The following is a 57,671-nucleotide window of genomic DNA, read 5'->3' as shown; positions in this document are numbered from 1 at the left end:
CGGCATCGATACCGGACAGCAGGTTGCCGTTCGCATCCGTGACTGTCGCCATCACTTCGTTAGTGTCGGTGCCGTTGGCAATGGCGTTATCCTGCGTGACTGTCAGGTTACCTTTGGTGATGGTCGCTGTGGACGGGTCAGCGTTAAAGGTCGTGGTAACCGTCTGGCTGGTTTTATTCACCGTCGCCGTCACGTCTGCCGGGCCTGCTTTCAGGCTGGTCAGGGTCACCTTGACGGTACCGTCTGCACCGGTGGTGCCGCTGGCGATGATTTTCGCGCTGTTGGTCGCCGTGAAATCAACCTGAACGCCGGACAGCAGGTTACCGTTGGCGTCAGTGACTTTCGCCATGACTTCGTTGGTTGCCTTACCGTCTGCAATGGCATCGTCTGCCGTAACGGTCAGATTTCCTTTGGTCAGGACGGCTGTCCCGCTATCTGCCGTAAAGTGAGTATCAACAGACTGACTGCTGGTGTTCACTTTCGCGGTGACGATAGCCTTACCGGCGTGAAGGTTAGTCAGGGTGACCTTCACCGTACCGTCCGCTGCTGTGGTCCCGCTTCCGATAACGGATGCACCATTGGTGGCAGTGAAGTTCACCGTCACACCGGACACCAGGTTACCGTTCGCGTCAGTGACTTTCGCCATGACTTCGTTAGTGGCTTTACCGTCAGCCGTTGCATCATCTTTGGTTACAGTCAGGTTACCCTGAGTGATGTTTGCAGTGCTGCTGTCAGCCTTAAAGGTGGTTTTCACCGTCTGACTGTTTTTGTTCACCGTCGCCGTGACGTTCACCACTCCGGCCTTCAGGCTGGTCAGGGTCACTTTCACGGTACCGTCGGTGCCGGTTTTGCCGCCGGCAATAATGGTGGCGTTATTGTCCGCCGTGAAGCCGACCGTGATACCGGACAGCACATTGCCGCCTGCATCGGTGACTTTGGCCATCACTTCGTTGGTAGCTTTACCATCCGCTGTTGCGTCATCCACGGTGACCGTCAGGTTACCCTTGATGATGGTGGCCGTGCCGGCATTCGCATCAAAGGTGGTGTTCACCGTCCGGGTACTGCCGGTGCTGCTGATGGTGGCCGTAACCGGGGTCTTGCCCGCAGTGGTGTTCGTCAGCGTCGCTTTGACCGTGCCGTCTGCACCGGTAGTGCCTGTCGCCACGATTTTCGCGCCGTTCGCCGCAGTGAGGTCTACTTTGATACCGGACAGCAGGTTGCCGTTGGCGTCGGTGACTTTGGCCTGCACTTCGTTAGTGGCGCTGCCGTCAGCAACAGCGTTATCCTGCGTCACGACCAGGTCGCCTTTCGCCAGCGTTGCCGTGGACGGGTCAGCCTTAAAGTTGGTGTTGACTGTCTGACTGCCGCTGGTACCCGCTTTCGCGGTCACGGCGGTGGTACCTGCGGTGATGTTGGTCAGGGTGACTTTTACCGTACCGTCAGCCCCGGTAGTGCCGGTTGCGGCAATTTTCGCACCGTTGTTGGCGCTGAAGTCCACCTGAATACCGGACAGGACGTTACCGTTGGCGTCAGTGACTTTGGCCATCACTTCGTTGGTGGCGTTACCGTCGGCAATCGCATCATCCCGGGTCACCGTCAGGTTGCCCTGAGTGATGGTCGCCGTACCGGTATCCGCCTTAAAGGTGGTGTTGACGGACTGGCTGCCGCTGGTGCCGGTTTTCGCGGTCACAACAGCCGTACCTGCGGTGGTGCTGGTCAGGGTGACTTTTACCGTACCGTCAGCACCGGTGGTGCCGGTTGCCGCGATTTTCGCGCCGTTATCCGCACTGAAGTCCACTTTAATACCGGCCAGCACGTTGCCGCCCGCATCGGTAACTTTGGCCATCACTTCGTTGGTGGCTTTACCGTCTGCAATCGCATCATCTTTGGTGACCGTCAGGTTACCTTTAATGATGCCGGCAGTGGACGTATCAGGCACAAAGGTGGTGTTCACCGTCTGACTGGTTGTGTTCACGGTCGCCGTAACTACGGCAATACCTGCAACCGTGCTGGTCAGCGTAACTTTTACCGTTCCGTCTGCCCCTGTCGTGCCGGAGGCAATAATTTTCGCACTGTTGTTCGCGCTGAAGTCCACCTGAATACCGGACAGGATATTTCCGCCCGCATCGGTGACCTTCGCCATCACTTCGTTGGTGGCCTTGCCATTGGCAATTGCGCCGTCAGCGGTCACCGTCAGGTTGCTTTTGGTCAGTGTTGCCGTGGTTGAGTCAGCCTTAAAGGTGGTGTTCACAGACTGGCTGTTGGTGTTCACTTTCGCGGTCACCGCAGCAACGCCCGCTTTCAGGCTGGTCAGCGTGACCTTCACGGTACCGTCCGCAGCCGTTTTGCCGGTGGCGGTGATTTTTGCGCTGTTATTCGCACTGAAGTCTACGCTGACGTTGGCCACCGGGTTACCGTTGGTGTCAGTGACTTTAGCCATCACTTCGTTGGTATCAGTGTCGTCGGCTTTCGCACCATCCCGGGTAACAGTCAGGTTGCCTTTGGTGATGGCGGCAGTGCTGCTGTCAGCCACAAAGGTAGTGTTCACCTGCTGATTATTGCCGTTTTTCAGGGTCGCTTTCACGGCAATGGTTCCGGCCTTCAGGCTGGTCAGGGTCACTTTGACCGTGCCGTCTGTACCCGTTTTGCCGGTCGCCGCAATCGTCGCGCCATTGTCCGCACTGAAGTTAACCATGATGCCGGGGGCCGGATTGCCTGAAGCGTCCGTGACTTTCGCCATGACTTCGTTGGTATCGGTGCCGTTGGCTGTCGCGTTATCTTTTGTGACGGTCAGGTTGCCCTTGCTGATGGTGACGGTGCCCTCATCCACAGTAAAGGTGGTGCTCACCTGCCGGGTGCTGTTGTTGACCGAGGCCGTCACCGGTGCGGTGCCGGATTTGAGATTCGTCAGGGTGACCTTCACGGTACCGTCTGCCCCGGTGGTACCGGTGGCGGTAATTTTCGCGCCGTTACCCGCACTGAAGGTGACCGCCATGTTTGTGACCGGGTAGCCGTTCGCATCGGTGACTTTGGCCATCACTTCGTTGGTGTCGCTGCCGTTGGCCACGGCATTATCTTTCGTGACCGTCAGGTTGCCCCGGGTAATGGCTGCCGTGGACGGATCCGCCACAAAGCTCAGCGGGGTGTCTTTGTTATTGCCGTTAATGCCAAACCGGTAGGTGTCGGTGCCCACTTTATGACTGGTGATGTTCACCAGCAGCTGGCCCTGACTGTCCGTCAGGTTACCGGCAGGCCGGGTGGTGTAGTGCGCCCCGGCCGGAACGGTGATGGTGACCGGCAGACCCGGCAGCACGTTGTGATTATCATCCGTGACCGTCAGCCGCACGCTGTCCTGCGCCTGGTCGTTAGCGTAAGCATTATCTTTTTCAACCTTCAGAGTATCTATCTGCGCATGGCTGATATCCACCATAAACTGCGCGCTGACGCTTTTCTGTGTGCCGGTACCGCTGACTGTCAGAACGGACTGGCCGGCTATGTTGTTGCTGAAGCGGGCAGTGATCTGTCCGGCAGCATCAGTGACCTGCGACGGGGTTTGCATCTGTGCCCCGTTGGATGCATCCGCACTCAGGGTGAAGTTTTCCACCGGGTTACCGAACTGATCCTGAACTGTCGCCAGGGCTTCATTCATGGCCTTGCCGTTGGCCAGCGCCTTGTCGTGCGTCAGGGTCAGAGTACGTATCTGCGCGGAGGTAATATCGGCGGCAAAAGTCAGCTCTTCCGCCAGGCTGTTGCCGTTTTTCATGGCAGCTTTCACGTTGCCGCTGCCGGAGACCTTACTGCGCACCTTCACAGTGGCACGACCCTGGCTGTCGGTTACCACGGTCTGGCTGCTGTCCGCGTGACCGCTGTTATCCAGCAGTGTCACGGCGGTGTTGTCCCGGAAGCCTGCTGTGGTGAAGGTAATTTCACGTCCGGCCAGCGGGACATTTTTCTCATCCAGCACCACTGCCGCGGCGGTAAAGGTATTTTTGTTGTCGGCCATCACCGGGGTTCCCGGGGTGACAGTCAGACTGGTAATAGTTTCCTGAGACGGACGAACCCCCACCCACATCACGGCAGTATTGGAGACATTGCCTTCAGTGTCAGTCCCGGTGGCGGAGACGCGGTAGATCTGTGGTTCATTGCTGCGGGTAAATACGTATGCAGGCAAAGTCAGGCTGGCGGTGGTCAGAGAAGTCATCACCAGTCGTCCGCCCTGTGAGGTCAGCTCCGGTGCGGACCAGTCTACGGACTTCAGGCCGTACTTCGCTTTATTCACGGTCAGCGGCACGCTCAGAACCCCGGCGGCTTCACCATCCATACGCGCCGGCAGAGAGATGGACAGCAGTTCCTGCTTACGGTACTGCATGACGATGTTGTAGTTACGGTCAACAAAGTCGTAGCGGTTCCCGGCCAGACTGCGCATCAGATCGACGTTCTCACTGTCAAGCTGACGGGAGAGCGGCACGCCAAACCGGTAGGTGATGTCCATGCCGATACTGCTGTCGTTGTCATCACCGAACGCGGTCTGCCCCCGGAAGGTCACCAGCGGTACCGGGGTATAGGTCAGCCCCAGGGTAGTGGCAGACGGATTGTTTTTCAGATCACCCGGCGTCGTGCTGTAGCCCGGATCAATACCGTCACCAAAATACTGTTCATAGCGGGCAAAAGCGCCGAGTTGCGGGTAAGACGGCAGATAAGCTTCGGTGCGGATGTCAAATCCGTTAGCCGGACGTTCGTCGTAGTCGCGCATCGCGTCCGGCGCAGACTGATGCCAGTTTGTCAGGCGAAAGTAGCCGTTGGCAGACACTTTCAGGTAGTCAGCCCACAGCTCTCCCCCGACACCCAGACGGGAGTTGTTCCCGGTCATGTCGTGGTCCCAGAAGGTATTGACGCCCCACATCCATTCATCCTGCATATGACGATAGCCGACCCCGGCATTCGCCGTGGTGCGGTCTTCGTTAGCACGGATGCCGGCCTGAGAGAAAAGCAGACTGTCCGGTGTTTCATGCAAAGGGATCAGCAGGTCCGCATCTCCGGTGCGGTCAGAGCCGAACTGCACCCTGGCGTGACCGAACTGGTTCAGCCAGTCGGTGACCTGCTGGTTAATGAGGTTCTCACCCATGCTCCGGGCGTAGCCGACAGAGGCATCGAGGGCGTTCGTGTTCTCCTGTGAGAGCATGCTGCCCACCTGACTGACGCCCTGCGCCACCCGGGCGGCACCACTGCCGGACCGGTTGTCATCGCCGGACGTCAGGTAGTCTTTTTTACCGTCTGCATCCGTGGTTTTCGGGCTGCCCAGATCCGGCAGGGCACTGAAGATGTCATCCCGGCGGACGGTGTTGTCATGAGCCGGGATGTCGTGTGCGGTTACCGCTGCACTGCTGCCGGAAGAGAAGAAGCCATCCTGCCCGGGCATCATCATCGCATTCATGCCCTCAATGGTCTCACGGACCGCCTGATCATCAGCAGCAGACGTGCGGAAAGCTGCACGGGCCGGGAGGGATAACATGAGCGGAGTGAACAGCTGGGTGAGGATCACCAGCCACGCAGTAACCACCTGACGGTTAAGTCGGGGGAAACGGCGAATACGTTTGTTCATTATATATTTCCTATGCACAAGCATCGCAAAGGACGACAGAAAATATCATCCCTTACGGTGCCGTTATTAATACCAGAGGAGGAGCAGGTTAAATATTCGTTAATGTCCTGAAATTATATTTCACCCAAACAAAGGCGGTGTACTGTACTTCAGCACACCAGGCTTCTTATTGAGGGTCATTGATAGTAGTTCATCAGAAATAGCCATTCATGATTTTTTTAATATTGTATTGTTAATATTATGTTGTTAATATTATGTAATGTGTAATTGCGACTGATATTGCTGTAATTCCGGGAACAAGTGTTAAACAGCCCCTGATTTATGCCTCTGAGAAAAATAAACCCGTCAATGCAGGCATGTTTGTCGCGGGTACTTTCATTTTATGTTGTGCAGTTACCCCTGAGCACACAGATAATAAGATTGTTGCAATTACGATACCCGTGCTTTTATAAAAAGTCATCACCTTACCCGTTTTGTAATAATAAATCAGATATTTCGAAGACGTCACCGCCATTCGCTGACAATAACTATAGCCATATAAATCAATCAATTAAGTTTGGATTAAAATTAAATATTTAAATTAAAAGTATGCGGATAGCAGAGAAATGAAGACATTATTCAGGCAGGCAGGGTTGAATAAATAACTGCAATTTGACAGGTGATATCTTTGATGAGGGAAAGTTGATTAACAATAGTGTGACATTACACTATTTATTAACTTTCCGGCTGTATTTTCACAGCATAAATATTTTACCGGACTCTATATACCCTTCCAGAGAAAAAATAAATATCTTTCAAAGAACATTCGTTACTTTTCGGAATATTATTGTTTGTTTATGAGTTTTATTCTGCACAAAACTTTATAACCGCGACAGAACAACAATAGCAACACGCCGGATATTCAGCGTATGTGTTTAAAATACATCACATACGAGTGACAGTAACATAACCGCCGAATTTATATCTACCCCATCCTTTCGCCCGGTTCACTGTTACTCTTTTTTTTGGTTCTTTTTTTTAGTTCTTATTTTTTCAGTTTTTATACCGCGCCCGGTTCACACACTTTTTTACTGCCTGTGAAAAATACATCACTTTGGCCGACTGAATGCATGTTTCCAGCTCTTCGCTTTCCTCTTTATTTAAATTCATTCCGGAAACCTGCGCAAACAGCGCCGGTAATTCATGCTGACCGGGATCTTTCAGTGCAAACTGCACAATAATCACCCCGGCCATCACCAGCATAATAACCACCGCACATACCGCAACGATCCATTGTATTACCCGTACATGTATTGTCCGCACTGCTTTCTCCTTTTGCTGACAGATAAAAAAATCCGGCGGTGTCAGAAATAACAGCCGCCGGATGAATATGATTGACCGATATGATCAGCAGAATTCAGATAGCATCTTCATCCTGTTCACCGGTACGTATCCGCACCACCTGTGCCACATCGAACACAAAGATTTTACCGTCACCGATTTTACCGGTCTGCGCCGTCTGCATAATGGTTTCCACACAGGTATCGAGAATGTCATCGGCGACAACAATTTCGATTTTTACCTTCGGCAGGAAATCCACCATATATTCCGCACCGCGATACAGTTCGGTATGCCCTTTCTGGCGGCCGAACCCTTTCACTTCTGTCACTGTCATCCCGGTGATCCCGACTTCAGCCAGTGCTTCGCGGACATCATCGAGTTTAAACGGCTTAATAATTGCCTCAATCTTTTTCATTGTCAGATCCTGTTACCAATTTTTGCGGCCAAACCCGGATGTAATCGGGTAACGGCGATCTTTGCCAAAGTTCCGGGCGGTAATGCGCGGCCCCACCGGTGACTGGCGGCGTTTGTATTCATTGATATCCACCAGCCGGATAACCTTGCGGACTACCGCCTCATCAAACCCGGCAGCAATCAGCTCATCTGCGGACATGTCTTTTTCAACATACCCGGCCAGCAATGCATCCAGGATGTCATACGGCGGCAGGCTGTCCTGATCCAGCTGACCCGGTGCCAGCTCCGCAGACGGCGGACGGGTGATAACCCGCTCCGGAATTGCCGGTGACAGCGTATTGCGGTATCTCGCCAGCTCAAACACCATGGTTTTCGGCACATCTTTCAGGACGTTAAAGCCCCCGGCCATATCCCCGTACAGTGTGGAGTAACCGACAGCACATTCACTTTTATTACTGGTGGTCAGCACAATGCGGCGGCGCTTATTAGACATTGCCATCAGGATCACAGCACGGCAGCGGGCCTGTAAATTCTCTTCGGTAGTATCGGCCTGTGTTCCGGCGAATTTCGGCGCCAGTTCGTGCATAAAGGCGTCAAACATCGGCTCAATCGACACCACATCAAATTCCACCCCCAGCAGCTCTGCCTGCTCACGGGCATCGTGGATGCTGATATCGGAGGTGTAGCGGAACGGCATCATCACCGCCTGCACTTTATCTCTGCCCAGTGCATCGGCGGCAATCGCAACGGTCAGGCCGGAGTCTATCCCGCCGGACAAGCCCAGCAATGCCCCCTGAAAACCATTTTTGCGGACATAATCCCGTGTCGCCAGCACCAGCCCCTGATAAACCTGCGCAAGGACAGATAACGACGGTGCCGGATCCGCCATCGGTGTGATGGTTAAATCCGTAAACTGACACTGTGCGATTTGCTCTGAAAATGCAGCAAGACGATGCGTTACGCTGCCATCCGCGGCGAAAACAGCAGAATCACCATCAAAAATCAGTTCATCCTGGCCGCCGACCTGATTGAGATAGACCAGCGGCAGCCCGGTACGGCGGCAATGTGCCTGTATCAGCACATCCCGGGTATCAATTTTATCAGTGGAATACGGTGATGCATTCAGCGTAAGGATGATTTCAGCCCCGGCGGCCTTCAGCGCATCAACAGGGCCGTCAGTCCAGATATCCTCACAAATGAGTAACCCGAGACGGTAACCACGGAAATCGATCACACAGCTTTCAGTACCCGCTGTAAACCAGCGTTTTTCATCAAACACACCGTAGTTCGGCAGTTCCTGTTTGAAATAACGGGCGCGGAGTTCCCCTTTCTCAAACAAAGAGAGAGCATTATAAATGCGGCCGTTTTCCTGCCACGGGTGCCCCGCCAGCACAGCGCAGTCACCGCTGGCCTGTTGTATCCGGGTAAGGCTCTGTACTATCCGCTGATGAAAATCGGGACGAAAAACCAGGTCTTCCGGCGAATATCCGGACAATGCCAGTTCGGAAAACATGACCAGGTCAGCTCCGGCTGCCTGTTGTTCCGCCATGGTTTTCAGAATACGTTCACCATTGCCTTCGATATCTCCGACCAGAAAATTCAGCTGGGCCAGGGCGATATTAAGTGTACGACGCATAAAATCCTGCTCTCCCGGGATGAGTCTCACCGTATGTAAAAATTAATAATAAAACAGCTAATAATGAAGATGATAGCAAAATGTGCCGGCCAGAGCCGATTCTTTGCTTATTCTTTAAAGTCGGCCGCATCCAGCTCATGACGGGACAGCAATTTATAAAATTCTGTCCGGTTACGCCCCGCCAGCCGTGCGGCATTGGTCACGTTACCTTTGGTCATCTGGAGAAGTTTGCGTAAGTAATTGAGCTCAAACTGATTACGGGCTTCCGCAAAAGTCGGCAATGCGGTATTTTCGCCTTCCAGAGCCTGTGTCACCAGCGCCTCACTGATCACCGGCACGGTGGACAGCGCCACACATTGCTCGATAACGTTAAGTAACTGACGCACGTTACCCGGCCAGCTTGCGCCCATCAGACATTTCATGGCATCCGGGGAGAAACTGCGGACAAACGGCTTATGTTTTTTCGCCGCTTCACGCAGAATATGATTGGCCAGCAGCGGGATATCTTCTGCCCGCTCATGGAGTGTCGGAATTTTCAGGTTAACCACATTGAGGCGGTAATAAAGATCTTCACGAAATTCGTGTTTTTCCATCGCCTTGGGTAAATCGCGGTGTGTCGCGGAAATCACGCGGACATCAATATCAATGTCGCGGTTGCTGCCGAGCGGGCGCACTTTGCGCTCCTGCAAAACACGCAGCAGTTTGACCTGCAACGGCATCGGCATATCCCCGATTTCATCGAGAAACAGCGTACCGCTTTCCGCCGCCTGGAACAGCCCTTCCCGGCTGCTGACGGCACCGGTAAAGGCACCTTTGGCATGGCCGAACAATTCAGATTCCAGTAACTGCTCCGGCAATGCGCCGCAGTTAATGGCAATAAACGGTTTTTTCGCTCTCGGGCTGGCTTTGTGGATGGCCTGTGCCAGTACCTCTTTCCCGGTACCACTCTGGCCGTTGATCAGAACACTGACATCGGATTGCGCCACCATGCGCGCCTGTTCCAGCAGACGCAGCATCAGCGGGCTGCGGGTAACAATACTCTCACACCAGGATTCATCACTGACCGTGGTGGTGGAAAGCGCCAGTGCATCATCGATAGCTTTATATAAGGCATCGCGATCCACCGGTTTGGTCAGGAAGCTGAAAACGCCCTCACGGGTGGCCGCCACCGCATCAGGGATAGAGCCGTGGGCAGTGAGGATAATCACCGGCATCCCGGAATGGGTTTTCTGGATCTCGGCAAACAGCGCCATACCGTCCATTTCATCCATCCGCAGGTCACTGATGACCAGATCAATCTTTTCTTTGCTGAGAACCTTCAGCGCTTCAGGGCCGCTTTCTGCCGTTGATACCCGGAAACCTTCACTGCTCAGGCGCATTCCCAGCAGTTTCAGTAAACCCGGATCGTCATCAACCAGTAATAAGTTTGCGCTGCGGCGTGCTGTCATGCCGGGGTTACTCCTTTTTATCCTGTGCCGGTTGTTTTCCGGCGGTTTTCGGTTCTGCCGGTTTAACACTATCGACTGGTTTAACACTATCGGCTGGTTTAACACCATCGGCCGGCTTAACTCCATCGGCCGGTTTAACATCATCAGCCGGTTTTGCCTGCTCCGGTTTGACTTCCTCCGGTTTCTGCTCTGCCGTACCTGCAGCTTCCTCTAAGGCTTCACGACGCTCTTCAAGGGTGTTTTCCAGTTCCGCCTCTGCTTTGGTCGGCTGTTTGCGGCCGGCCAGCTGGCGCTCAATGTTGCTCAGGTTATCGAGCTTGCGGGTGGTATTTTGTAATTCAAACTGCAGACGGGCATTTACCGCACGCAACTGATCAATTTTACCGTCAGTATCACTCTGCAAACGGCGGTAGCGCTGGCGTTCATCACTCAGGGCTATCGCCTGTTTCAGCTGGTCACGCCACAGGGTCATCAGCGGGCGCAGTGACACCGGGAACCCGGCGCTGTAGGTATTCAGGGTATCGAGCACCCTGCGTTTATCATTCGCTGACGAGCCGGTATTATTCAGTAAAATACTCTGGCGGAATGCGGTATCCCAGCTGTCGGGTGTTATTTTCCCCGCCATAATACGGGCCGTGTCACTGCTGAGCAGATCAGCGCAGTCAATCATCCGCAGCCAGTAAAGGCCGTTTTCTGTTGCCGCTGCGGAGTTGAGTTCCCAGATAGCGTGACAATCCGCAATCCGGTAATCCGTCGTCCGCTCCTGCGGCAGAACGACAGAAGCCAGTGCAGAGAGATCCGGCGGTGTTGCGGTTTTTACGCAGCCGGCCAGCAACAGCGGGACGGCGGCAATCAGGGACTTAAATGTCATTTTCAAGTTAATGCTGACCTGTTATTCCAGTAAGGTGTGGAACGGAAGCTGAACACGGAAGCACACATCCGCACCTTCAGAACCGACTAATATCAGTTCGCCGCCCATCCGGTTAATACAATCCCGGGCGATACTCAGTCCCAGCCCGCTGCCTTTGACAGCACCTTTGCGCTGAAGCGATCCCTGGTAGAACGGTTCGAAGATCATTTCCTGTTCTTCCTCCGGGATCGGCGTACCGGTATTGGCGACATCAATCTGTATATGCTGACCGGCTTTCCGGCTGGTTATCCGGATCTTACCCGATTCAGCGCCATAGTGTACCGCATTTGAATAGAGATTATCGAGTACACGTGTTAATAAGACAGGCTCTGCCCAGACACTTGTCTCATCCAGCCCGACTTCCGTAGTGATTTCTTTGCTTCTCGCCGGTAAGCTGTGTGCATTAACGACCCCATGCACTACCGTATCCAGGTTAACCCATTTGGCTTCTGTCGGGCTGTCCACCAGAGTGCGGTTATACTCCAGCAACTGTTCAATCAGAACCTGTAAATGACGGCTGCTTTCACTCAGGATAGAGACGACATCTTTCTGGTCAGTTGTCAGCGGCCCCGCCACTTCATCAGCCAGCAGTTCAGTACCTTCACGCATACTGGCCAGCGGTGTTTTCAGTTCATGAGAAATATGACGCAGAAATTCATGGCGCTGGGATTCCAGCCAGTCAAGACGTTCACTCAGCCAGACAATCCGCAGTGCCAGTGAACGCAGCTCTCTCGGGCCGTTAAAATGATCAAGACGCTGTATCAGATTACGGCCTTCTCCCAGCCGGTTAACCATCCGCTCGATAACTTTTACCGGCCCGATAATCATCCGGGTAAACAGAATGATAAGCCCGGTACTCAGGACAAACACCAGCAGGCTCTGCCAGCCGAACGATTGCCCTTTGCGGGCGATGGCATTCTGAAGTTCTTCACCGCGCCGGAAATTGGCCTCGCGGATAGCCTGCACCAGGTCGGCATTACTGCGGGCAAAGGCTTCGAGATGGGTCATCATAGCCGCTACCGGCTCACCGTTTTCACATTGCAGGACGGACAACTGTCCGAGACTGGCGGCGATGTCATCAGTATAGCGCGGATCAGGCGTGGATTGTTTCTGGCGGGTGAGATAGTTCTCATAGCTGAGATACTGTTTATGCCAGACATTTTTCAGGGTTTCATTTCCCAGCACACAGTACTGGCGGTAGCTGCGCTCCATTTCCAGCGCCAGGCTCGACATTTCCTCACTGCGCCGCGCATCCTGTACTGTTGAAATACTGATTTGCGCCGCCTGATTACTCAGCTCATCAAAACTCTGATACGCCTGCCAGGCCAGTCCCAGCAACGGCAGCAGAACCAGACAGAATGCCACCACAACCAGCTGACGCAGCGAACGCGGAAATAATCGCCATTTTTTCAAGATTATCATCTCTTAACCTGTTGTCATGTCCATGATGCTAACCGGTTCCGGGATAAGAGAAAAGGATCAGCGTGCATCAGTGAGAAAAAGAGAACAGAAAGAATGCAGGGAAGGTATAAAATGATGACGGGACGACAGTTTCCTGCCGTCCCGCCAGTGAGATTAAGGTGGTGCCTCACTCAACGTGTCGCCCTGTGTCTGATAAAGCTTGCGCAATTATCGGTATTAACGGACGGTAGGCACCTTACTCTGGCATCATTCCCGGGCTTATGTGGCATGTTTCCGCCATATTGCGGGCCGACATAAAAAATTGAATGAGCAACTGAAGAAGATATTGCAACTGCCGTGCCAATTTTCAAAGTTAAAAATTAACACCATGTTATTAAAGGAAAAATATTTAATATCATCCTTCTGATATTTTACGGATACTGCCACAACCGAATTATTTCCCGGTTTTCCCGTTGTTTTGTGAAAAAACGTCTCTGATTTGCGACAGTCTTTTTTGCTCTTTTTTACCTCTTTAAATATCAATGCATTAGATGTCTCCTTTTGGAGACATTAAAAATGATGAATGTCGTTATTTTATGACACAGATGATTTTTTATACCGGACATGCAAACAAACACGCAGTTTACTTAATAAAATCCACCGTCAGGACAATGCTTTTGTCTAACCCCGGCGGAGGGATCCCCACCGGCTGATATTGACTGACCGCACCGAGGGCAATTTTATCCAGTATCCGGTTACCCGAACTTCTGATCACCACGGGGTCAGAAAGCGCGCCGGTTCCGGAAATACTGACATTAATATCAACGGCTGCGCTGACCTTTCTGATTCTGGCTGGATAATAAATATACCGCAGGATCTCTCTGCGCATTTTTTCCCGGTATAACCACAGGTCGTCGTCACTCTGCTGTCCGGCAACGGTATCGGCTGTTGTCAGGTTATGATTTCCGGCCGACAGAGATGACTGTAAACCTGTATCCGGAACCTCTGCCGGTTTATGCACATCTTTATCATGCCGCGGTGCAGTAACCGGCTTTTTAATTTTCTGCCGCGGTTTATTCTCACGTTTTTTTCTGTTTTTTTCCGCCTGCCATTCTGATTTTTTATCCGCTGCCGGGCTTATCACCGGCAACGGACTTTCCGCGCTCTGTTCCGGGATATCCGGAGAGTGTTTCTCCGCCTTTTCCGGCGCAGGCAGCAATAACATGGCACTGCGGTTATCCGCACGGATATTGCCGTTCTCCGCATAATCAGCCCGGCTGATACAGAATAAAAAAATAAGCAGTCCGCCGTGAAGACACAGAGAAAAGAATAAACCGGCCAGTTTGCAGCGATTCATTGATTACTCCGCAGGCAGTAATACCGCATGGAATTTTCCGGCATGACGTAAAAAGTCCTGTAAAACCATTTCAGTCTCTTCCGGAGATGCCTTTTCATTTGCCCGCAGTGAAGCACCGATTAATAACGGGCCGCCGGTCAGCATATAACTGCGTTCAATATCTTCCAGTATGCCGGTCACCGAATGACGGGTTCGCTCAAGAATATCGCGGCTCTGTATGATTTTATTTCTGAATACCTGCCGATCAATCCCGTTATGCTTAAATTCTGTCAGCACGCGTTCACTCAGGGCAATCAGTTCATCCACCCGTTCCGGTGCACAGGTGAACATGATCCGTCCCTCATCCTGTATTTCAGACGGGTTGTGCCAGAACCATGCGGTGACACTGTAGACACCCGATGCTTCCTCACGTAATTTTTCCCGCAGTTTTTCCTGAATCAGCTCGCCGCCGATCTCCAGATAATAGGCATTATCCGGCCGCCAGCCATTTTTGCGGACAAGATAGATCTCCACTTCCGCCCGCGGCTCCTGCAATCCCCTGACAATTAATGGTGTTGCCGGTGTTCCGGCTTCAATCGCAACGGGTTCTCTGCCATCCTTTTTTACACCCACGGATGCCAGATATTTTCCTGCAATCTTTTCCGCATCGCGGGGCTGAATATCACCGGTAATAAAATACGTAAAATCGGTTTTATTACTGATATAGCGTTCATACAACTGCGTCAGTTTTTCCGCACTCAGTGCGTCAAGATCCTGCTGTGTGGCATCATATATGGTATGTTTTCCCGGATAACGCAGTGATGATATTTTCTGCATAAAGAGATGCTGACTGTCTTTATTATTCTCCGCCAGCTGTTTATCCGTTTCTGATTTATATTTACGCCATACTTTTTCCGTTACCCGGCTTTCATTTAATTTCAGATGAAAAAGTGTCAGAATTTTTTCAAGATTATCCGTCTCTGCCCAGCCGGAAAACCCCTGCTGATGTTCATCCAGTAATGTTGACATCACCACCGGACTTTTATTAAAAACAGCCTGTAATGCGGATAGCGGATAACGGCCAAAACCGGTTTCATCCGTCAGGCTGACGGCAATCCGCAGCGCATGATAATCGTCATCCGGTACTGACCGTAATCCGCCGGGTGTCAGCGCCTTAAAGAACACTTTCCCCGGATTATCATTATTGTACTGATAGATTAACCGGCTGCCGTTACTCAGCTGATATTCCCTGATATTATATTCTTCAACCGTTCTGATAAGTTTCACACTACCGGCCGTGACATTAATATCCGGTAGTTCCGTTATTTGTTCTGCGGCCGGGTCCCATTTTTTCTGTGGTAACCGGTGGCTTTCAATCCAGCTTTTTTCCAGTGCTGCCGCATCCATGGCCTGCGGCTGTATTTTCTCCGGATGCGTGATCATCACCAGCCGGGATTTCACGGCTGTCATAGTATGAAATGCGCTGTTCACATCCGCTAAGGTGATATTTTTCAGATAATAGCGATTGAGAAGAAATTTATCGTTCTGCCCTGCAAGCAGCTGATGGCTGGCTGCCGCCGTCATCATATCCGCCGCAAGATCGATACTGTAAATGGTTTTATCTTTCTGTTTTTCATTAAGCCGGGTTAACCGCTCAAGCTCTTCATCCAGCTCAGCCTGTGTAAAACCCTGCTGCTCAACAGCGGCAAGAAAATTAAAAATACTCAGTGTGGCTTCATCATATTTTTCATCTGATAATTGCAGGGAAAATACAGATTGTATGGTTTCCCTTCCGGTCGCTGAAGAGTAATAATTCGCGGTACTGATAAACTCATCATTCTCTTTTTCCAGATGCTGTAACCGGATATTTATCAGCCGGGTCATAATCTGATTAACCAGGTCATCCTTATAACGGGCCAGTGAATAATCCTCCTGATAAGGACTGAAAAAACTGATTTCCACCGCCGGTGTCCGGATTTCATCCTCATGAACAAAAGCCGCACGCCAGTGTTCCGGCAACGGTACAGAATAATCAATCATCTCAGGCGGATCTGTTCTGACCGGAAGCGTTGTTAATTTTGTTTTCAGCAGAGACAGGATGTGTTGTTTATTAATATCCCCGGCGGCGACCAGAGACATATTATCCGGTCTGTACCAGCGATAATAAAAATCAGCCACCCGTTTACGGCTGACATGCTGTATTGTTTCCGCATCACCGATAGGGTCACGTAATGCATAGCGCGACCCCGCCATCTCAATGGCGCTCTTTTTATCCCCCAGCCGCAGCATGGCGCCCAGTCTGGCACGCCACTCTTCCAGAACAACGCCCCTTTCTGCATCCAGGTCCGCCTGATTTATGGTTACCCGCCCTGCCCAGTCAGCAACAATATCCAGCGCAAGGTTAATTTTTGCCGGGTCATTGTCCGGCAGATTTAATGTATAGACCGTATTTTCAAAATCCGTGAATGCATTAATATCAATACCGAATTTTAATCCCGCTTTTTCCAGGTCACGGATCAGCTTATTACCGGGGAAATGCGTTGTTCCGTTAAATGCCATATGTTCGACAATATGTGCAACGCCTCTCTGGTCATCATCCTCATTCATTGACCCGGCATTAACAACCAGCCGGATATACACTTTTTTCTCCGGTGTGCTGTTTTCCGCCAGAAAATAACGGAATCCGTTATTCAGCGTGCCGGTTTCTATTGCCGGGTCATACCGGAGAGTTTTCATTTTCAGCAGGTCATTAACCTGTGTCTGCTGACCGGAACAGGCGGCCAGAATAAATAACATACCGGTTATCAGTAGTATTCTTTTCATAAAATCAACCCGGGCTTATCATTTCTCACGTCTTCCCTGTGAGATATTTCGATAATATGACTGTGAGCCAGTTTTTCCCTGAGTAACCGGCTCAGTGTTTTATAATTTTCCTCATCGAGTGCAGATAAGGCCTCATCAAGAAACAGCCAGGCCGGTTTTTGTATCAGGCACCGCGCCAGCATTATTTTCTGGAGTTCTCCGCCGGATAATGTGTGCTGCCAGTTTTTCCCGGTATCCAGTTCAGGAATAAAATGGCTGAGTCCCACATCCGTTAATGCACCGGCCAGCAATGCATCGTCATATTCCCCGTGAATATGGGGATATATTAAAATTTCCCGCAATGTGGCTTCCGGTAAATACGGTTTCTGAGGAATAAACATGCAGTAATTATCCGGGGGCATGGATAATGAACCTTTATAATGCGGCCATAATCCGGCGAGTGTGCGCAGGAATGTACTTTTCCCGCATCCCGACGGACCTGTAATTGCGCTGCTGTCCGGAAAGGCGCCGGACATATTTTCCTGAACCGGACGGTTATCCGGTAAAAATACCGATAACTCAGACCATTCGGGAGAATCAGACTGACGGATTGTGCCGGTGGCGGTAATAGAATCGAGCTGTGAGCTGAATGTCACCAGACGCCCGGTGACTGCCCGCCAGTTTGCCACTGACTCATAAGAATCGACAAACCAGCTGAATGCTTCCTGTACCCGGTAAAATCCGGTTGCGGTCTGCATCATATCCCCGAGTTGCAGACTGCCGCTCATCAGCCGCGGCGATGCCACCAGATACGGGAAAATACGGGCGACCTCATTATATCCGCTGTTAAAGGCCTGATATTTCATTTTCATTCCGGTCAGATATTGCCAGTTCTGCCATATTTTCCCGAATAACCGTTTTGATGAGGATAATTCCGCCTTTTCACCGCGCAGAAAACTGATCGATTCCGCATATTCCTTTACCCGCATCAGATGAAAACGGAAATCAGCTTCGCATTTTTCCTGCTGAAATGTCAGCGGGATTAGTTTTCTGGTAATTTTATGGGTGAGCCATGTACCGATAACGGAATACAGTATTGCCACCCACACCATATATCCCGGTATTACCCATGTCATTCCGCCCAGTTCAAATGTCAGTGTTCCGGAAAGATTCCATAAAATAACGGTAAAAGACACCAGACTGGTGACAGTCCGCAGTAATCCCAGTCCCAGCTGCAATGTCTGGTCGCAAAATTCTTTTATATCCTGAGCAATACGCTGATCCGGGTTATCACTCTCTTTATATAAAAGCTGATGCCGGTAAATACGCTTATGGCTCAGCCACTGCGTAAGAAACCGCTCTGTCAGCCAGCCCCGCCAGCGGATACGTAATGTCCGGCGCAAATATTCTTCAATAAGATCGACAGAAGAATAAACCGCCATGATCAGAACAAACTGACTCAGCATCGGCCAGAAATTATCCCAGTCCTTATTCTGCATCAGATTAAAAAAATCACGGTTCCAGTCGCTGTATTTCACCGCAATTTCAACAACAATATAATTAAGTGCAATAACAGAAATAATCAGCGGCCAGGCTATTTTCCATTCCCGGCTTTTCCAGTACGGACAGGCCAGGCTCCAGACCTGTTTGATAAATTTATTTTTATTTAATTCGGATTTGCTATTCATACAATGATTTGCCATGGGCCTGCCGGCAGAAAACAGAATTTTCCGCCGGCAGTTGCTTATGTCTCAATTAAAATTCATAACCGACTTCAAGCCAGAATTCACGTCCCGGAGTGTAAATTCCGTATTCATTTGAACTGTAGCCTTTATTTTCCATTTTCCTGACCTGGTTCAGCACATTGAGTACTTCGGCACGGAAATAGAGCTGATGTGAACCATAAATAGCCGGCTGCCAGCTCAGGCTGGTATCCCATTGAGTATGTGTTCCGAAGTTCTGCGTTTTATAAACAGTGATATCATCCGTACTGTTGGTTTCTGCATAAGAATGGACCGGTGCTTTAATATAAAATTTATTCGACCAGGTTATATTATTATCCGGGATCTTCATATCAACACCCAGACGGACCATCCACTCCTCTTCATTATTATTGACTTCTTTTTCCATCTGAGCACGGGACATCAGACGACCATCAAGAATAACCGCCTCATCCGGATCTAATGTTTTCTCAAGATCGGCTCTGCCGGTATTCAGCCAGTCAGCACCTAATGTGGTATTCCACTCTGTCGCACCAAGAGTCCACGGTGTTTTATTGGTTATTTGCAGCGTATAAATCTGAGCATTGAAATCATCGCCGTTGGTGAATGAATCAACTTTCTTATCATCCTGAGTACTGCGCTTAACCACAATCCGCTGCTTATACTTTCTGTATGTATAATCCGCGGAAATACGCCAGTTATTCCAGTCCTGATTAATCCCGAAGTTCAATTCATCTGAATGCGGTGTACTTAAGTGTGTCAGTGAACGGTAATCCCGGGTACGATCCTGATTCAGTTCCAGTATTTTCCCGGATAACTTCATCGTGGCAAATGAACGTCCGTAATAACGGTTAAGTCCGAACTTAAACCGGGTATCCGGTAATGCCTGCCAGTAAGCCGTAAAACGGGGAGCGATATTTGTGTTACTTAAATAATTATCCCGTTCCAGACGTAAACCGGGACGGAATGTGAAATCACCGGTTTTAATCGTGTCCTGAGCATAAAGCGCATAATTCTGGTGAGAGGTATTTACGGTTCCTTTTGACGCGGTCAGTTCACTTAAAAGAACATCCCGGCCGGTACTGTCAATAAATGATACCGTTGAGTGAACATCTTCATCCCGCTTAAACGCATATGCCGTATGACGGTAATCGGCTCCGGTATTGAAAACGTGCTCTGTATGTCCGAAGAATACGGGGTCAGTATTATAATCCAGAATTAAATTGATATTTTCCTGCGTCAGCTGACTGTTACCATATCCGCCTTCCTCAAAATCAAGACCGGTATCCAGGTCAGTCACCACACTGGCTTCGGTACTGTTGGAACGGCGTTTATCGGAAAACTTGTCATACGCTGCCGTTGATGTCAGTTTACCGCCCGGCACAGACTGAATATACCGGATCGTCGTACCGTAAGCCTGATGGGTATCATTGACGTTATTATCAATATTATTGGCGTAAAATTTACCCTCTTTATAATCTGACATACGGAACCCGGCTTCCAGCGTCCGGCCGGTATCCGGTGTCCAGTTAAAATTGACCAGCATATTATCGGAACGGCGGGTGTGATTACGGTTATCCGTCTCTCCTTTCGAATTCAGCATCCGGGTCTGACGGATATCAGAATCACGGCGGCTGAATCCGAATACCATACCGGTATTCTCCGTTAATCCGTATTCCGCCGTCAGATTAAAGAATTCTTTTTTATAAACGGGCTGAAATTCTGCATTCATTCCGTTGGGGACTTTTTTATCCAGCGCTTCTTTTACCGCCTCATCCGCTTTTAATGATGCCCAGGAAGACCGGGTGGTACGGTAACTGACTGATGCGTGATTTTCTCCGCTGTACTGCCGGGTTTCCGCCACAACTGCCCCGCCGGTAAATCCGCCCAGGTTTGCCGGAACGTTATTACTGTAAACCGTTATTCCCGAAAGCAGTTTCGCATCAAAGAAATAAGCCTGCTCTGAACTCTTATTCGGATTGACGCCCATGGTGCCATCAAATAAGGAGGATGCCGGGTCGATATCGTTATTAATATTCACCCCGTCTATCATATACGCCGTCTGTTCTGAAGGCGCACCGTTAATGGAAACAGAGAGCGGTTTAATCTCACCATTGGTAAATCCTGTTTCTGATTTACTCTCCACACGGGCACCGGGGACGGCTTTCAAATAATCACTTAGGTTACTATTAGACGATGGTGAATCCTTTATTTCCTGCTCTGTTATCGTTTGAGACGATAAAGGATCATCTGTCTCTGCGTGCGCATCCGATTTAACCGCAACCTTAATATGGTTATCGGGGTTATATTGAGCTGCATGTGTATAAAAACTACAAAATGAACTGCCTGTAATAGCTGCAATAAGTAATTTATCTGTATTTTTCATTGGGTTAACTTTATTTGAAAGCAAATGATAGTTATTCGCATTATCATTATTGTTTGCGAATGCTAACATGGTGAAACTACGTATTCAACGAAAAAAATGATAATGAAACTATGTTTCATCACATTACTGATAAAATCATTATTGAATATAATTGGATGGCAATATCGATACAGTGAAATTTAAAACTGGCTAAAATGCTATTTTTAAATAAATTATCTTATTATTTATGTTTGTATTCAGGCGGGAACTAATAAATAACGATTATCAATGCTGTTTCGCAACTGACAGAAGCAGAGAGGATTTATTATTGCAGTAATATTATTGTGGTTAGTAAAAAAAAGCGGGTAAAACTGAAAAGTCATACCCGCCTGTTTATCAGCCTAATTGTTTACGGGCATTACGGAAGATCCGCAGCCACGGACCGTCCTCGCCCCAGTTTTCCGGATGCCATGAGTTACTGACAGTCCGGAAGACCCGCTCAGGATGCGGCATCATAATGGTGGCACGTCCGTCATCGGTGGTCACCGCCGTGATACCGGCCGGTGAGCCGTTCGGGTTAGCCGGATAGCGTTCAGTGACCTGACCGTAGTTATCCACATATTGCAGTGCCACCAGGCCGCGCTGCATCAGTGCATGCTGATGCGCCTCATCACGGAATTCTGCCAGCCCTTCGCCGTGAGAAACCGCAATCGGCATCCGTGAACCGGCCATACCGCTCAGCAGCAGTGACGGGCTTTCTGCCACTTCAACCAGACTGAAACGTGCTTCAAAACGCTCAGAGCGGTTACGGGTAAAACGCGGCCATAAACCGGCTCCCGGAATCAGGTCACGCAGATTTGACATCATCTGACAGCCGTTACATACCCCGAGAGATAAGGTGTCCGGACGCGCAAAGAACTGCGCGAATTCATCCCGCACCTGCGGATTAAACAGAATCGATTTCGCCCAGCCCTCACCGGCCCCCAGCACATCCCCGTACGAGAAGCCGCCGCAGGCGACCAGCGCCTGAAAACGGTTCAGCGGAAGATGGCCGTTCAGCAGGTCACTCATATGCACATCGATAGCATCAAAACCGGCACGATGGAACGCAGCCGCCATTTCCACATGGGAGTTAACACCCTGCTCACGCAGTACCGCAACCCGCGGACGCACACCTTTTGCAATATAAGGGGCGGCGATATCCTCATTCTGATCAAACGTCAGTACCACGTTGAGACCCGGGTCTGCCGGATCCTGTTTCGCTTCATGCTCTTCATCGGCACAGGCCGGGTTATCACGCTGACGCTGCATCTGCCAGGTGGTTTCCGCCCACATGATCCGCAGTTCACGGCAGGACTGGTGATAGACTTCGGTATTGTGGCTGCGGACAATGAAATCATCCCCCGGCACGGCTTCACCGAGAACATGCAGCATGTCAGCCAGCCCGGCATCGGTAAAGGCCTGAACAACCGCATTCAGATCGGCTTCACGCACCTGAAGCACCGCCCCCGGTTCTTCGGTAAACAGCGCGCCGAGAATATCTTCATCAAACGCACTGATATCCGCATTCACACCACAGTGTCCGGCAAACGCCATTTCCGCCAGGGTGACAAACAGACCGCCGTCCGAGCGGTCATGATACGCCAGCAGTTTTTCATCCCGCACCAGCGTCTGCATGGTGTCAAAGAATGCACGCAGCGCCTGAGGATTGCGGAGATCTGCCCCTTTCTGCCCCAGTTGACGGTACACCTGAGCCAGCGCAGTCGCACCGAGGGTATTACGGCCCTCGCCCAGATCCACCAGCAGCAGACGGTTCGGCACATCCGCACGCAGTTGCGGAGTCACCGTCCGGCGCACATCATCCACGCGGGCAAATGCCGTGATCACCAGCGACAGCGGCGAGGTCATTTCGCGCTCTTCACCCTGCTCATTCCAGCGGGTTTTCATCGACATTGAATCTTTACCGACCGGGATAGTCAGGCCGAGCGCAGGACATAACTCCTCACCCACGGCTTTCACGGCCGCATATAACCCGGCATCTTCCCCCGGATGTCCGGCTGCCGCCATCCAGTTAGCGGACAATTTAATGCGTTTGATATCACCGATCTGCACACCGGCGATATTCAGCAGCGCTTCCGCCACGGCCATCCGCGCAGAAGCGGCAAAATCCAGTAAAGCAACAGGCGCACGCTCACCGATTGACATCGCCTCGCCATAGTAGCTGTCGAGGCTGGCGGTCGTCACTGCACAGTCCGCCACCGGGATCTGCCACGGGCCGACCATCTGATCCCGGGAAACCATACCGGTCACCGTACGGTCACCGATGGTGATCAGGAAGGTTTTTTCCGCAACCGCCGGTAAGTGCATCACACGTTTTACCGCTTCATGCAGATTGATATCACGACGATCAATCGGTGTGCCTTCTGCGGTCAGTGTCGTAACATCTCGGCGCATTTTCGGGGTTTTTCCCAGCAGGATATCCAGCGGCATATCAATCGGCTGATTATCAAAATGGCTGTCATTCAGGATCAGATCACGTTTTTCTGTCGCCTCGCCAATTACCGCATACGGTGCGCGTTCACGCTGACACAGTGCCTCAAACAGCGGCAGCTGCTCCGGCGACACCGCCAGCACATAACGTTCCTGGGATTCATTACACCAGATTTCCAGCGGGCTCATGCCCGGCTCATCGCTGAGGATATCGCGCAGCTCAAAACGCCCGCCGCGGCCACCGTCACTGACCAGTTCCGGCATGGCGTTGGACAGACCGCCCGCGCCCACATCGTGGATAAACAAAATCGGGTTGTTATCACCCAGTTGCCAGCAGGCGTCGATCACTTCCTGACAACGGCGTTCCATTTCCGGGTTATCGCGCTGCACGGACGCAAAATCCAGATCCGCATCTGACTGACCGGATGTCATAGAGGATGCAGCACCGCCGCCCAGGCCGATATTCATCGACGGGCCGCCTAATACAATCAGTTTCGCGCCCGGCGGGATCTCCCCTTTCTGCACGTGGTCAGCACGGATGTTGCCGATACCGCCCGCCAGCATAATCGGTTTATGGTAGCCGCGCAGTTCTTCGCCGTTGTGGCTGCTGACTTTCTCTTCATACGTACGGAAATACCCGAGCAGTGCCGGACGGCCGAATTCGTTATTAAATGCCGCGCCGCCGAGCGGGCCTTCGGTCATGATGTCATACGCGCTGACAATACGGTCCGGTCTGCCGAAATCCTGCTCCCACGGCTGGGTAAAGCCCGGAATGCGCAGGTTGGAAACCGAAAATCCGGTCAATCCCGCTTTCGGTTTGGCACCGCGCCCGGTCGCGCCTTCATCACGGATTTCACCGCCGGAGCCGGTTGCCGCCCCCGGCCACGGGGAAATGGCGGTCGGGTGGTTATGGGTTTCCACTTTCATCAGGATATGTGTTTCTTCCTGATGATACTGATAGCTGCGATCATCCCCTTCCGGGAAGAAGCGCCCGGCGGACGAGCCTTCCATCACTGCCGCGTTATCTTTATAGGCGGACAGCACATGATCCGGGGTCTTTTCAAAGGTGTTTTTAATCATTTTGAACAGGGATTTCGGCTGTTCTTCGCCGTCAATCACCCAGTCTGCATTAAAAATCTTGTGGCGGCAGTGTTCAGAGTTTGCCTGAGCAAACATATAGAGTTCCGCATCAGACGGGTTGCGGCCGAGCGCGGTAAACGCATCAGCCAGATAATCAATTTCATCTTCCGCCAGCGCCAGCCCCAGCGAAATATTGGCTTTTTCCAGTGCCGCACGCCCCTGTCCGGACAGATCAATCACGGTCAGCGGTGCCGGTTCATGACGGGCAAACAGCGCCTGAGCCTGCGACAGCTCACTGAAAACAGTTTCTGTCATACGGTCATGCAGCAGTGTACTCAATTGCTGATGTTCATTCTCAGTCAGCCCTGTGGTAGTAATATAGTAGGCAATTCCCCGCTCCAGCCGGGTAACGGCTGACAGACCGCAGTTGTGCGCAATATCGGTGGCTTTTGACGACCAGGGCGATAATGTCCCCGGACGCGGTGTGACAAGAAACAGAACCCCTTCCGGTGCATGTTCCGCCAGTGACGGGCCGTAACGGAGCAACTGCTGTAATTTGGTGTGCTCATCGTCGGTCAGAGGTGCGGAAAGATCAGCAAAATGCACATATTCCGCATAGATGTTGGTCACCGGCAGGTGGTGTTCAGTGAACGCGCTGATAAATTTTGATACGCGAAACGCAGATAACACAGGTGAGCCACGCAAAATTTCCATAATTGTCAGTTCTCTCTTTTTAACACGCAGAGCCATCGGCCCGGAGGGGAAACGGGCACATTATAGAGCAATACTGACGCCGACGAAACCGTTTGCGTGACGTTTTTTCCGGGAGGGAATTTTTCCGGATTTCAGCCCGGAAAAGCGGAATAAAGTTGCACCGTGACAAAATGTTGAGCAAAATGTCCGATTACTGGAAATATAACCATGGTAATTTATGCCTCTGAATGAACTCTTTTGTGTAACCGGTGAGATGCGCCTTTGGTACATAAAAAGCTAAATTATGTCGTTATCGTCGTCGTCGCGCTGTTCGCTGCGGCGCTGATCGCCATCAATATCAGCTGGCCGTCCCAGCAGCCGCAGCTCAACCGTATTCTTGCGCGGGGAGAACTGCGTGTCAGCGCGATCACTTCGCCGCTTATCAGCTTTAATAAGCAGGGACAGGCCAGCGGTTTTGATTACGAGCTGGCGCAGCGTTTCGCCGACTACCTCGGTGTGAAACTGGTGGTGCAGGAGCGCGACAGCGTTAACGACCTGTTCAGCGATCTTGCCAGTAACGATGCCGATCTGCTCGCTGCCGGGCTTATCTACAATGAAGACCGCCTGGAAACCGCCCTGACCGGCCCGGCTTACTACACTGTCGCGCAGCAGCTTATCTACCGCATGGGTAACAAACGTCCGCGGGATTTGGGTGATCTCGGCTCACCGGTCTGGGTCACCGCCGGCAGTTCGCATGCCCGCCTGCTCCGCCAGCTCAAAGCGGAAAAATACCCGGCTCTGGAGATCCGCGAGGTTGCAGATAAAAACAGCAATCATCTTCTTCAGCGCCTGGCAAAAGGCGAGATTGACTATGTCATCAGCGATTCTGTCAGCGTGGCACAAGAGCAGCATATTCACCCGAATGTTACTGTCGCCTTTGAAATTACGGAAAACCAGCCGCTGACGTGGTATCTGAAGCGCAGTGAAGACAGCAGCCTGCACGCCGCCCTGCTCGATTTCTTTAACCAGACACGGGAAACCGACACCCTGGCACGTCTGGAAGAAAAATATTTCAGCCACATGAATCAGTTTAACTATGTGGATACCAAAACCTTTATCAATGCTATCAATACCCAGCTGGCCACTTACCGCCCGTTATTTGAAAAATACGCGGGAAAAATGGACTGGCAGGTACTGGCGGCGATTGCCTGGCAGGAATCACACTGGAACCCGACCGCCACCTCACCGACTGGTGTGCGCGGTATCATGATGCTGACACGGCCGACGGCGGATTTCTTCGGTATTGAAGATCGGCTCGACCCCGAGCAGAGCATCAAAGGCGGCGGAACTTACATTAATTATCTGATGGATAAACTGCCGGATTCCATCCCGGAAGATGAAAAAATCTGGTTTGCGCTGGCGGCTTATAATATGGGTTACGGCCATATGCTGGATGTCCGTAAACTGACCGAAATGCAGGGGGCGGACCCGGACAGCTGGCTGGATGTGAAATCCCGTCTGCCGCTGCTGAGCAAAAAAGCCTATTACCAGTCACTGCCGTACGGCTATGCGCGCGGCTATGAAGCTTACCGCTATGTGGAGGGGGTACGCCGCTATCAGCTCAGTTTACAGGGCTATCTCGATTTACATCAGGAAGAGCTGCGCTTACAGCAGCCGGAAGAAGAAACGGCAGAGGTTCTGACCTCTGCCGCACCAGACTGATCACTCACCCTCTGTCTGCTGACTGTCCGCATTCTGTTTTTTCAGGGCTTTTTTCTCCGCCCGGCGGCGGCGGAAAAATTCACTGAGCATCACCGAACACTCCTCTGCCAGTACGCCCCCTGTGACTTCCATATAGTGATTCAGCCGCGGTAAGGTCAGTAAATCAATAAATGACCCTGCTGCGCCGGTTTTGGGCTCTGCCGCGCCGTAAACCAGACGTTTTATCCGGCTGTGGATCAGCGCTCCGGCACACATCATGCACGGCTCGAGGGTGACATACAGAGTGGCATCCGTCAGGCGGTAATTTTCCAGCACCTCTCCCGCCCCGCGCAGCGTGATAATTTCGGCATGAGCTGTCGGATCATGACTGAGGATCGGCTGATTGAAACCGCCGGCAATACGCTGGTTATCTTTTACCAGTACCGCCCCGACCGGGATTTCCCCGGCCAGCGCAGCCTCTTCCGCCAGCGCCAGCGCCTGTCTCATCCAGAATTCATCATTATTATAAGGTGTTGTACTATCAGTCACGTTAATACCTGCTTGTGTAAAATCAGGCACAGTATAACGTCACTTTTACCGGGCAGGCAGTTTCTTTACGCAGTAAACAGTGCCAGTTTCGCGGCAAATCCCATAAAAAACAGTCCGATGGTGCTGTTACCCACTTTCGCCGCCTGCTTTTTATGGCGGAAAAACTGCGATAATTTAGTACCGCTGTAAATTAAGAAGGAGAGATACAGAAAGCTGACCGTTTCCAGTATCAGTGCCAGCACGCCGTAACTCACCGCAGGATGAGCATAATTAAAATCAATAAACTGGATAAAGAAAGAGACATAAAACAGGATCGCTTTCGGGTTTGTCAGGCTCAGAATCAGCGCTTTATTAAACGCATTTTCCGCTTTCAGCGGTTTATCCTCATGATGCCCCTGTTTTTGCATAAACGTGGCATAGAGAATTTTCAGTCCCAGATACAATAAATACGCCGCACCGAGATAACGTACCGCGGTAAATAATGCCGGAGAGGCTTTAATAACCGATGCCACCCCCAGAAATGACAGGATAATCAGTACCGCATCGCCGGTGAATACCCCCAGTGCGGCCTGGTAACCTTTTTTATACCCGAATGTCGCACTGGATTTCAGGACATACAGCGAGTTCGGCCCCGGCACAAGAATAATAAAGATAACGCCGATAATATAAGTACCGATATTCAGTATGCCCAGATTTTCAAACATAACGCCTCCGTGGTGTGTGCAAGTTTACTGCTGTCTTTTATTATTTTGTGTTCAGGTTAATTAAACACAAAATAAGCACCACGAACAGACCTTCTCTGTTATGAGGTTATTTTCCCTTTTTCCTGCGGCATTTTGCGGTGGCGGGGGTAAAATATCAGGATAAACACCCATACTGCCGATAATGCTGCGCCCGCCATGGCCAGATTAAATCCGCCCGCAAATGCCTCATAAACCGTATGCTGCACGGCTGACGTCAGTTCCCCGGACTGTGCGCCGGTGATCATCTGCTCTGCATCCGGTAACTTGCGATGCTGTGCAATAGTGACCGCCCGCTGAATCATCAGTGTTCCGAGCAGCGCTACTCCCAGTGTCATACCGGTCTGGCGCATCATATTCAGTGTCGCTGAGGCCACACCGGAACGGGCCGGGTCAGCCGCGTGCATAATCAGTGCGCCGGTGGCGGGAATCGATAACCCCATACCGGTGCCGAGCATAAATAACATCAGTCCCGTCAGCAGATACGGTGTATCAGGTGTCAGCAGTGTCATCAATCCGCACGCTGCCGCTGTCAGCAGCAGACCGGTGCCGAGGATCAGACGGATACTCAGCCTGCGGGCGATCCGTCCGAATGAAAATGCAAACAGCGCCATGGCGATAAACTCCGGCGACATCCGCCAGCCCGCCTCCAGTGCATTCCAGCCCTGCGCTTTCTGCAAAAACAGTGCGATAAAAAACACATTGGTGTAAGCCGCAAAACCAATCACAAACGAGGCCAGATTGTAGTGCAGATACTCGCGGCGTCTGAAATCCGCCAGCGGCAGAAGTGGTTTTGCCACCCGGTTTTCGGTGTACAGAAACAACAGAAGAAAAATAATTCCGCCTATGACAGTTAACAGTGTCAGCGGATGCAGCCAGCCATGAGTACCCGCTTCCGTCAGTCCGTACGTCACGCAACCCAGCGCCGCAATGCTCAGCAGTTGCCCGGCAGGATCAAACGCTGCTTTTTCCGGGTCCGCACTTTCACTGATGCCGTACTGCCCGAGCAGAAACGTGATAATACCGATCGGAATATTGATAAGAAATATCCCCTGCCAGCCGGTAGTATGCACCAGCACGCCACCGAGGATCGGCCCGGTAATCAGCGACAGCGCACTGACGGACGACCAGATACCAATCACACGGATACGCTGCTGGTTATCCGCAAAGGTATGCGTAATCAGCGACAATGCGCCGGGGATCAGTAACGCCGCCGCAATCCCCTGTACAACCCGTCCCGCCAGCAGCAGCGGCAATGTCCCTGCCATTGCACAGAGCAGTGAGCCCAGAGTAAAAATCAGCACGCCTGCCAGCCACATTTTTTTACGTCCGTAACGGTCGCTCAGCGGCCCGGCTGACAGAATAAGTGCAGATAAACACAGGGCATAAGCATCTATCAGCCATTGCAGTGACACCATCGGTGCCTGTAAATCATGCTGAATGGCCGGGAGTGCCACATTCACAATACTGATATCCAGCGTTGCCATAAAGGTACCCAGGCAAATCGCGGTGGTAACGGCAAAATAACGAAGTCGGTTCATGATGTTCTCCTTTCTCACAGGCAGAATACACATCGACCGACCGCCGGTCAATCGAAATGAGAACACATTCCATTTGCGTGTTTTTTTCGCCTTAACAACCGGGAAATGGCATAATCAGGTTTTTCCGTTATAAAAGGCGCATTTATGACTCAGTCAGCAGAACACAAGCCCCGTTTTAAACCTGCCGATGTCCGGATCAATGAACTGATGGATGCCGCCGAATCGCTGTTTCTCGAAAAGGGATTTGATGCCACCACCGTCAGTGACATTGTGGCGCGGGCCGGTGTCGCGAAAGGAACCTATTACCACTATTTTGCCGCCAAACCGGATATTTACGAGGCCCTGCGCCACCGTTATATGGACTGGTTTCTGTCGCAGACGCAGCAGGCGATGGATGCCTGTGCTGCGGGTGATGCGGATGCCAAACTGGCGGCCTGGTGTGATCGCTCTGTCACCGCTTATACTGAGAAACAGGAACTGCATGATGTCCTGTTTCATCAGGGGTTTCACCAGCAGGGAAATGATCACGAAAATGCGGTTCTTAATCAGTTGCTGGCTCTGATCGCTGAAGGTGAGCAACACAGTCACTGGCGTGCAGCACATCCGGATATCACCGCGATGATTATTTATCACGGCATGCATGCCGCCGTGGATACCCTGCCGCAATCCGATCTCTACACCGTACAGACACTGGGCGGCGTACTGTATGAACAGTTTCTCCGCTTTGTCAAAGCCTGACCGGCTCTGATAAAAAAAGAGCCCGGTCGCAGCCGGGCTTTTTACACTCTGTTGTTTATACTGATAAAAATCAGCGCAATGTTTCATCCGCACGCAGCGTTAATACTTCATAACCCGTTGCGGTGACCAGAATAGTATGTTCGGACTGCGCGGATAATTTTTTATCCCGTGTGACCACAGTCCAGCCATCTTTTTTGGTTTTGATTTTAGCTCCGCCCTGGTTAATCATCGGCTCGATGGTGAAGGTCATCCCCTCTTTCAGTTCCGTTCCTTTACCGCGCACACCATAGTGCAGCACCTGCGGGGATTCATGCATCTCACGGCCGATACCGTGACCGCAATACTCGCGTACCACACTGTAGCCGCGTGACTCCGCATAATGCTGAATGGCAGAACCGATATCACCCAGCGTCGCACCCGGTTTCACCTGCTGAATACCTTCCCACATCGCTTCATAGGTCGCTTTCACCAGTTTGCGTGCCAGCGGTGAAGCTTCCGGCATCACATACATCTTGCTGGAATCCGCAATAAAGCCGTTCTTTTCCAGCGTGATATCCACATTAATGATATCTTTGTCTTTTACGATCTCATCCGCTTTCGGGACACCGTGGCACACCACTTCGTTCAGCGAGGTATTCAGCACATACTCAAACCCGTACTGTCCTTTACTGGCAGGACGTGACTGAAGGGTATTCACAATATAATCTTCAACTTTGTCATTAATCGCCAGCGTGGAAACACCCGGCTTAATGAAATCATCCAGCATGGCAAAAACGCTTGCCAGCAGACGGCCTGATTCCCGCATCAGCTCAATTTCTTCAGGTGTTTTTATAACGATACTACTCATGCTGTTCTCCTTTCCGGCTGACAGATTCTTTTTCCAGCATTTCGCTGACAAGCATTGTGAAGGTTTTATCCGGATTCATTTCAGCCTGCATTCCGATTTTGATCCAGAATTCTGCCTGTGCGTTGATAGAGCGGGACATGACTGTACTCGCCCGGCGCAGATATTCATGCAGTTCATCGGAGATTTTAACAATACCCACGTGAAATCCTTAACTGATAAACCATATATAAAACAGATATGGTTCGTATAATAGACCTCACGCAAACGGGAATCAATCGCATCCTGCCGAATCAGCATATTCTGTCAATCAGAAGAGCAGTAACCCCATCCCCCGTTTTACCTGATCCAATGTCTGCTGTGTCACTTCCCGCGCTTTTTCTGTTCCGCTGCGGATGACTGAGAGCAGATAAGGCTTATCCGCCATCAGACGTGCCCGCTCTTCGCGGACAGGTGCCAGCAGCGCCTGCAGACACTCATTCAGTACCGCCTTGCACTCTCTGTCACCTAATCCGCCTGCCTGATAGCGGATTTTCATCTCAGCCACGCGGGCCGTATCCGGATGAAAGGCATCAAGGTAAGCAAACACCACATTGCCCTCAATCCGGCCGGGATCGGACACCCGCAGATGCTGCGGATCCGTAAACATAGCATTGACCGCACGGGTCAGGTCGTCCGGACTGACGGAGAGGTTAATGGCATTGCCCAGTGATTTTGACATTTTGCCGTTACCGTCAATTCCCGGCAGACGGCCGGTTTTACCGGTTTTCGCACGGCAGTGAACCAGTAATTCCTCCCCTGTGATGTTATTCACTTTACTGACAATCTCATTGGTTTGTTCAATCATCGGTAACTGGTCTTCCCCGACCGGCACCAAATCAGCTTTAAACGCGGTGATATCTGCCGCCTGACTGACCGGATAGATCAGAAACCCGGCGGGCAGTGTGCGGGAAAACTGCTTCTGAATAATTTCCTGTTTAACGGTCGGATTGCGCTCCAGCCGGGAAACGGTCACCAGATTGAGATACAGCAGCGTCAGCTCTGCCAGTGCAGGCAGCGCGGATTGCAGACAAATCACAGAAAGACCGGGATCAATTCCTGCCGCCAGATAATCCGCCGCTACATCATAAAAATAACGGTTTACCTTTTCCGGCTGCGCACCGTTATCCGTCAGTCCCTGCATATCGGCCATCAGAATATATTGTGTTGCTGTGTGCTGGAGAGTGACCCGCTGTTGCAGCGAGCCGGTATAGTGCCCGAGGTGTAATGGCCCGGTAATACGGTCGCCGGTCAGAATAACGGATCGGGTGTGATGAGCAGACATACGAATTCCTCTTTATAAAGTGATAAGAGGCCGCCGGGGTGAATGCAATATATCTGAAATAAAATCGCCGCACTCCGGCGGCGATTTTTGAAATTAAAACTGAATAACAAAAACGGCGCCGCACGTTGTGCGCCACCAGCAAGTATTGTGTGATAAACAGACTGCTGTTTTATTATTCATCATGCCCATAATGTACAACCTTTATCGCTTATTGCCACTCTTTTTCTCTCCGCGACGGATATTTTCATTTCTGCTGTTTTTATTTACATACTTTATTCTTTGTCAGCACAAGCGGGGTAAAAATGACAAATCATGACAATAAATCAGTTTTCTTTCATTGAGTTACCGTCTTTATCCGGTAGAATCAGTCAATGAAAACACATTATGATTTATCACCTCTTCCGGAGAATGTTTATCGGACCAGATTAAAGTTACGTTAAGGAGAATATATGTTTTTACTGACACTCGGATTTATTATCTTATCCTGTCTGTTTGCCACGGTTATGAGCCCGAAATGGGATGATTAAATGAACACAGACTTATTGTCTCTCTGAACGCCTTTCAGGAATATATCAATACTGAAAGGCGTTTTTATTGATACTGCTGCTCACTACGCCGTTCTCCTTCTCCCTCACATTATGACACACTTTTTGACGGATCATTTTTTGACTAATTCGCACAGCTTAACTATTCTTAAAATGTTACCACGCTGAAAGTAACACCTGACGCCTCTGAACCGGTTTCGTTTGTTCAGAGGCTTTTTTATTTCTCCGGGAAAAAGCACCGCAAGACCCTGACAACATATTGTATATAAAAAGAAAATATCATGCACACATCTCTTAATGACCTGATAAAAACAACTACGTGCAAATACTGCAAATAGCAGCAAAGATGTTTTTGTGCTGTACTTCTCCGGATCAATGGCTATATTGATAAGCAGTTTTAATTAATTGATATTCACATTACTGGCCTGATCCTGACCTTTCAGGCACTATTTCTGATATGATTTACCCGCACCCCATTTGTGCGGGTATTTTTTTATTCTCAGGATGACGGGCAACAACAGGATTTTTTTCCGGTTAACGCAGCTTCCTGTACCGGCGGGCAGGCAACGGTTCCGTATGAACAGAATACACAACAGTCACCCGGAAGCGGTTTTAATAATGTATGGCAGTGCTCACATTCATAAAACCACTGACAGGCGTTTACCGGCATCGTTTCTGTTTTTTCCGCACCACAAGCCGGACACCGCAGTGTCGATTGCAACTCAATTGCTGCTGAATTCCCCATTTCTTTATGCCTCTGATTTTATCGTGACGTCGTATAAAACAACACGCTGTTCATCTGGTTTCTCTGTAACGGCCTTGTGTTGTCTTTTTGTTTAGACTGCTGCCCTTATTATACATACATGAACTTTCCATTCTGTTCATGATTATCATACCTATATCCTTTCCGCCTGGTCACACTATGTGTCCGGCCTTTTTTTTATTTTTCTTTTCTGTCCGCATAAAAAAAGGCCACCGCAGTGACCTTATGTATTATTCTGTATCAGAACGGGATTTTAATCATTCCGCCAATAAACTTCCCGATTATAAACGGAAAAATTCCGAAGCCCAGACCAATCCCGCCGCCGATAATCAATGTACCACCGGGTTTTACCGGAGTTACCGGTGTTACCGGCGGGGATACATTACCGGTGCCCGGACGAAATAAACCGGCTAACCCGCTGCCGCTGACAGCTTCACATTCACGAACAGATAATTCTTTCATACGGATATCCTTATCAATGAAATGAAATCGCATGATGACATACCGGATTTACAGATAAATATTACGATATGTCATTATCTATAGTCTGCTCTCTTTCAGCCTTAATCAAGCAATTCTTCTTTATGTCATGAAAAACAAACATTTGTCAGTATATATCATTATTTGCGTTAAATAATCTGTGGTCTTTTCTCTTATCCCGGCTGGCATGTTTCTTAACTAAGAATAATTATCATTAATTAACCATTAAATCTGAAACATATTTGTGGTTATTCTGAACAGCGCATTACGTTAATATGCTGCCGCTTTATTTCAGGAACAGTAAATTACTCGTTATATGTAATAAAGCCCAAAGGCCTGTCATACGCGTACAGACAATACCCGCATCCGCCTCCGCATAGTAACATTCCGATACATTTAGTCTGACTTTCATTGCTGTTATATGATATTTTATTAACACGGAGTATTTTTAGCATTTATATCTGTCTTTACCACCCTATATGCACAAAAACAGTGTAATAAACTAATACAATAAATGAGTGATTTTTTGATACAGATCAAAGAAAAATGCTGAACACCATGAATAGTAACGCTTATTTACTATTTTACCAATATATGACCTGTTTATTCACATTTCTTCCATTCTTATTTTACACATATTACGACTATTGCATTAACAATTACCGTGAGTAAAATAAACATCGTCGCCACACAGATTATTTATATTGGTCAGGTACGGCATACTAATTAAATTACTTTTATTATTATTCCCGGATAACATTGTTTATCTGCTTATAAGGCACTTATTTATGCCCGTTAATAACAAACGAAATTCTGCTGCCATTAATCAGGCAGCCGGTGCTGTTATTCGTTCATTACGGAAAGAAAGAAATTTATCAGGCTATGACTTAGGTTGTTTAACCGGGTTAAGCCAGCAGCAGATCTCCCGCTATGAGCGCGGCAGCAACCATCTGACACTGAATCTGCTCATTGAGATATTACTTGCTCTGGATACGACACTGGACGAATTTTTGTATCAGATGAATATTCATTGCGGCTTTACTGACAGTAAGAACATGCTGTCAGTATTCAGAAAGGAACATAGTTTTAATTCATCGTTTAATGATGATGACACTATATTCCACAGCTGATATTTATCGCTGAATATCAGTAACATTATATTTGTTGTATAAAAGCTTCAATATAATTAAACAAAAAACGATGACAATAATATCATTTTATTCATTAAGAATAACTGATGAATATTTTGTCACGGATACTCTTTTATTTTTTATTACTATTCGATAGGAATTCAATATGACGTTCAAAACAAAATTACTTTCCGCTGCCCTGATCGCCGGCCTGTCTGCCACCAGCATGAATGCACTGGCGGCACCGTCAGCAGAAGTGACCTTACAGGGAATTCTGACGGATACCACCTGTGATGTGACCATCAACGGCGGCAAATCTGTCCTGAATGTTGGCGTGTTCAACACCAAAGTCGGTGGTGCGGATGCCGGATTCACCGCAGCCAATGCCATCACCACACAGCAGGCGGACATGCCGGTTACCCTGACCGGGTGTGCCAAAGGTGAAGCCGGTGACCTGATCATCCAGGGTATCACCTCTGTCGGTAACAATGAGCAGAGCGTGTTTGTTGCCCAGGATACCCAGACTGTCGGCTTTATGATTCAGGACAGCAGCGGTAAGACCGTCACTAACGGCAAAGGCGCTGCTGTTGCCCTGGATGCGGAAGAGACCAGCGCACAGTACACCTTCAAAGTCGGTATGGCGACCACCAACGCCACCCCGGCTGCCGGTTCTTACAGCGCACCGATCCTGGTTGCTTATATCGTTGACTGATAGCAGTCAGCCACGGCAGCGCGCTTCACCGCGCTGCCTTATCCCATTAATTATCTGACGGAAAACGCATGGAAAAATTTACCCTACTCAGACACGCAGTCAGCAGCCTGGTATTGCTCTCCGCGACCTCCGTTGCCGGGATAGCCATCGACAGCACCCGTATTATTTTTCAGGCGGCTGATGATACCACCGGCAAAAGTGTCGGTATCACCAGTTCATCCGGCTCACTGACGCCGTATCTGATCAAAACACAGATCCTGAAAACACCGGCCGGTGAGCAGGCGGATACCCCGTTTCTCGTCACGCCGTCACTGTTCCGTCTTGAGCCCGGCAGTACCAATCAAGTCCGGATTATGAAAAAAAATACCGCACTGCCGCAGGACAAAGAATCGGTATTTTATCTGCGTGCCATTGCGACACCGGCGGGTGAAAAAAACAATGCACAGCAGGAAAACCATATCGGCGGCACCGTACAGGTTTCATCCGGCAATATTATCAAATTATTTTACCGTCCTTCCGGGCTGAAAATGAAACCACAGCAGGCCATGCAGTCACTGCAGTTTTCTGCCGCCGGGAACGGATTACAGGTCACAAATCCGTCCCCGTATCACGTCACCCTGAAGTCCCTGACGGCCGGCGGACGCAAAGTCCCGCTGAGTATTAAAGCAGGCAATACCATGATCGCCCCGATGAGCAGCAATATCTATCCCGGCGCACCACATCAGGGCCGCGTGGAATGGAAGGCAATTAATGATTACGGGGGCACGGAGGTCTTTCATGGGCAGATCCGTTAACTGGTTACCGGGGCTGTGCCTGGCACTGTACTGCCTGTCTCCGGCGCTCCGGGCCGGAACAACCGAACTTTCCGCCGTTATTACCGATGATATCGGCTGCGGGATGAGCATTCCGTCCGTATTGCAGTTCACCCCTCAGCGCACCACGGATTTTCAGGGCGTACTGAAAACCCATGAAATCAAGAGATTACAGGCTGTATTCAGCTGTGCGGATAAGACAGGAAAACTGACACCGAAAATTACATTACAGGGCAACACCCCCTACAGCGCAGATACCCTTTTTCTTGACGGTGCGCCCAACAGTGCCGGTTTTATGCTGCGTTTGTATGACGGTTCACAACCGTCTCTGAATGATTTTTACGACACCGGAAAGGCAATCGCCCGGGGTAAACAAATCGCTCTGACACCGCTGAATGCGGGAAACCATTTCCGGACAGAGGAGACATTCCTGGTCGGACTGGTCGGCCCGGTGGACGGCCCGGCGACCCCGGGAGAATTTTCGGCAGCCCTGATTTTTAATCTTATTTTTCAGTAAATTTTGAAGGTTCACACTATGTTATTTATCAGAAAACCTGTTTTTGCCTTTTTACTGCCGGTGATGATGAGTATGACAGCCGCAAACGGAGCGGTGGCGGCCACTTCCGCATCCACCGAATTCAAAGCGACCATTGTCGGCGGGGCCTGTGATATCACCGTTCCGGCCACCATATCAGTGAATAAAGGGGCGGTGATCCCGTCAGAAGATATTATTGCCGGTAACAGCCCGGCGGAACCCTTCAACCTGAGACTGACCGGCTGCAAAGGCTATGGTCTGACACCGGAAATCACCCTTGAAGGGGATGTGGATAACACTTCCGGCATGCCGCTGTTCCTGACCAATACCAGCAGCACCAAAGGCTACGGTATTTTGCTGACCTTTGCCGGTAACAGCAATTTCAAAGCCAGTACCAACCTTGCCGCCGACCTGAAGCTGGCGGCTGCCAATAAAACCTGGTCAACCACGATGGCATCCGTGCTGAACGGCGACATTCCGTTAAACGCCGCTGTCAGCTGCGGCAGTTGTGCAGCAGATGCAGATATTCAGGGCGGTGAACTGAAAGCTAATGTCACCTTTAAATTTGCTTATAACTGACCGCCGCTGCGCATCAGTTTTTCCTGAAACCACGGGTTAACAATGAAAATAAATACTCTGTACAAAGCATTAGCCCTGGCAACAGTACTGTTTCCGGCGGTTTTTCAGACAGCGGAGGCCGGCGGCCTCACACAGACGATTAATTTTAATGCCACATTTTACGGCGGCAGCTGTGAAATTACCGCGCCGGCTCAGTTGCCTTATAACAACGGTAACCCGCTTCCGGATGACCTGATTACCGGGGATCAGCGTTACCGCCAGTTCAGCATCACACTGGCCGGTTGTCAGGGCTACTTTATGGCACCCAAAATCGCTGTTACCGGCAATACCATTACCACCAGCGACGGTGTGAAATTATTTGCCGATGCAACCAGTACCTCAAAAGGTTACGGCGTGCGCCTGGCGACAGACGGCAATACCCGCTTTAACGCCAACAGTAATGCCGCAGTCACCGGTACTATCAGTGCCAAAAACTGGCCGGCAGACGGCAGTAACAACGTCACGTCGTTAAACGGCCCGCTGGAATTCAGAGGCTATCTCTCCTGCGGGGCCTGCACACCCGGCGCCGGATTACAGGGTGGCGAGCTCAAAGCCACAGTGACATTCACTTTTTTATATAACTGATCCCGGAGCGGCTATGCAACATTCACTTTTATCCCGCACATTTTTACCGGTGGCTGCATGTATTCTGCTGTCACTGCTCTCTGCAGCACAGGCAGCAGAAGGTGGTCTGCGTCTGGCGCAAACCCGCGTTGTTTTTAATGCGGACAACAAAAATGCCGCTGCTGTTATCAAAAACAACAGTCAGCAGGTTTATCTGATCAAAGCCGGTGTGATGAATACTCCGGAAGGCAATAACCCGGCATTACCCGCCGCACCGTTTATGGTGACACCACCGATGTATCGTCTGGAAAAAGAGAGCCAGAGCACCGCCCTGGTTGTCCGTAACGGCACCGCACAATTACCGGCAGACAGAGAATCCGTCTTCTGGCTGAGCTTTCTCGCCATCCCCGCTGTCAGCAAAAATGGTGAGACGCCGGATAATATGACCAGCGCACAGGTGTCTGTCGGTATCCGCAATGTGATTAAGTTGTTTTACCGTCCTGCCGGGCTCTCCCCTTCTTTTGAACAGGCACAGGAAAAGCTGACATTCCGCCGTGAGGGCCGCAGTGTCTCGGTGAATAATCCCACCCCTTATTACCTGACACTGGCGGCACTGTCATTCAATGGCAAAAATGTCAGTTTTCAGGATCACAATCCGATGATAGCGCCGTTTTCTTCCGCGGTTTTCCCGGCAGAAGGAGCAGTATCACAGGCTCAGTGGGCGGTGATCACCGATTACGGTGATATAGGACAAATACACACTGCCGCTGTCAGTGCAGGAGAGTAATGATGATCCGCCGCTGCCTTCTGAATACTGCCGCATTGCTGTTTGCCGTGACTGCCGCACAGGCAGGAAACCTGTCGCAGGGACAGGACGGGATCACGCTCAGCAATACGCGGGTTATCTATCCGGGCGATGCCCGTAACGGTATCACTTACACACTGACTAATAACACACCACGCCCGTATCTGCTGCAATCCCGGGTACTGCCGTACGGTGACAGCACACCGGAAGATGAGACCCAGGAAGCGGAAAAAATGCCCTTTATTGTGCTGCCGCCGTTAACCCGTTTTGAACCGGATACTGCACTGACCTTGCGTATCCGCCTGACTCAGAATGCATTACCGCAGGATCGGGAATCCGTATTTACACTGGCACTGAATGCCATTCCGGCACAAACAGAAACCGGTGAGCAAACCCGGCTGATCATGAGCACCCAAAACAATCTGAAGCTGTTTTACCGCCCTGCCGGTCTGCCGCCGGCGGATGAAGCCGTACTTGCGGAGCAGCCGGCATTCCGGCGCAGCGGTAATACGCTGACAGTGAAAAACCCGTCACCGTTTTATATCACGTTCAGTTCTCTGTCAGCCGGAAACACGGATATTGACCTGCGTAATGCCCGGATGGTCGCGCCTTTTTCAGAACAGTCATGGCCGTTACCTGCCGGTGCCGCCGGTGATCTCCGCTGGCAGCTGATAACAGATGACGGAAGGCCCGGCGAAATTGTCACCCGCCCTGCCGGCTGACCACACACAACAATAAAAACAGATGATAACCCCGTTTCTGGTGAAACGGGAGGAGTCCTGCATCCGCAGGCCAGAGGAAGTCGATGAAAATACCTCATAATATGAATAACATAACATCACAGCGCCCGTTTTTCCGTTACCGCCCGCTGGCATGGCTGCTGCTTGCAGCCACAACACCCGTGATGGCGGACGACTATTTTGACCCCGGTTTTCTGAATATTGCCGGAGATAATTCAGATGTTGATTTATCTGCATTTTCTCAGGCCGGCAGTGTGGCGGAAGGTGAATATACGGTTTCCGTTTTTGTTAACCAGCAGGATACCGGGCAGTACACACTTAATTTCGTTAAAAATGCACAGGGGCAGATTGCACCGGAGATAACCCCTGCTCAGCTGGAAACCTGGGGAGTGAATGTTCCGCAGGTTCCGGAATTAAAACATCTGCCGAAAGATCTGCCGCTGACCGATTTAGGCACGCTGATCCCGGATGCATCCGCACGCCTTGAGCTCGGGCGCCTGCGTCTGGATCTCAGTATTCCTCAGGTTGTCATGCAGCCCGCTCTCAGCCGCAATGCCGACCCCGCATTATGGGATAACGGTATCCCTGCACTGATGATGAACTACAACCTCAGTGCCGGACGGACAACCAACAGCTATAACGAAGGTCTGAAAACCCGCAACGATAACCTGTTTGCCTCTGTCCGCGCCGGTGCCAACGCCGGACCGTGGCGTCTGCGCAGCACCATCACGCATACCCGTTTTGAATACAGCGGCGGGCGTAATGAATCCGCCGGCAGCCAGAGCCGGACCACCTTTACCAATACCTATCTGATGCGGGATATCCGGCCGCTGCGTTCCTCGTTACAACTCGGGGAAACCAGCACCGGCAGTGATGTGTTTGACGGCTTTTCCTTCCGTGGTCTGAAACTCAGTTCCAATGAACAGATGCTGCCAGGTCAGATGCGCGGCTATGCCCCGGCAGTCAGCGGTGTGGCGAACAGTAACGCCCGTGTCACTGTCCGCCAGAACGGTAACATTATTTATGAAACCTATGTCGCACCGGGGGCGTTTTATATCAATGATATCCAGCAGGCAGGGTTATCCGGTGACTATGATGTCACGGTAACCGAAGCAGACGGCACAAAGCGCCAGTTCGTGGTGCCTTACTCTTCCCTGCCGGTCATGTTACGCCCCGGCGGATGGAAATATGAGGTGGCGGCCGGACGCTATGACGGCAACATCACCACCAGCTCACGCCGTTCTGATTTTATCACCGGTACCCTGATTTACGGGCTGCACAATAATGTCACGCTCTTCGGCGGTGCATTGCTGGCAAAAGATTATCAGGCACTGAATGCGGGCAGCGGGATTTCAATCGGTGATTTCGGGGCGGTATCCGCAGATGTCACCCATTCAACCGCGAAATTTACCAGTGAAAATCATCAGAATGATGAACGAAAAACCGGCCAGTCATACCGTATCCGTTACTCGAAAAGTATGATGTCAACCGGCACATCGGTGGATTTAACGGCGCTGCGCTATTCAACTGAACACTTCTATAACTTCAGTGAATTCAACAGCCAGGGATACCGTCTTGAGGAAGGTGTCAGTCCGTGGACCTTACAGCGCCGCCGTACCAGTTTCCAGACTCAGCTCAGTCAGCAGATGGGACAGTATGGTTCCCTGCACTTTCGCGCCAACCGGGATGATTACTGGGGAAGTGACCGCACACTGACCGGGTTATCGCTGGGCTACAGTAACAGCATTAAAGGCGTCAGTTACGGCGTGAACTACAACATCGACCGGGTAAAAGATAATAACAATCACTGGCCGGAAAACCGTCAGTTATCCCTGAGTGTCAGCGTGCCGTTCAGTCTGTTCAGTTACGGGCAGAATATGCAGTCCATGTACGCCACCTATTCGGTCACTCATGACAATACCGGCAGAACTCAGAACAACACCGGCCTGAGCGGCAGCCTGGCGGACGGCCGGTTCTCATACGGTGCATCACAGAATTGGGGAAATAAAAATCAGGTTGCCAACACCAGCCTCAATACCGGCTGGCAGGGTGACAAAGGCAGTATCAGTGCCGGTTACAGCTACAGTGATTCAACACAGGCCCTGAATATGAATGCCTCCGGTGGTGTGCTTGTACATCCGGAAGGGATAACGTTCAGCCGTTCAATGGGGGATTCCGTGGCACTGGTCAGTGCACCGGGTGCAGAGGGTGTCAGTGTGAACGGCGGCAGTGCCGTCACCGACAGCCGGGGTTATGCAGTCGCACCTTATTTGTCTGATTACAACAAAAACAGTATCGGACTGGATCCGGCAACGCTGCCGGAAAATGTGGATCTGGTGCAATCCAACGTCAACGTTTACCCGACTCAGGGGGCCGTGGTGAAAGCTGATTTTGCCACCCGTGTGGGCTACCAGGTATTAATGACGCTGAAACAGGGTACCAAAAGTGTCCCGTTCGGTGCCATTGCCACCCTGATCGACAGCCATTCCGGCGAGGCGATCAGCGGCATTACCGGTGATGCCGGTCAGGTGTATCTCACCGGCCTGCCGGAAACAGGGAAATTACAGGTGAAGTGGGGAGAGACAGCGGCACAGCAATGTCAGATCAGTTTCGACCTGCGTCATCTGACCACCAGCGACGATATGCCTGTCCGTCAGGTGACGTATCAGTGTGCGGGCGGAGGTGCGGAGGGTGAACACATTATGGAAACACCTGTCTCCGCTGACAGTGAACCGGCAAAAATACCCTCAGCAGAGATACCTGTGAAATCACGTTGGTTACAAACGCAGTAACCTGACGGCTGTCAAAACTACCCACTATTTAATTTACGGACAACAACCATATGAAAATGAATAAAAATTTTCGTTTTATTAATCTGCTTAATCATAAGAACATACCAATCATTGCCGGAGTTTCATTCTTATTAGCATCAGTAACCTGCTTTGGTGCCTATACCATCAGGCCGGGGAGCCAGATTCAGATACCGGTTAATGTCGTCCAGAATAACAGAAATTATCCCGGAGGCCTGGGGGGGCAAATGAATGGCCCTATGTGGGGAGCTATAGTACCGGCAACCGGCACAATTCCCGGATGTGAAAAACCAGCCGGATATTCATTTGGCTGGTCAAGCGATAATAAAATATACGGACTTGTTTTGGCTGATGATGTCATCCTTGGTTTTTCCGGAACCGGTTACAACAGCCCATACACATACAGAGGCAACGGGAACACAATATACGGAGAGTGGGCTGTTAATGCATCTACCGGAAAAACAACTTACGGTGGTGCGGCAAAAGCATGCAGTCTGAATAGCTGGGGAGGATACGAAGTCGGTCAACTGAATGTCGATGGTACAGGAACAGCCAGAGTCAGTGGCAATCTTATTGCTTATGCAGGCCCTAAAGCTCAGCCGGGAAGTTATCCCGTATCATTAATTCTGGTAACCGGTGATTTTCAGAATAAAAATACTCAGGTTTTTAACAATACTATTCTTGTGGAAAAGCCTTTACGTAAGTGTACAGTCAGTACAGACAACACCATCACCTTCCCGGCGGTGGATATTACAGATGCTGTCAACGCAAAAGCACTGGCAAATAAAGCAGGTAACTTTACTATTACCTGTGACGATACAACCAATGCCCCTGTTACGGTGGAAATGCAGGGACTCAAAGGACGGTATACCGATACCATGGCACTGACCATGACTGACGGCACAAATGCACCGGCCGAAGTCCGCGGATTTATCGGTTCTGATATCCCGCTTGGCGGTGAATGTAATGGCCGTCTTAACGGATATACCGGCATCGTTTATTTCATTCCGAATGCCGGACTGGAAAAAATGCCGTTCAAACCGGGGTCATATAAATACAACTGGGTACTGTGCAGTACCGGTGCATATAAAACCGGCAAAGCCACCGGTTCCGCTAAAATGGTTGTCAGTTGGGATTAATCGTGATGCCTGTATATTCTCCGCTTGTCCCGGCCGGGCTATGCCATTGTATAGCTGCAGCCATATTATCGCTGGCTGTATTACCGGCAGTTTCCGGTGCCGCTGACAATAACGCCGGAACAATACATGATCTCGGTGTTCAGTATATTAACGGCGATGGTCTCCCCGCCGATGCAGAAAAAGGGCGTTATCATATTCACCGCGCCGCCCTTCTGCATTTTCCGCTGGCGCAATATCATCTGGGGATTTTATTTTATACCGGGGAAGGCGGTGACAAAAATACCGCCTGTGCCCGCTGGTGGCTGGGAAAATCCGCACTTGCCGGTGGTGATATTAATATTATGGCACAGCAGGTACTGGCCGATATTTATCAGGAAATAACGGACAATCCTGCTGAGCATATATTACTGACTCAGCCGACGGATATTGCCCGTTGTGAAAAATTACCGGAGCGCGCCGCTGCAAAAATGGCGGTTCAGGCTGTACAGCAGATTGTTTCCACCGCAGAAGCCCTTCCGGTTACTCCGCCTTTTCTGGCCCGGATGAAACAGTTTACCCGGCTGTCAGACCATCTGACAGACTTACTGGTCACACGGTTCCCGCCGCTCTGGTCTGAACTCTCCGCACCGCCGGTAACGGATGAAATTACCATTACGATTATTCAGCCGGTTAAAACAGAACAGAAAACCACGACACCGGTTATCCCCCCGGAACCGCCGGTCGTCACCATTCATCCGTCTGAAACAGTTATTCCGGATAGTCTTATCAATCCCTCTGTACCGGATAGCCACGCAGCTCCGCGCAGAGAGAACAAAAATGTACGCCCGGCATCACGCAATACCGGCCAGGTTCTGCGTACCGCTCCGGCACATCACTACACATTACAACTCAGCAGTGCCGCAACACCTGACGGCCTGTATCAGTCAGCCCGCCGTCATAAATTATCAAATTATCTGGTGTATGAAACTGTCCGCCATGGCCGCCAATGGTATGTGCTGGTTTACGGTGATTATCCTGATTTGTCATCGGCAAAATCAGCATTACACTCACTGCCACCAGCCTTTTATAACAATAAGCCCTGGGTACGCAGCCTGAAACAGGTTCAGCGTGAATTACCCTGACCGGTCATAATACCGGTTTTCTTACCGGTATTATGACATCGCGTACTATTTATACAGATGAAGGGGCGCGTTTCAATATATCTATTTATTTCCTCGCAGAAGAGCAAAAGTAAATCCCGGATATAATTAAGACTCCGCTTAAAAAATGATAACTGTGTAATTTTTCACTGAGGAAAAGCACGCCAAAGAAACCACCACTCAGCGGGATCAGATGAGAGAAAATCTCCCCTCTTGTTGCGCCTATAGTCAGTATGCCTTTATTCCACAACAGATATGAGAGCCATGACGGAAAAATAACCAGATAAGCAAGCCCGGATATAAACAGTGGTGACGCATAATTCCCCACATTACTGATCTGAAAATCATGTGAAAACAGATAAATAATCAGTATCGGCAACATCATCAGGCTGCCGGTCACCGAACTGATAGCTACAAAGGCATTACCGTTCACCTCACGGGGTTTCAGTCTTAAAAAAGCACAATATAACGCCCAGCTGATGGCTGATCCCAGCGCCCACAAATCCCCTTTATTCAGATGACTGATGACTTTTGCGAAATTCAGGTCACCTTTAAATATCAGATAAATCACACCAAGCGTACTCAGTAATACGCCAATATAATTTTTACCCTGAATTTTTTCTTTAAATATCAGCGCATTTATCAGTAAAACAATGGATGGTGTTGCAGACATATAAATGGCGGCATTAAGTGCCGTAGTATATTGCAGGCCGATATACAGTGTGACCGGGAATAAAACCTGTCCGCATAGCGACAGAAACAAAATAATCCCTTTCGCCTTTTTCATAAATGCCCACTGCTGTTTCACCTGACTGAAATACAGCGTCATCAGTAAAACAGCGGTCACCAGCCAGCGAAGTTGCGATAAAATAACCGGGTCGGCCTCTGATACCAAAAGATGCCCGACAACATAGTTCCCGCCCCAGAAACACGCCGCCAGCGTCAAGAATAAATAAGGCATATCCCGCTCCCCGTTTGGTCAGTATTTATCCGACCGTAGCATGGCATCCGCCCCGCAGGCTTGCTATTTATCAAAATATTTATAGATTTTAAAATAATGTTTAATGAAGATGGCTTTGCTCGTTCGCGATTACCTTAAAAGGGCACTGGCTGAAAGCGGCAGGTTTTGAGACCGGTTTCACATTTACGGTGAAGATTTTAAACGGCTGTTTGGTATTAATCCCGGACAGCGAGGATATCCGGGCAATTAAGCAGCAAAATCAGCAGCAGCAAGCCCAGATCGCCGCATTTAAACTTAAAGTTAAGGCGCTGATCGGGGAGTGATGTGGTAGTGATTTACCTGCTTTGGTGTGGGGTTGTGATCAAAGCAGTCAACTATATAAATTAGATCACATTAATCGCGACACAAAAATACATTAGCTACTTTTTTGGGACCTTCATATATTTCAAACTGATCATTTTTTTCCATCCGATCTTTTGGTGCTGTTTCCATAAGAAAATTAACAGTACCAAAAGATACTATCCTGTCACCTTCTTTTTTCTGCTTTTCAAGATCGAAAACCACACTCCAAGCATTATTTTGCCATTTAATATCTTCAGAAAAGCGAGCCACAGAGTAATACTTACCTTCCGGAGGGATTGTTTTACGTCCTCCTTCATCAAAAGGAATCCATTTAATTTTCACAGGAAACATAGGATACTCCAATGCTAGTTTAACATCTTGGTTTAGTTTTAATTTCCTGGCTCCACGTCACTTTGGAATGGTTGTTCAAATCTACAACATCAGCGTATCTAGCAGGGCCTATTCCATCCAAATGAGAATCCATATGCATTTTATTCGCTATGTTATCTGGTATATTTATCTGTACTATTTTAAATGTATCGCCACCATGTCCCATTTTATTACCCCAAGTCACAGCGTCTTTATAAGATTCAGCAAACCATTTACCTTCCATAGTACCTTTCCCAGCTTTCCATCCTTCCTTTTCTAAACTTGCAAATTCATCAAGGCTCATGCCTCGATACAAAACCATCAACCCCCAAGGATCAACCCACACCACCGGATTCGGTGCATACTGGTACAGATTTAACCCGCCAGCCAGCCCTATCGGATCCTGCTGGGTGAATCGTCCCGTATCCGGGGCATAGTACCGGAAAGTATTATAGTGCAGTCCGGAATACTCGTATCATCCTGATACTCGCCCTACGGGTCAGCGCAAGCGCTGCTCAAATTTGTTCCCGACAAATTTGTCTCTGTCAAAATATTGACCCTGAAAACGCAGGTTCTGCTGACCCCGGAATCCCGCTACCGGGTGTTGTTCCCGTTTTAATTTGCCCCACAGGCTGTAGTCGCCGTGCCAGATAATCCGTCCCTGACTGTCCGTCAGTTCTTCCGGCAAGCCATTCAGTGCAACGTGGTAATAGCTGATATCCGTTGTCTGTTTTTCCGGATGGTCAAAGCTTTCTATCCGTGCCAACGGGTTGTAGCTGCCGCTGCTATAGACGTAATGTAAGATCAGATGCGCGGATTTACTGCTTTTCTCCGCCGCCAGCCGCAGGCCGTTCCAGCAGAACTGCACCGTTTCTTCCGGTGCCCGGTTTTCCGAGTTCTGCTTCAGCCGCTGTGCCTGCGCGGACTGCCAGACCCGCTTCCCGGTTCTGCGCCCGAGGATGTCGTAATCATATTCCGCCCGCTGGTTCCCCTGCGGGTCATGCTCAAAGGTCACTGCGGTAATGCGGTGCTCCGCATCATAGTGATAATGCTGACACACCGCGCTGTCCCGCACCCTGCGCTGCGCCATGCGGCCGAAGCCGTCATACGTGTAGTCGTATTCCTCACTGATTTAGACAAGTATTTGTCATAATAAAATAATTACTATAAGTTCTTTTTACGAAAAATAGATGTCTTTAATGAAATATTAAAATTATTTAATGGTACATTATTGTTTATAAATAACTTAAATCTATTCAATAATGGATGGTTAATATTCTCATTAGATAAGCCATTTAAGCTTCTAATACGAAGTAACACTATAATTTCAAAAGGAATCAGCTTGTATATTACATTTTCAAAATCTGCATTTACTTCATCATCAGAATAACTTCGAAATATATGATAATCACATATTTCACGCATCAATGATCTTACATCTTCATTTCTCAATAAACCATTGACAATGGATTCATACATTGAATTAAACTTAAACTTATTCAACCCCCATTCAATATCATCACGTAAAGTTTCACTACCCACCTTCATATAATTCTTTGAAAGATAGAAAACAAGAGGTATTAATGTCTCATAAGCATCCTCATTAATTAGATCACCTTTACCTTTGATACTTTTAATTAACCCATTAAGAACCAAGGATTGCTCAAGCGAAGAAAAATAAGATAATGAAATAAAAAAAATACAGGACTGTTCATTTATACTTTTCTCTTTCTCAGTCGAAAACAACTCATTACTGCAACATTCCAAGACAGATAAATAAAGAGAATTAATCAGGCCATCGTAATTATTATTTTCTTTTATCAAGAAATCCCTCAGAGGGAAAACTGATAGTCTGCTTGCTTCACTCAATAGCTTGCCAATGTCAAATTTTATTTCGCAATCTTTTTCAAAAAAATCATCATACCATTTATAAATGAAAATTTCCGTGCCATTTTCTATATAATCATCTATAGCATCTTTGATATATTTATAATAATCATCATCATCTAAAATGAAATTAATCGCAGACTCTAGCTCACTATAATACTCTTTAATCACGTTCATCTCACCACCCTTCAAAAGTTATATTTTGGTCATGAAACTTAGGATTCCGGCCTACATTTACCTTAGCCCACTCGGTACTTCCAATATTATTATAAATATCTCTAGCCTGCTTACTTGTAATTGCTTTTGCATTTCCATTTACATCAATAATATTATACCCTCCTTTTTTAACATCATTTAAAAGAACTGTTTTTGCAAAATCATTACCTTTAGCTTGGCGAGTTGATAGAGAAAAATCACCTATTGTTGAACTCTTCACTTCAAATATATCAAATTTACCATCTGGTCTTAACGCAACTATATCCAAGCCATGGCCTGAATTATTTTGTATTGAAAACACTTTTTTATAGCCTGTTTTCGATAAATACTGCATAACTCTTTTTTCGCCAAATGCCCCAACTCTAGCACTAAAGCAACTCAACCCCCACGGATCAACCCACACCACCGGATTCGGCGCATACTGGTACAGATTTAACCCGCCAGCCAGGCCAATGGGGTCCTGCTGAGTAAATCGTCCCGTGTCCGGGGCGTAGTACCGGAAAGTATTATAGTGCAGTCCGGTTTCCCTGTCGAAATATTGCCCCTGAAAACGCAGATTTTGCTGACCCCGGAATCCCGGTGCCGGGTGTTGTTCCCGTTTTAATTTGCCCCACAGGCTGTAGTCGCCGTGCCAGATAATCCGTCCCTGACTGTCCGTCAGTTCTTCCGGCAAGCCGTTCAGTGCAACGTGGTAATAACTGATATCCGTTGTCTGTTTTTCCGGATGGTCAAAGCTTTCTATCCGTGCCAGCGGGTTATAACTGCCGCTGTTATAAACGTAATGTAAGGTCAGATGCGCGGATTTACTGCTTTTCTCCGCCGCCAGCCGCAGGCCGTTCCAGCAGAACTGCACCGTTTCTTCCGGTGCCCGGTTTTCCGGGGGCTGCTTCAGCCGCTGTGCCTGTGCGGACTGCCAGACCCGCTTCCCGGTTCTGCGCCCGAGAATGTCGTAATCATATTCCGCCCGCTGGTGCCCCTGCGGGTCATGTTCAAAGGTCACCGCGGTAATACGGTGCTCCGCATCATAGTGATAATGCTGGCATACCGCGCTGTCACGCACCCGGCGCTGCGCCATGCGGCCGAAGCCGTCATACGTGTAATCGTATTCCTCACTGGCGGTGACCTGGTTATTAAATGCCACCTGCCGCTGATGCCCCAGCAGGTTCGCCGCTTCGTCATACAAAAACAGCTCTTCACTGAACCCGTTCAGACGCCGTGTCAGCTGCCCAAGCGGGTCATACCGGTAGGTTTCATACTGCCAGTGACCTTGTGTTAACGGCGAATCGGCCTGTCCGTAACTGACACTGCGCTCCGTCAGGTTATTGTGTTTGTCCCAGGTATAACGTTTATCAATGGTTGCCGCCGTGACCCGCGTACTGTTCGCCAGCCTGGCTATCTGTGCGGTGATACGCCCGCTGCTGTCATACTCCGTTCGCTGATCAAGTCCGCCGGAAAGCCGGTTAGTTTCACGGTGCAACCGGTCTCGGCTGTATTCCGCCAGTGCCATCTGTTTACCACGCTCCCGCCAGTTCATCTGCTGAAGGTGTCCGGAGCCGTAATACAGATAACTCAGGGACTGCCCGTCCGGCAGTTCCGTGCTGCTGAGGTTGCCGTTGTCATCGTAGCTGTGACGGTATACCCCGGCACTGTTCTGCTCGAACAGCATCTGACCGTTCAGGTCATACTCAAATTCCAGGATATCCTGCCACGGCACATCCTCCCCGCTGAGCTGCGCCGCTGACCAGACCGCCGCCGGGATTCGCCGCAGTGTCAGTGCCGTTTTACCGTACTGATACCCGGTTCGGTAATCGCGGTTTTCCCGTGTGATCAGACGGCCTGCCGGATCATACTGATACTGTGTGATAACCGGTTCTTCTCCCGCCTGTGCGGGAATTTCCTCGCGGCGGATAAGATTACCGCCCGCATCATACTGATACTGTTTTTGCTGGCCGATCAGATCCTGCTCACGGGTCAGGCGGTGCAGTGCATCATATTCAAACCGGTAAGATTCTTCCTTTTCATTGACCAGCGCTTTCAGCCGCCCGAAGCGGTCGTAACGAAAGCCGAGACGGTGTCCCGCCGGGTCGGTACGCTCTGTGATTTGCCCGAAGATATTACGGGCGAAGGTGATTTTCTTGTCACCGCTGTCAGTAAACCCGGTGACACGCCCGGCATCGTCATAGGAATAGCGGTTATCCCTGCCGTCCGGTAATTCCTCCCGCAGCAGCTGTCCACCCTCCGACCAGTGATAGCGGGTGGTCTGGCTCAGTGCATCGGTGATAGTGACCAGTTGCCCGCGATCATCATAGGACAGTGTGGTGTGATAACCGGAGCAGTCGGTATAGCGGGTCAGTTGCCCCCGGGTATTGTAGCGGTAACGGGTGATACTGCCGCCCGGGTCAGTCTGCTGAAGACAGTCCCCCTGTTCATCCCAGACCAGCCGGGTAGCATGCCCCAGCGGGTCCATATACAGATGGATATCCCCTTTGGCATTATAAAACCAGTGATGTGCCGCACCATTCGGCATTACCTGAATCAGCGGAAACGCAAAGTCTTTATCCCACTCAATAGTGGTACAGTCGCCGTTCGGATCTGTTTCAGCGGTCAGGTTACCGCGTTCATCGTAGGTGTACTGCGAGGTGTGACCCAGAGGATCTGTGGCTTTTTTCAGTTTACGGCTCTGATCCCAGTCAAAAAACCAGGTGGCGCCGCTTTCATCTGTAAATTCGGTGATCTGATGTTGTTCATTCCAGCGACGGAACGTTTCACCCAGTCCGGCTGACTCCGTGCGCAGGGTTCTCTCCGCCGGAGAATAGTGCAGTAATGTGTGTTCAGGCCGTCCGCCGTCCGGAGTCTGCAACCAGTGTTCCGCCACGCGGTATACCGGTCGCTGTTCATCATCTGTTTCATTATCAAACTGTGCCCACCGGTAGTGACTCTGTAACCCGGCAGCATTGACATGCATATTCATCAACCCGGTGTCATCATCCCGGGCAAAACGGCGGGTAATTTTCCCGTCAGCACCCATGACGGCAACAAGAAACTGATGTTCATCATACTGATAGCTGACCAGCGTTCGCTCATCATCCGGATCAGATTGTGATACCGAGAGCAGGCGTTGCCCGTCATCCGTATAATGCAGCTGAACGTTAATCAGTCCGCTGTTATCCTGAATGGTGCAGAGCTGACCTTCCGGGCTGTAGCGGTAAAACAGGGTATTACCGTGGCGATCATGTGACTGAGCAAGACGTAACCAGCCATTGCGCTGCGGGTCTGTTTCAAACAGCTGATAATCACCGGTATCGGACTCCAGCAAAAAGATATTTTGCAGACTGCGGTAGACGCGAAACCCCTCATCCACATAGAATGCGTCCTGTCCCAGCGCCAGTTCCCCCAGAGACAGGCGGCGGCCGGACATATCATGATAATACAGCGGTGCATCTTCAATAGAGCCGCCTGTGTAATCGATTTCAATACTGACATCAAACGGCAGTGCCCAGCCTGTTCCCAGACGGCTTTCACGGGTATTGCTGCTCTGATAGATACGGTGCCAGGCCAGCGGATAACGGCCTTCCAATACAAAATCCAAATCATCATCGCCACTGAGGACTTTACTGCCGGTGGCTGCGTGAACAGGACGGGTGACGGCATTAAAAGAGCGGGTTAATCCGCTGATTACCAGTCCCATACCGATATTCCCGGCCAGTTCCATCACCAGGCTACAACCGGCTTTACTCAGGCACTGACGAACAGCTGCCATCCCGCCTTTCCGGATGATACTGGCCCAGCCGCCCAGTACCGCGCCGACAGCTTCACCAACAAAAGTACAAAACGGATTACGACCGCTGATAATATCCCGCACCACTTCTTTGTTACCGCCGATACGGACAACACGGGATTCCTGTGTGTGATCAATTTTTGCCTCGCAGGTGCTGCGGTCACCATTCCGGCAGGCAGGCTGGCTGTTTATCTGAACTTTTTTTGATCCTTCAGCCAGATAATACGGTGCTGAGGCAATATGCCATTTCTCACAGGTAATCTGATCATTATCGACAGGTGCGGCATAAAGGTTTTTATTTGCAACGGTGGGTGAAAAAAATCCTTCAAAAAAGCCACGCTCTGGTGAGGGATATTTCGGGAACGGATCATTTTCAACCGGCTCAGCCGGATTGAACACTGAAGAAACTAAATTATTTACTGCTGAACCCATACCCATAGGTGTCAGCATATAGGCTTTTTGCAAAACACCTTCAGCAAGTGAACGGGCTTTTCCTTTCGGCGGATTTTGCGTGTCCGCTATAATAGACTCGATCAATTTTTCATGCGGGATAATACCAGCTGCACGTGCTGCGGGCTGATCTTTTGTTTTGACATTCAGGGAACCGCTGATAATTGTACCGTCCGCACCCCGTCCGAAACCGCAAAAATTCAGCGCATCATCAACCCATCCTGAAACAGTATCGGCCACTTCATCAATAACATCACCGAGAACAAAGCCACCGGCAATAGCAAGTAATGGTGCAGCAAGCCCGCCGGTTCCTGCGGTCAGTGCGCCCGCAGCAACAAACAGACCAACGTACGCAGCACCTTTGACAACACCATTAACAAAATCTGCAATCATGGACTGATGAAACAACTCATCTCCGAGTTTGGCTGCATGAAATTCATTTCCCATGATGCAGGTTCCTTTTTAAATAACCGAAATCAGACTGTACGGGCAAAACGCAATTTCAGCGTTTGCCAGTCCTGTAAGTCAGCATCAGTAAACGGGTGCAGCAGGCAATACGTCATCACCAGAATTGAGTCATCCAGTTCATAACCTGCAATGTACTGATATAAATGTGTCCCTTTTTGTTCCGGTTCACAGTAGAAAGCCCACCCGTTCACACCGGACTCTGTTGTAAACGCAACCGGGTCAGTCATCGCAAATAGTTTTACCCCTTTGCGAATCACCGCAATTTGTGACACCAGATAGTGTTCCGCTGTCTGTCCGTCAGCCAAATCATCACGGGTCAGCGATAAACTGGCTTTTTTTTCCGGAAACTTAATAATATGCAGGCTGTTATCCCGGTAGTCTGATGAAGGCAGCGTTATGGCACCTTCCTGACATACATACTTCATTGTTATTCCTTATTTTCCCGCAAAGAAATTGCCTTTTTGACTGCTTATTGTGCCTGTATCCGGTTCGATTTTATCTTCAGCCGGTCCGCCGCCTTCCATATTCAGGTCAAGCACATGGCCGGTATTAATCTGTCCGTCATTTTTCGCTGAGATATTGAAATTTTCACAAGTAATATTCACAGCGCCGGAAGCGGTCATTTCTATCGCTGATTTACCGCTGACCAACTTAATCCCCGTTGCTGATGCCAGGAGACAAACACCTTCCACATTCGTCAGTTGTCCGCCAAAAATATAATTCAGCTGATCCATCTGAACCGCAGTCGTCTGCTTACCGGCGACTGTGACTTTCTGATTCTGCCCGACAGTTTCCGTGTGATTTGCCACTACTGACGTACTGCGGTCATTCTGCACCACCGTATTCATGTCTTTCTGAGCATGCATAAAGACTTCCTGCTTCCCGTTTTCATCCTCAAAGCGCAGTTCGTTGAAACCATCGCCTTTGTGGGTCTGTGTGCGGAACGCAGTCTGAGTTTTGCTGCCGGGGAAAGAGGATGGCGGGCCGTTACGGCCGTTGTAGGTACAGCCGGTGACAATCGGGCGGTCGATATCGCCGTTAAGATAAGAGACGATCACTTCCTGGCCGATGCGCGGCACGGCAGAGAAACCATAGCCGCCGCCGTTCCAGCCCATCGCCACCCGTACCCAGCAGGAGGCGCTGTGGTCAGGTTTACCGTAGCGATCCCAGTGGAAATAGACTTTCACTGCGCCCTGCTCGTTGGTGTAAATCTCTTCCCCTTCCGGCCCGACAATCGTTGCCAGTTCGTCGCCGTCGGCCTGCGGGCGGAAGCGGTACGGCGGCCGCCATTCGCGGGTGCCGGGGATAAACTGCACAGTGTTGCTGAATTTGGTTCCCTCTCCGCCGCCGTTATCCGCCAGCGGCTGGATACCGTGGTGATTGACCATAGTCACTTGCCAGGCTTTATTCATACTGTCAGACGGATGGTTTTTCAGGGTAAAAATTTTGCCCGGCATCAGCGCAAAGCAGTTGGTACCTGCGGTACCGGTCTGGCGCTGGTTCTGAGATTGTTCGTAGCGCAGTTGGGTGAACGGTTTACCGGTCTCATCGTCACGGTAACGGCCATAACTTTCATAGACAGGGTGCTGTTTGTGAACGTCGCCGGTAACCTCGTGTTTAAACGGATAAGACGGGCGATCGGGATTGTAATCTTTCTGGATAATGACATCGCTGCACAACTGTTCGGCGTAACGCCAGGAAAACGCGGTGCTGTCACTGATATCGGTATCTGCCTGCGGATTATAGGTCAGATTAATTCCGGCGGTCATACCGAGGTGGTTATCACTGTAAAACAGTTTCGGGCCTTCCTCGAACCAGAAGTTAATCCCCTCCTCGGCGGCCAGACGACACCAGAAATCATAGGCTGATTCACGTTTCTGGGTGATGTAATCCCGCTTTTGGTGTAATTCGTCCTGATAGAATTTCAGGTCGTTTTTGACGTGCGCTTCGTCCAGGAGTGTCGCCAGCACTTCCGGAACGGATTGTTTCTGGAAGATGCGGCTGTCCTGGTTAAGGGTCATGATCCACATTTCAGGGCGGATCAAGAAGTAATACCAGGTTTTGTTGCCGTCAGTATTGCCTTGTTCAGCAGACGCCAGCAGCCCCTGCACAGTGCGGACTTTGACGCCGTCGCGGGTCACCGTCAGAGAAGAGGCTTTTCCCAGATGTTCATCAAATGTGATTGACGGCAGCGTGCTGACGGCACTGATCGACAACGAAAACAGCGAAGAAAGCCCTTCACTGAGTGAGAATTCGGTTACCTGAAAAGTCTGTTCCGGCAATCCGCCGATTTTACAGGTAAAAACAAGACCGGAAGGTGAACGTCCGGTAAGCGCGCCCGCCAGACTGCCGGCAGCACCGGGAAGTTTCGGGATACTGCTGAGACCACCGGCAATACCACCACCGGGAATAAGAGCTGCCGCAGAAGGAACCTGCGCGGCGGTTTTTTGTACCTGTTGTACGGCGGAGACGGCTTTTTGCGCCGGTTCTGACATTTTTTTGCTGACTTTTGATGCAACAGCATCCTCAGCATATTTTGCGGCACTGTCTTTCAGCGCTGCCGGGTCAATGACCTTTTTTTTGGGATCTTCAGCAAACATACCGGCTCCGGAACTGATCAGGCGGATGACCCGCCGGGGGACGGAGGATCACTGCGGTAAAGCAGGAACACCACAAATCCCCGGAGGAATTTGTGGTGTCAGTGACCACATTACGCTTCGATTGGCGCACGCCAGTCGTCAGCACCGGAGGTGCCTGCGACGGTGTGTTCCCAGTCGATTTTGCGGTAAGAGAGTGACACTTCGATCAGTTGGGTGTAATCCGTTTTTTCCGGGTCCTGGCAATGCGGCATTTTGCAGTCGATATTCACGATGGTCGCATCTTCCAGCGAGGTGGTGAAGAAATGCTCCTGCTTACCTTCAACCGAGGTGCGATACCATTTCAGCTGCACTTTCGGCAGCATTTCACCGGCCGCCAGGGCGTTGTACAGCAGCGGAACTGCTTTGTTCAGTGCCACAGTAAATTTAAACGGACGGTGTGCACGCTGGCCGGATGGCTGGCCTGATTGCGGGTCAGTCGGGACAGTCACAACATGGTCAAACTGCTGTACCAGCATTTCATCTTCATGACCCTGCACGTAGATGTTGCCGACAGACTCAGCAGTAAATGCACCGGCAGTGATATTGCCCTGCGTTTTGCCTTCGATAGAGATATAGCATGGAGTTGGCATGATAAAATTCCTTATTTATTAACAGGTAACAAGTCGTTACCGGACGAGTGACTTCGTCATCAGCCAATGCGCATGGTGATAATGCAGAAAGCATAAATTTAACTAATATCTATGTAAAGCCTTCTGGTGTTCAAATTACCCTCTGTATCTCCCGGGATAATCATCTTAAGTTAAAATCCATGCAAAAACAGGATATAAAACTTAAATAACTAAAATAGAAATATGTAATTGAAATTAAAAACCAGAAATCTGCGATCGGAAATTTAACAAAAAAACCATGAAAGCAGATAAAACATTAATAAAACAATGAATTACAAACATTTCAGGTTATGATCAGAAAAATAAAGTTTATAACAAGATATTATTTCTCATAAGGTAATGATATTTATAGATAAAAATACATTCATATAAACTACGCTATACATGGAGTGATAATGCCTCAATTTTATTGCACTGTTATTTTTTAATATACAAAATAAAGTATTGACCATGGGATAATAATATTCATTAATACTTATAATAAG

44 protein-coding genes and 2 pseudogenes (1 of these 46 running past the window's edge) are annotated in these 57,671 nt (G+C 50.0%); 16 read left to right on the top strand and 30 right to left on the bottom strand.

Annotated features, from left to right (window positions below; all coding sequences use genetic code 11):
* The 12 genes from JC793_RS07035 to purL all read right to left on the bottom strand — a co-directional run.
* Positions 1-5,602, bottom strand: the 5' portion of a protein-coding gene (locus JC793_RS07035) for an Ig-like domain-containing protein (protein ID WP_218427941.1). 2,582 nt of this gene lie to the left of the window's left edge; only the first 5,602 of its 8,184 coding nucleotides appear in the window; its start codon is at positions 5,600-5,602; the stop codon falls past the left edge of the window.
* Positions 5,603-6,634: 1,032 nt separating this feature from the next.
* A complete protein-coding gene (locus JC793_RS07030; protein ID WP_166707440.1) occupies positions 6,635-6,904 on the bottom strand; it encodes a hypothetical protein in 270 nt (89 codons plus the stop codon).
* Between the two features lie 94 nt (positions 6,905-6,998).
* A complete protein-coding gene (gene glnB, locus JC793_RS07025; RefSeq protein ID WP_046892517.1) occupies positions 6,999-7,337 on the bottom strand; it encodes a nitrogen regulatory protein P-II in 339 nt (112 codons plus the stop codon).
* 12 nt (positions 7,338-7,349) lie between these two features.
* Positions 7,350-8,972, bottom strand: a complete 1,623-nt coding sequence (locus JC793_RS07020; protein ID WP_218427939.1) for an NAD+ synthase — start codon at positions 8,970-8,972, stop codon at positions 7,350-7,352.
* A 107-nt stretch (positions 8,973-9,079) separates the two neighbouring features.
* Positions 9,080-10,420: a two-component system response regulator GlrR gene (gene glrR, locus JC793_RS07015; protein ID WP_046892519.1), complete on the bottom strand. Its 1,341-nt coding sequence runs from the start codon at positions 10,418-10,420 to the stop codon at positions 9,080-9,082.
* A gap of 7 nt (positions 10,421-10,427) precedes the next feature.
* Entirely contained in the window at positions 10,428-11,291 is an 864-nt protein-coding gene (qseG, locus tag JC793_RS07010) for a two-component system QseEF-associated lipoprotein QseG (protein WP_218427937.1), read from the bottom strand.
* Between the two features lie 21 nt (positions 11,292-11,312).
* Positions 11,313-12,752, bottom strand: a complete 1,440-nt coding sequence (locus tag JC793_RS07005) for a sensor histidine kinase (RefSeq protein WP_046892520.1) — start codon at positions 12,750-12,752, stop codon at positions 11,313-11,315.
* A gap of 622 nt (positions 12,753-13,374) precedes the next feature.
* Positions 13,375-14,088 (bottom strand): TonB family protein, encoded by a 714-nt coding sequence (locus JC793_RS07000; RefSeq protein ID WP_218427935.1) that lies wholly within the window; start codon positions 14,086-14,088, stop codon positions 13,375-13,377.
* 3 nt (positions 14,089-14,091) lie between these two features.
* The gene (locus JC793_RS06995) at positions 14,092-16,890 is read right to left on the bottom strand and encodes a M16 family metallopeptidase (protein WP_218427933.1); all 2,799 of its coding nucleotides are present in this window, start codon (positions 16,888-16,890) and stop codon (positions 14,092-14,094) included.
* Positions 16,887-18,557 (bottom strand): ABC transporter ATP-binding protein/permease, encoded by a 1,671-nt coding sequence (locus tag JC793_RS06990; protein ID WP_247717340.1) that lies wholly within the window; start codon positions 18,555-18,557, stop codon positions 16,887-16,889. Before JC793_RS06990 ends, JC793_RS06995 begins: the two co-directional genes overlap by 4 nt.
* Before the next feature lie 67 nt (positions 18,558-18,624).
* Positions 18,625-20,976 (bottom strand): TonB-dependent receptor plug domain-containing protein, encoded by a 2,352-nt coding sequence (locus JC793_RS06985; RefSeq protein ID WP_218427929.1) that lies wholly within the window; start codon positions 20,974-20,976, stop codon positions 18,625-18,627.
* Positions 20,977-21,351: 375 nt separating this feature from the next.
* Positions 21,352-25,242 carry a phosphoribosylformylglycinamidine synthase gene (gene purL, locus JC793_RS06980; RefSeq protein ID WP_218428366.1) on the bottom strand — a complete coding sequence of 1,297 codons (3,891 nt, stop codon included), beginning with the start codon at positions 25,240-25,242 and terminating at the stop codon, positions 21,352-21,354.
* A gap of 258 nt (positions 25,243-25,500) precedes the next feature.
* On the opposite strand from purL, the gene mltF reads away from it, so the two are divergent.
* The gene (gene mltF / locus JC793_RS06975) at positions 25,501-26,940 is read left to right on the top strand and encodes a membrane-bound lytic murein transglycosylase MltF (protein WP_054423668.1); all 1,440 of its coding nucleotides are present in this window, start codon (positions 25,501-25,503) and stop codon (positions 26,938-26,940) included.
* Here the strand turns inward: mltF and tadA are convergent, their stop codons facing one another.
* The 3 genes from tadA to JC793_RS06960 all read right to left on the bottom strand — a co-directional run bounded on the left by tadA (position 26,941) and on the right by JC793_RS06960 (position 29,749).
* On the bottom strand, positions 26,941-27,426 hold the full coding sequence (gene tadA / locus JC793_RS06970) for a tRNA adenosine(34) deaminase TadA (protein WP_208323317.1): 486 nt from the start codon (positions 27,424-27,426) through the stop codon (positions 26,941-26,943).
* Positions 27,427-27,533: 107 nt separating this feature from the next.
* Complete coding sequence (gene leuE / locus JC793_RS06965; protein WP_107678368.1) at positions 27,534-28,172, bottom strand: leucine efflux protein LeuE; 639 nt, start codon at positions 28,170-28,172, stop codon at positions 27,534-27,536.
* A gap of 98 nt (positions 28,173-28,270) precedes the next feature.
* Positions 28,271-29,749: an MFS transporter gene (locus tag JC793_RS06960; protein ID WP_218427927.1), complete on the bottom strand. Its 1,479-nt coding sequence runs from the start codon at positions 29,747-29,749 to the stop codon at positions 28,271-28,273.
* 144 nt (positions 29,750-29,893) lie between these two features.
* On the opposite strand from JC793_RS06960, the gene JC793_RS06955 reads away from it, so the two are divergent.
* Entirely contained in the window at positions 29,894-30,487 is a 594-nt protein-coding gene (locus JC793_RS06955; protein WP_052927302.1) for a TetR/AcrR family transcriptional regulator, read from the top strand.
* Between the two features lie 70 nt (positions 30,488-30,557).
* Here JC793_RS06955 and map read toward each other — a convergent pair whose 3' ends face one another.
* The 3 genes from map to trpS all read right to left on the bottom strand — a co-directional run bounded on the left by map (position 30,558) and on the right by trpS (position 32,655).
* Entirely contained in the window at positions 30,558-31,334 is a 777-nt protein-coding gene (gene map, locus JC793_RS06950; RefSeq protein WP_046892528.1) for a type I methionyl aminopeptidase, read from the bottom strand.
* A complete protein-coding gene (locus JC793_RS06945) occupies positions 31,327-31,533 on the bottom strand; it encodes a ParD-like family protein (protein WP_004241949.1) in 207 nt (68 codons plus the stop codon). Before JC793_RS06945 ends, map begins: the two co-directional genes overlap by 8 nt.
* A gap of 108 nt (positions 31,534-31,641) precedes the next feature.
* Positions 31,642-32,655 carry a tryptophan--tRNA ligase gene (trpS, locus tag JC793_RS06940; RefSeq protein ID WP_218427925.1) on the bottom strand — a complete coding sequence of 338 codons (1,014 nt, stop codon included), beginning with the start codon at positions 32,653-32,655 and terminating at the stop codon, positions 31,642-31,644.
* Between the two features lie 449 nt (positions 32,656-33,104).
* Between trpS and JC793_RS19885 the strand changes: the two genes are divergently transcribed.
* Positions 33,105-33,182 carry a hypothetical protein gene (locus tag JC793_RS19885; protein WP_463844058.1) on the top strand — a complete coding sequence of 26 codons (78 nt, stop codon included), beginning with the start codon at positions 33,105-33,107 and terminating at the stop codon, positions 33,180-33,182.
* Positions 33,183-33,699: 517 nt separating this feature from the next.
* Here the strand turns inward: JC793_RS19885 and JC793_RS19730 are convergent.
* Positions 33,700-33,870 carry a GDCCVxC domain-containing (seleno)protein gene (locus JC793_RS19730; RefSeq protein ID WP_431739828.1) on the bottom strand — a complete coding sequence of 57 codons (171 nt, stop codon included), beginning with the start codon at positions 33,868-33,870 and terminating at the stop codon, positions 33,700-33,702.
* A gap of 333 nt (positions 33,871-34,203) precedes the next feature.
* Positions 34,204-34,425, bottom strand: coding sequence for a hypothetical protein (locus JC793_RS06935; protein WP_107678456.1), 222 nt, complete (start codon positions 34,423-34,425; stop codon positions 34,204-34,206).
* Positions 34,426-35,231: 806 nt separating this feature from the next.
* Here JC793_RS06935 and JC793_RS06930 point away from each other — a divergent pair.
* From JC793_RS06930 to JC793_RS06880, 11 genes are all read left to right on the top strand, one after another.
* Positions 35,232-35,573: a helix-turn-helix domain-containing protein gene (locus JC793_RS06930; protein ID WP_182105001.1), complete on the top strand. Its 342-nt coding sequence runs from the start codon at positions 35,232-35,234 to the stop codon at positions 35,571-35,573.
* Between the two features lie 166 nt (positions 35,574-35,739).
* The gene (locus JC793_RS06925) at positions 35,740-36,285 is read left to right on the top strand and encodes a fimbrial protein (RefSeq protein WP_218427922.1); all 546 of its coding nucleotides are present in this window, start codon (positions 35,740-35,742) and stop codon (positions 36,283-36,285) included.
* A gap of 68 nt (positions 36,286-36,353) precedes the next feature.
* The gene (locus JC793_RS06920; protein ID WP_218427920.1) at positions 36,354-37,079 is read left to right on the top strand and encodes a fimbrial biogenesis chaperone; all 726 of its coding nucleotides are present in this window, start codon (positions 36,354-36,356) and stop codon (positions 37,077-37,079) included.
* Positions 37,063-37,614, top strand: coding sequence for a fimbrial protein (locus JC793_RS06915; RefSeq protein ID WP_243846749.1), 552 nt, complete (start codon positions 37,063-37,065; stop codon positions 37,612-37,614). The genes JC793_RS06920 and JC793_RS06915 overlap by 17 nt, the downstream gene beginning before the upstream one ends.
* Positions 37,615-37,632: 18 nt before the next feature.
* Positions 37,633-38,211 (top strand): fimbrial protein, encoded by a 579-nt coding sequence (locus tag JC793_RS06910; protein ID WP_218427918.1) that lies wholly within the window; start codon positions 37,633-37,635, stop codon positions 38,209-38,211.
* A 42-nt stretch (positions 38,212-38,253) separates the two neighbouring features.
* Positions 38,254-38,835: a fimbrial protein gene (locus JC793_RS06905; protein ID WP_247717339.1), complete on the top strand. Its 582-nt coding sequence runs from the start codon at positions 38,254-38,256 to the stop codon at positions 38,833-38,835.
* 13 nt (positions 38,836-38,848) lie between these two features.
* A complete protein-coding gene (locus JC793_RS06900; RefSeq protein WP_218427916.1) occupies positions 38,849-39,601 on the top strand; it encodes a fimbrial biogenesis chaperone in 753 nt (250 codons plus the stop codon).
* Entirely contained in the window at positions 39,601-40,341 is a 741-nt protein-coding gene (locus tag JC793_RS06895) for a fimbrial biogenesis chaperone (protein ID WP_247717338.1), read from the top strand. Before JC793_RS06900 ends, JC793_RS06895 begins: the two co-directional genes overlap by 1 nt.
* A gap of 101 nt (positions 40,342-40,442) precedes the next feature.
* Complete coding sequence (locus JC793_RS06890) at positions 40,443-43,151, top strand: fimbria/pilus outer membrane usher protein (protein ID WP_218427914.1); 2,709 nt, start codon at positions 40,443-40,445, stop codon at positions 43,149-43,151.
* Between the two features lie 362 nt (positions 43,152-43,513).
* Positions 43,514-44,308: a hypothetical protein gene (locus JC793_RS06885; RefSeq protein WP_218427913.1), complete on the top strand. Its 795-nt coding sequence runs from the start codon at positions 43,514-43,516 to the stop codon at positions 44,306-44,308.
* Positions 44,309-44,313: 5 nt separating this feature from the next.
* Positions 44,314-45,429 (top strand): SPOR domain-containing protein, encoded by a 1,116-nt coding sequence (locus tag JC793_RS06880; protein ID WP_218427911.1) that lies wholly within the window; start codon positions 44,314-44,316, stop codon positions 45,427-45,429.
* An 85-nt stretch (positions 45,430-45,514) separates the two neighbouring features.
* Here the strand turns inward: JC793_RS06880 and JC793_RS06875 are convergent, their stop codons facing one another.
* Positions 45,515-46,408 (bottom strand): DMT family transporter, encoded by an 894-nt coding sequence (locus JC793_RS06875; protein ID WP_166707422.1) that lies wholly within the window; start codon positions 46,406-46,408, stop codon positions 45,515-45,517.
* Positions 46,409-46,536: 128 nt separating this feature from the next.
* Between JC793_RS06875 and JC793_RS19805 the strand changes: the two are divergent.
* Positions 46,537-46,584, top strand: a pseudogene (locus JC793_RS19805) (hypothetical protein); the annotation flags it as partial.
* 12 nt (positions 46,585-46,596) lie between these two features.
* Positions 46,597-46,731, top strand: coding sequence for a hypothetical protein (locus tag JC793_RS19725; protein WP_431739825.1), 135 nt, complete (start codon positions 46,597-46,599; stop codon positions 46,729-46,731).
* Positions 46,732-46,801: 70 nt separating this feature from the next.
* Here the strand turns inward: JC793_RS19725 and JC793_RS06865 are convergent, their stop codons facing one another.
* The 9 genes and pseudogenes from JC793_RS06865 to JC793_RS06830 all read right to left on the bottom strand — a co-directional run bounded on the left by JC793_RS06865 (position 46,802) and on the right by JC793_RS06830 (position 57,147).
* Positions 46,802-47,101 (bottom strand): hypothetical protein, encoded by a 300-nt coding sequence (locus tag JC793_RS06865; RefSeq protein WP_218427909.1) that lies wholly within the window; start codon positions 47,099-47,101, stop codon positions 46,802-46,804.
* A 19-nt stretch (positions 47,102-47,120) separates the two neighbouring features.
* Positions 47,121-47,423 (bottom strand): hypothetical protein, encoded by a 303-nt coding sequence (locus JC793_RS06860; RefSeq protein ID WP_247717337.1) that lies wholly within the window; start codon positions 47,421-47,423, stop codon positions 47,121-47,123.
* 78 nt (positions 47,424-47,501) lie between these two features.
* Positions 47,502-47,579: pseudogene (locus JC793_RS19800) on the bottom strand (RHS repeat-associated core domain-containing protein); the annotation flags it as partial.
* A 39-nt stretch (positions 47,580-47,618) separates the two neighbouring features.
* Positions 47,619-48,209 (bottom strand): RHS domain-containing protein, encoded by a 591-nt coding sequence (locus JC793_RS06855; protein WP_218427907.1) that lies wholly within the window; start codon positions 48,207-48,209, stop codon positions 47,619-47,621.
* 74 nt (positions 48,210-48,283) lie between these two features.
* Entirely contained in the window at positions 48,284-49,183 is a 900-nt protein-coding gene (locus tag JC793_RS06850; protein ID WP_218427905.1) for a hypothetical protein, read from the bottom strand.
* Between the two features lies 1 nt (position 49,184).
* The gene (locus JC793_RS06845; RefSeq protein ID WP_218427904.1) at positions 49,185-53,897 is read right to left on the bottom strand and encodes an RHS repeat-associated core domain-containing protein; all 4,713 of its coding nucleotides are present in this window, start codon (positions 53,895-53,897) and stop codon (positions 49,185-49,187) included.
* A gap of 29 nt (positions 53,898-53,926) precedes the next feature.
* On the bottom strand, positions 53,927-54,343 hold the full coding sequence (locus JC793_RS06840; protein ID WP_046892542.1) for a DcrB-related protein: 417 nt from the start codon (positions 54,341-54,343) through the stop codon (positions 53,927-53,929).
* Between the two features lie 9 nt (positions 54,344-54,352).
* A complete protein-coding gene (locus JC793_RS06835) occupies positions 54,353-56,518 on the bottom strand; it encodes a type VI secretion system Vgr family protein (RefSeq protein WP_218427902.1) in 2,166 nt (721 codons plus the stop codon).
* 110 nt (positions 56,519-56,628) lie between these two features.
* Positions 56,629-57,147 (bottom strand): Hcp family type VI secretion system effector, encoded by a 519-nt coding sequence (locus JC793_RS06830; RefSeq protein ID WP_046892544.1) that lies wholly within the window; start codon positions 57,145-57,147, stop codon positions 56,629-56,631.
* Positions 57,148-57,671: the final 524 nt, after the last annotated feature.

The organism is Morganella morganii (genome assembly GCF_019242955.1).
In the GTDB taxonomy this organism is placed as follows: Bacteria; Pseudomonadota; Gammaproteobacteria; order Enterobacterales; family Enterobacteriaceae; genus Morganella; species Morganella sibonii.
This window is presented reverse-complemented; position numbering and strand designations above follow the sequence as displayed.

Coding starts and splice junctions, on each gene's coding strand:
- JC793_RS06875 (WP_166707422.1), bottom strand. CDS start 46,408: ATGCCTTATTTATTCTTGACGCTGGCGGCGTGTTTCTGGGGCGGGAAC.
- JC793_RS06900 (WP_218427916.1), top strand. CDS start 38,849: ATGCAACATTCACTTTTATCCCGCACATTTTTACCGGTGGCTGCATGT.
- JC793_RS07020 (WP_218427939.1), bottom strand. CDS start 8,972: ATGCGTCGTACACTTAATATCGCCCTGGCCCAGCTGAATTTTCTGGTC.
- JC793_RS06895 (WP_247717338.1), top strand. CDS start 39,601: ATGATGATCCGCCGCTGCCTTCTGAATACTGCCGCATTGCTGTTTGCC.
- JC793_RS06995 (WP_218427933.1), bottom strand. CDS start 16,890: ATGAAAAGAATACTACTGATAACCGGTATGTTATTTATTCTGGCCGCC.
- JC793_RS06835 (WP_218427902.1), bottom strand. CDS start 56,518: ATGTTTGCTGAAGATCCCAAAAAAAAGGTCATTGACCCGGCAGCGCTG.
- JC793_RS06930 (WP_182105001.1), top strand. CDS start 35,232: ATGCCCGTTAATAACAAACGAAATTCTGCTGCCATTAATCAGGCAGCC.
- map (WP_046892528.1), bottom strand. CDS start 31,334: ATGAGTAGTATCGTTATAAAAACACCTGAAGAAATTGAGCTGATGCGG.
- JC793_RS06925 (WP_218427922.1), top strand. CDS start 35,740: ATGACGTTCAAAACAAAATTACTTTCCGCTGCCCTGATCGCCGGCCTG.
- JC793_RS06905 (WP_247717339.1), top strand. CDS start 38,254: ATGAAAATAAATACTCTGTACAAAGCATTAGCCCTGGCAACAGTACTG.
- JC793_RS07000 (WP_218427935.1), bottom strand. CDS start 14,088: ATGAATCGCTGCAAACTGGCCGGTTTATTCTTTTCTCTGTGTCTTCAC.
- JC793_RS06850 (WP_218427905.1), bottom strand. CDS start 49,183: ATGAACGTGATTAAAGAGTATTATAGTGAGCTAGAGTCTGCGATTAAT.
- JC793_RS06830 (WP_046892544.1), bottom strand. CDS start 57,147: ATGCCAACTCCATGCTATATCTCTATCGAAGGCAAAACGCAGGGCAAT.
- JC793_RS06890 (WP_218427914.1), top strand. CDS start 40,443: ATGAATAACATAACATCACAGCGCCCGTTTTTCCGTTACCGCCCGCTG.
- JC793_RS06865 (WP_218427909.1), bottom strand. CDS start 47,101: ATGTTTCCTGTGAAAATTAAATGGATTCCTTTTGATGAAGGAGGACGT.
- JC793_RS06960 (WP_218427927.1), bottom strand. CDS start 29,749: ATGAACCGACTTCGTTATTTTGCCGTTACCACCGCGATTTGCCTGGGT.
- JC793_RS06920 (WP_218427920.1), top strand. CDS start 36,354: ATGGAAAAATTTACCCTACTCAGACACGCAGTCAGCAGCCTGGTATTG.
- JC793_RS19885 (WP_463844058.1), top strand. CDS start 33,105: ATGTTTTTACTGACACTCGGATTTATTATCTTATCCTGTCTGTTTGCC.
- qseG (WP_218427937.1), bottom strand. CDS start 11,291: ATGACATTTAAGTCCCTGATTGCCGCCGTCCCGCTGTTGCTGGCCGGC.
- JC793_RS06985 (WP_218427929.1), bottom strand. CDS start 20,976: ATGAAAAATACAGATAAATTACTTATTGCAGCTATTACAGGCAGTTCA.
- JC793_RS06935 (WP_107678456.1), bottom strand. CDS start 34,425: ATGAAAGAATTATCTGTTCGTGAATGTGAAGCTGTCAGCGGCAGCGGG.
- JC793_RS19730 (WP_431739828.1), bottom strand. CDS start 33,870: ATGCCGGTAAACGCCTGTCAGTGGTTTTATGAATGTGAGCACTGCCAT.
- JC793_RS06880 (WP_218427911.1), top strand. CDS start 44,314: ATGCCTGTATATTCTCCGCTTGTCCCGGCCGGGCTATGCCATTGTATA.
- JC793_RS06855 (WP_218427907.1), bottom strand. CDS start 48,209: ATGGCGCAGCGCAGGGTGCGGGACAGCGCGGTGTGTCAGCATTATCAC.
- trpS (WP_218427925.1), bottom strand. CDS start 32,655: ATGTCTGCTCATCACACCCGATCCGTTATTCTGACCGGCGACCGTATT.
- JC793_RS06910 (WP_218427918.1), top strand. CDS start 37,633: ATGTTATTTATCAGAAAACCTGTTTTTGCCTTTTTACTGCCGGTGATG.
- JC793_RS06915 (WP_243846749.1), top strand. CDS start 37,063: ATGGGCAGATCCGTTAACTGGTTACCGGGGCTGTGCCTGGCACTGTAC.
- tadA (WP_208323317.1), bottom strand. CDS start 27,426: ATGAGACAGGCGCTGGCGCTGGCGGAAGAGGCTGCGCTGGCCGGGGAA.
- JC793_RS06860 (WP_247717337.1), bottom strand. CDS start 47,423: ATGAGCCTTGATGAATTTGCAAGTTTAGAAAAGGAAGGATGGAAAGCT.
- glrR (WP_046892519.1), bottom strand. CDS start 10,420: ATGACAGCACGCCGCAGCGCAAACTTATTACTGGTTGATGACGATCCG.
- JC793_RS06955 (WP_052927302.1), top strand. CDS start 29,894: ATGACTCAGTCAGCAGAACACAAGCCCCGTTTTAAACCTGCCGATGTC.
- JC793_RS07005 (WP_046892520.1), bottom strand. CDS start 12,752: ATGATAATCTTGAAAAAATGGCGATTATTTCCGCGTTCGCTGCGTCAG.
- glnB (WP_046892517.1), bottom strand. CDS start 7,337: ATGAAAAAGATTGAGGCAATTATTAAGCCGTTTAAACTCGATGATGTC.
- JC793_RS06990 (WP_247717340.1), bottom strand. CDS start 18,557: ATGAATAGCAAATCCGAATTAAATAAAAATAAATTTATCAAACAGGTC.
- JC793_RS06840 (WP_046892542.1), bottom strand. CDS start 54,343: ATGAAGTATGTATGTCAGGAAGGTGCCATAACGCTGCCTTCATCAGAC.
- leuE (WP_107678368.1), bottom strand. CDS start 28,172: ATGTTTGAAAATCTGGGCATACTGAATATCGGTACTTATATTATCGGC.
- JC793_RS06845 (WP_218427904.1), bottom strand. CDS start 53,897: ATGGGAAATGAATTTCATGCAGCCAAACTCGGAGATGAGTTGTTTCAT.